This is a genomic window from Mesorhizobium sp. WSM4312 (genome assembly GCF_002294875.1).
Lineage (GTDB): Bacteria > Pseudomonadota > Alphaproteobacteria > Rhizobiales > Rhizobiaceae > Mesorhizobium.
The window spans coordinates 1-54625 of sequence record NZ_NSFU01000008.1; the positions used below are offsets into that span (position 1 = coordinate 1).

The 54625-nt window shown below is 63.1% G+C and carries 61 protein-coding genes and 1 pseudogene (1 of these 62 cut by a window edge); 30 read left to right on the top strand and 32 right to left on the bottom strand.

Features of this window, described 5'->3' with window-relative positions:
- Window positions 1-68: 68 nt before the first annotated feature.
- Window positions 69-977, bottom strand: a complete 909-nt coding sequence (locus CK228_RS14325; protein ID WP_095770687.1) for a DMT family transporter — start codon at window positions 975-977, stop codon at window positions 69-71.
- A 60-nt stretch (window positions 978-1037) separates the two neighbouring features.
- Window positions 1038-1925, bottom strand: coding sequence for a DMT family transporter (locus tag CK228_RS14330; RefSeq protein ID WP_095788280.1), 888 nt, complete (start codon window positions 1923-1925; stop codon window positions 1038-1040).
- 226 nt (window positions 1926-2151) lie between these two features.
- Between CK228_RS14330 and CK228_RS14335 the strand changes: the two genes are divergently transcribed.
- The gene (locus tag CK228_RS14335; RefSeq protein ID WP_095770931.1) at window positions 2152-2658 is read left to right on the top strand and encodes an OsmC family protein; all 507 of its coding nucleotides are present in this window, start codon (window positions 2152-2154) and stop codon (window positions 2656-2658) included.
- A gap of 49 nt (window positions 2659-2707) precedes the next feature.
- Here CK228_RS14335 and CK228_RS14340 read toward each other — a convergent pair whose 3' ends face one another.
- From CK228_RS14340 to rpsF, 15 genes are all read right to left on the bottom strand, one after another.
- On the bottom strand, window positions 2708-2926 hold the full coding sequence (locus CK228_RS14340; protein WP_015318519.1) for a hypothetical protein: 219 nt from the start codon (window positions 2924-2926) through the stop codon (window positions 2708-2710).
- Between the two features lie 172 nt (window positions 2927-3098).
- Complete coding sequence (locus CK228_RS14345) at window positions 3099-3740, bottom strand: hypothetical protein (RefSeq protein ID WP_095788281.1); 642 nt, start codon at window positions 3738-3740, stop codon at window positions 3099-3101.
- A gap of 112 nt (window positions 3741-3852) precedes the next feature.
- Window positions 3853-4593 carry an SDR family NAD(P)-dependent oxidoreductase gene (locus tag CK228_RS14350; protein WP_010915156.1) on the bottom strand — a complete coding sequence of 247 codons (741 nt, stop codon included), beginning with the start codon at window positions 4591-4593 and terminating at the stop codon, window positions 3853-3855.
- Between the two features lie 24 nt (window positions 4594-4617).
- Window positions 4618-6087, bottom strand: coding sequence for an amidophosphoribosyltransferase (purF, locus tag CK228_RS14355; protein WP_019857255.1), 1470 nt, complete (start codon window positions 6085-6087; stop codon window positions 4618-4620).
- Between the two features lie 103 nt (window positions 6088-6190).
- Window positions 6191-6850, bottom strand: coding sequence for a CvpA family protein (locus CK228_RS14360; RefSeq protein WP_095788282.1), 660 nt, complete (start codon window positions 6848-6850; stop codon window positions 6191-6193).
- A 47-nt stretch (window positions 6851-6897) separates the two neighbouring features.
- Entirely contained in the window at window positions 6898-8301 is a 1404-nt protein-coding gene (radA, locus tag CK228_RS14365) for a DNA repair protein RadA (protein ID WP_095770683.1), read from the bottom strand.
- Window positions 8302-8367: 66 nt separating this feature from the next.
- Window positions 8368-9858, bottom strand: coding sequence for a replicative DNA helicase (locus CK228_RS14370; protein WP_019857258.1), 1491 nt, complete (start codon window positions 9856-9858; stop codon window positions 8368-8370).
- 23 nt (window positions 9859-9881) lie between these two features.
- Entirely contained in the window at window positions 9882-10247 is a 366-nt protein-coding gene (locus tag CK228_RS35770; protein WP_245438030.1) for a hypothetical protein, read from the bottom strand.
- A gap of 100 nt (window positions 10248-10347) precedes the next feature.
- Window positions 10348-10473 (bottom strand): DUF1428 family protein, encoded by a 126-nt coding sequence (locus CK228_RS14380; protein WP_245317998.1) that lies wholly within the window; start codon window positions 10471-10473, stop codon window positions 10348-10350.
- A 142-nt stretch (window positions 10474-10615) separates the two neighbouring features.
- Window positions 10616-11587: a small ribosomal subunit Rsm22 family protein gene (locus CK228_RS14385; protein WP_095788283.1), complete on the bottom strand. Its 972-nt coding sequence runs from the start codon at window positions 11585-11587 to the stop codon at window positions 10616-10618.
- Between the two features lie 2 nt (window positions 11588-11589).
- Window positions 11590-11913 carry a YnfA family protein gene (locus CK228_RS14390; protein WP_095770681.1) on the bottom strand — a complete coding sequence of 108 codons (324 nt, stop codon included), beginning with the start codon at window positions 11911-11913 and terminating at the stop codon, window positions 11590-11592.
- Between the two features lie 80 nt (window positions 11914-11993).
- Window positions 11994-13286 carry a cyclopropane-fatty-acyl-phospholipid synthase family protein gene (locus CK228_RS14395; RefSeq protein WP_095770680.1) on the bottom strand — a complete coding sequence of 431 codons (1293 nt, stop codon included), beginning with the start codon at window positions 13284-13286 and terminating at the stop codon, window positions 11994-11996.
- A gap of 175 nt (window positions 13287-13461) precedes the next feature.
- Window positions 13462-14046, bottom strand: coding sequence for a 50S ribosomal protein L9 (rplI, locus tag CK228_RS14400; protein WP_010915167.1), 585 nt, complete (start codon window positions 14044-14046; stop codon window positions 13462-13464).
- A gap of 217 nt (window positions 14047-14263) precedes the next feature.
- Window positions 14264-14512: a 30S ribosomal protein S18 gene (gene rpsR, locus CK228_RS14405; protein WP_006203718.1), complete on the bottom strand. Its 249-nt coding sequence runs from the start codon at window positions 14510-14512 to the stop codon at window positions 14264-14266.
- On the bottom strand, window positions 14512-15012 hold the full coding sequence (gene rpsF / locus CK228_RS14410; protein ID WP_010915168.1) for a 30S ribosomal protein S6: 501 nt from the start codon (window positions 15010-15012) through the stop codon (window positions 14512-14514). The genes rpsR and rpsF overlap by 1 nt, the downstream gene beginning before the upstream one ends.
- A 463-nt stretch (window positions 15013-15475) precedes the next feature.
- Here rpsF and CK228_RS14415 point away from each other — a divergent pair, with 463 nt between their 5' ends.
- Window positions 15476-17122 (top strand): pilus assembly protein, encoded by a 1647-nt coding sequence (locus CK228_RS14415; RefSeq protein ID WP_095770679.1) that lies wholly within the window; start codon window positions 15476-15478, stop codon window positions 17120-17122.
- Between the two features lie 45 nt (window positions 17123-17167).
- On the opposite strand, the gene CK228_RS14420 is transcribed toward CK228_RS14415, so the two are convergent.
- Window positions 17168-19096 (bottom strand): LTA synthase family protein, encoded by a 1929-nt coding sequence (locus tag CK228_RS14420; protein ID WP_245317996.1) that lies wholly within the window; start codon window positions 19094-19096, stop codon window positions 17168-17170.
- Between the two features lie 278 nt (window positions 19097-19374).
- Here CK228_RS14420 and fabD point away from each other — a divergent pair, with 278 nt between their 5' ends.
- From fabD to fabF, 4 genes are all read left to right on the top strand, one after another.
- Window positions 19375-20322, top strand: a complete 948-nt coding sequence (fabD, locus tag CK228_RS14425) for an ACP S-malonyltransferase (protein WP_095788284.1) — start codon at window positions 19375-19377, stop codon at window positions 20320-20322.
- 59 nt (window positions 20323-20381) lie between these two features.
- Window positions 20382-21119 carry a 3-oxoacyl-[acyl-carrier-protein] reductase gene (fabG, locus tag CK228_RS14430; RefSeq protein WP_095788285.1) on the top strand — a complete coding sequence of 246 codons (738 nt, stop codon included), beginning with the start codon at window positions 20382-20384 and terminating at the stop codon, window positions 21117-21119.
- Between the two features lie 199 nt (window positions 21120-21318).
- Entirely contained in the window at window positions 21319-21555 is a 237-nt protein-coding gene (locus CK228_RS14435; protein ID WP_006203723.1) for an acyl carrier protein, read from the top strand.
- A 34-nt stretch (window positions 21556-21589) separates the two neighbouring features.
- A complete protein-coding gene (gene fabF / locus CK228_RS14440; RefSeq protein ID WP_095770675.1) occupies window positions 21590-22852 on the top strand; it encodes a beta-ketoacyl-ACP synthase II in 1263 nt (420 codons plus the stop codon).
- Here the strand turns inward: fabF and CK228_RS35775 are convergent.
- Window positions 22840-23115 carry a hypothetical protein gene (locus CK228_RS35775; RefSeq protein ID WP_245438031.1) on the bottom strand — a complete coding sequence of 92 codons (276 nt, stop codon included), beginning with the start codon at window positions 23113-23115 and terminating at the stop codon, window positions 22840-22842. The two genes, fabF and CK228_RS35775, sit on opposite strands and share 13 nt — an antisense overlap.
- Here CK228_RS35775 and mltG point away from each other — a divergent pair.
- The 3 genes from mltG (at window position 23114) to gmk (ending at window position 25959) form a co-directional block, all read left to right on the top strand.
- Window positions 23114-24235, top strand: a complete 1122-nt coding sequence (mltG, locus tag CK228_RS14445; protein WP_245437720.1) for an endolytic transglycosylase MltG — start codon at window positions 23114-23116, stop codon at window positions 24233-24235. The two genes, CK228_RS35775 and mltG, sit on opposite strands and share 2 nt — an antisense overlap.
- A 155-nt stretch (window positions 24236-24390) precedes the next feature.
- Window positions 24391-25281, top strand: coding sequence for a YicC/YloC family endoribonuclease (locus CK228_RS14450; protein ID WP_095788287.1), 891 nt, complete (start codon window positions 24391-24393; stop codon window positions 25279-25281).
- Window positions 25282-25302: 21 nt separating this feature from the next.
- A complete protein-coding gene (gmk, locus tag CK228_RS14455; RefSeq protein ID WP_027053294.1) occupies window positions 25303-25959 on the top strand; it encodes a guanylate kinase in 657 nt (218 codons plus the stop codon).
- Window positions 25960-25965: 6 nt separating this feature from the next.
- Here gmk and CK228_RS14460 read toward each other — a convergent pair whose 3' ends face one another.
- The 7 genes from CK228_RS14460 to lptF form a co-directional block, all read right to left on the bottom strand.
- Window positions 25966-26259 carry a DUF1330 domain-containing protein gene (locus CK228_RS14460; protein WP_095788288.1) on the bottom strand — a complete coding sequence of 98 codons (294 nt, stop codon included), beginning with the start codon at window positions 26257-26259 and terminating at the stop codon, window positions 25966-25968.
- A gap of 67 nt (window positions 26260-26326) precedes the next feature.
- Complete coding sequence (gene rsmA / locus CK228_RS14465; RefSeq protein WP_095788289.1) at window positions 26327-27166, bottom strand: 16S rRNA (adenine(1518)-N(6)/adenine(1519)-N(6))-dimethyltransferase RsmA; 840 nt, start codon at window positions 27164-27166, stop codon at window positions 26327-26329.
- 25 nt (window positions 27167-27191) lie between these two features.
- Complete coding sequence (gene pdxA / locus CK228_RS14470) at window positions 27192-28208, bottom strand: 4-hydroxythreonine-4-phosphate dehydrogenase PdxA (RefSeq protein WP_179295912.1); 1017 nt, start codon at window positions 28206-28208, stop codon at window positions 27192-27194.
- A 13-nt stretch (window positions 28209-28221) separates the two neighbouring features.
- Window positions 28222-29154, bottom strand: a complete 933-nt coding sequence (locus tag CK228_RS14475; protein WP_179295913.1) for a peptidylprolyl isomerase — start codon at window positions 29152-29154, stop codon at window positions 28222-28224.
- Window positions 29155-29243: 89 nt separating this feature from the next.
- Complete coding sequence (locus CK228_RS14480) at window positions 29244-31688, bottom strand: LPS-assembly protein LptD (RefSeq protein ID WP_179295914.1); 2445 nt, start codon at window positions 31686-31688, stop codon at window positions 29244-29246.
- The gene (lptG, locus tag CK228_RS14485) at window positions 31688-32773 is read right to left on the bottom strand and encodes an LPS export ABC transporter permease LptG (RefSeq protein WP_179295932.1); all 1086 of its coding nucleotides are present in this window, start codon (window positions 32771-32773) and stop codon (window positions 31688-31690) included. The genes CK228_RS14480 and lptG overlap by 1 nt, the downstream gene beginning before the upstream one ends.
- Entirely contained in the window at window positions 32770-33972 is a 1203-nt protein-coding gene (gene lptF, locus CK228_RS14490; RefSeq protein WP_095788291.1) for an LPS export ABC transporter permease LptF, read from the bottom strand. Before lptF ends, lptG begins: the two co-directional genes overlap by 4 nt.
- Before the next feature lie 354 nt (window positions 33973-34326).
- On the opposite strand from lptF, the gene CK228_RS14495 reads away from it, so the two are divergent.
- On the top strand, window positions 34327-35838 hold the full coding sequence (locus CK228_RS14495; RefSeq protein ID WP_095788445.1) for a leucyl aminopeptidase: 1512 nt from the start codon (window positions 34327-34329) through the stop codon (window positions 35836-35838).
- 9 nt (window positions 35839-35847) lie between these two features.
- Window positions 35848-36297, top strand: a complete 450-nt coding sequence (locus tag CK228_RS14500) for a DNA polymerase III subunit chi (protein ID WP_095770667.1) — start codon at window positions 35848-35850, stop codon at window positions 36295-36297.
- 301 nt (window positions 36298-36598) lie between these two features.
- Here CK228_RS14500 and CK228_RS14505 read toward each other — a convergent pair whose 3' ends face one another.
- Window positions 36599-37069, bottom strand: coding sequence for a carboxymuconolactone decarboxylase family protein (locus CK228_RS14505; protein WP_095788292.1), 471 nt, complete (start codon window positions 37067-37069; stop codon window positions 36599-36601).
- A gap of 112 nt (window positions 37070-37181) precedes the next feature.
- Here CK228_RS14505 and CK228_RS14510 point away from each other — a divergent pair, with 112 nt between their 5' ends.
- The 3 genes from CK228_RS14510 (at window position 37182) to CK228_RS14520 (ending at window position 39368) form a co-directional block, all read left to right on the top strand.
- Window positions 37182-37832, top strand: coding sequence for a TetR/AcrR family transcriptional regulator (locus tag CK228_RS14510; RefSeq protein WP_245438032.1), 651 nt, complete (start codon window positions 37182-37184; stop codon window positions 37830-37832).
- A gap of 19 nt (window positions 37833-37851) precedes the next feature.
- Window positions 37852-38457: a hypothetical protein gene (locus CK228_RS14515; RefSeq protein WP_095788294.1), complete on the top strand. Its 606-nt coding sequence runs from the start codon at window positions 37852-37854 to the stop codon at window positions 38455-38457.
- 62 nt (window positions 38458-38519) lie between these two features.
- The gene (locus CK228_RS14520; protein ID WP_095788295.1) at window positions 38520-39368 is read left to right on the top strand and encodes a 23S rRNA (adenine(2030)-N(6))-methyltransferase RlmJ; all 849 of its coding nucleotides are present in this window, start codon (window positions 38520-38522) and stop codon (window positions 39366-39368) included.
- A 35-nt stretch (window positions 39369-39403) separates the two neighbouring features.
- On the opposite strand, the gene CK228_RS14525 is transcribed toward CK228_RS14520, so the two are convergent.
- The gene (locus CK228_RS14525; RefSeq protein ID WP_245438033.1) at window positions 39404-40252 is read right to left on the bottom strand and encodes an AraC family transcriptional regulator; all 849 of its coding nucleotides are present in this window, start codon (window positions 40250-40252) and stop codon (window positions 39404-39406) included.
- A gap of 135 nt (window positions 40253-40387) precedes the next feature.
- Between CK228_RS14525 and CK228_RS14530 the strand changes: the two genes are divergently transcribed.
- The 6 genes and pseudogenes from CK228_RS14530 (at window position 40388) to CK228_RS14555 (ending at window position 43992) form a co-directional block, all read left to right on the top strand.
- Window positions 40388-40810 carry a VOC family protein gene (locus CK228_RS14530; RefSeq protein WP_095788296.1) on the top strand — a complete coding sequence of 141 codons (423 nt, stop codon included), beginning with the start codon at window positions 40388-40390 and terminating at the stop codon, window positions 40808-40810.
- A gap of 30 nt (window positions 40811-40840) precedes the next feature.
- Window positions 40841-41203 carry a DoxX family protein gene (locus CK228_RS14535; RefSeq protein ID WP_095788297.1) on the top strand — a complete coding sequence of 121 codons (363 nt, stop codon included), beginning with the start codon at window positions 40841-40843 and terminating at the stop codon, window positions 41201-41203.
- An 89-nt stretch (window positions 41204-41292) separates the two neighbouring features.
- Window positions 41293-41745, top strand: coding sequence for a hypothetical protein (locus tag CK228_RS14540; RefSeq protein ID WP_095788298.1), 453 nt, complete (start codon window positions 41293-41295; stop codon window positions 41743-41745).
- 130 nt (window positions 41746-41875) lie between these two features.
- Complete coding sequence (locus CK228_RS14545) at window positions 41876-42457, top strand: TetR/AcrR family transcriptional regulator (protein ID WP_095788299.1); 582 nt, start codon at window positions 41876-41878, stop codon at window positions 42455-42457.
- Entirely contained in the window at window positions 42454-43290 is an 837-nt protein-coding gene (locus tag CK228_RS14550; protein WP_095788300.1) for a DMT family transporter, read from the top strand. Before CK228_RS14545 ends, CK228_RS14550 begins: the two co-directional genes overlap by 4 nt.
- A gap of 88 nt (window positions 43291-43378) precedes the next feature.
- Window positions 43379-43992, top strand: a pseudogene (locus CK228_RS14555) (LysE family translocator).
- A 107-nt stretch (window positions 43993-44099) separates the two neighbouring features.
- Here the strand turns inward: CK228_RS14555 and CK228_RS14560 are convergent.
- Complete coding sequence (locus CK228_RS14560; RefSeq protein WP_095770656.1) at window positions 44100-44411, bottom strand: transcriptional regulator; 312 nt, start codon at window positions 44409-44411, stop codon at window positions 44100-44102.
- Between the two features lie 643 nt (window positions 44412-45054).
- Here CK228_RS14560 and CK228_RS14565 point away from each other — a divergent pair.
- Both CK228_RS14565 and CK228_RS14570 read left to right on the top strand, forming a co-directional pair.
- Complete coding sequence (locus tag CK228_RS14565; protein WP_179295915.1) at window positions 45055-45447, top strand: hypothetical protein; 393 nt, start codon at window positions 45055-45057, stop codon at window positions 45445-45447.
- A gap of 415 nt (window positions 45448-45862) precedes the next feature.
- A complete protein-coding gene (locus tag CK228_RS14570) occupies window positions 45863-46459 on the top strand; it encodes a glutathione S-transferase (protein WP_095788447.1) in 597 nt (198 codons plus the stop codon).
- A gap of 62 nt (window positions 46460-46521) precedes the next feature.
- On the opposite strand, the gene CK228_RS14575 is transcribed toward CK228_RS14570, so the two are convergent.
- Window positions 46522-47178, bottom strand: coding sequence for an outer membrane protein (locus CK228_RS14575; protein ID WP_095770654.1), 657 nt, complete (start codon window positions 47176-47178; stop codon window positions 46522-46524).
- 413 nt (window positions 47179-47591) lie between these two features.
- On the opposite strand from CK228_RS14575, the gene CK228_RS14580 reads away from it, so the two are divergent.
- From CK228_RS14580 to CK228_RS14610, 7 genes are all read left to right on the top strand, one after another.
- Complete coding sequence (locus CK228_RS14580) at window positions 47592-48356, top strand: SDR family oxidoreductase (protein WP_095770653.1); 765 nt, start codon at window positions 47592-47594, stop codon at window positions 48354-48356.
- The gene (gene uvrC / locus CK228_RS14585) at window positions 48353-50419 is read left to right on the top strand and encodes an excinuclease ABC subunit UvrC (RefSeq protein WP_095788302.1); all 2067 of its coding nucleotides are present in this window, start codon (window positions 48353-48355) and stop codon (window positions 50417-50419) included. The genes CK228_RS14580 and uvrC overlap by 4 nt, the downstream gene beginning before the upstream one ends.
- Window positions 50420-50516: 97 nt before the next feature.
- Window positions 50517-51113: a CDP-diacylglycerol--glycerol-3-phosphate 3-phosphatidyltransferase gene (pgsA, locus tag CK228_RS14590; protein ID WP_010915213.1), complete on the top strand. Its 597-nt coding sequence runs from the start codon at window positions 50517-50519 to the stop codon at window positions 51111-51113.
- 1 nt (window position 51114) lies between these two features.
- Entirely contained in the window at window positions 51115-51372 is a 258-nt protein-coding gene (gene moaD / locus CK228_RS14595) for a molybdopterin converting factor subunit 1 (protein ID WP_095770651.1), read from the top strand.
- A 4-nt stretch (window positions 51373-51376) separates the two neighbouring features.
- Window positions 51377-51856, top strand: coding sequence for a molybdenum cofactor biosynthesis protein MoaE (locus CK228_RS14600; protein ID WP_095788303.1), 480 nt, complete (start codon window positions 51377-51379; stop codon window positions 51854-51856).
- 95 nt (window positions 51857-51951) lie between these two features.
- Window positions 51952-52716 carry a YbaY family lipoprotein gene (locus tag CK228_RS14605; RefSeq protein ID WP_095770649.1) on the top strand — a complete coding sequence of 255 codons (765 nt, stop codon included), beginning with the start codon at window positions 51952-51954 and terminating at the stop codon, window positions 52714-52716.
- Between the two features lie 164 nt (window positions 52717-52880).
- Window positions 52881-53150 carry a hypothetical protein gene (locus CK228_RS14610; protein ID WP_095770648.1) on the top strand — a complete coding sequence of 90 codons (270 nt, stop codon included), beginning with the start codon at window positions 52881-52883 and terminating at the stop codon, window positions 53148-53150.
- A gap of 116 nt (window positions 53151-53266) precedes the next feature.
- On the opposite strand, the gene ndk is transcribed toward CK228_RS14610, so the two are convergent.
- Window positions 53267-53689 carry a nucleoside-diphosphate kinase gene (gene ndk, locus CK228_RS14615; protein ID WP_095770647.1) on the bottom strand — a complete coding sequence of 141 codons (423 nt, stop codon included), beginning with the start codon at window positions 53687-53689 and terminating at the stop codon, window positions 53267-53269.
- 361 nt (window positions 53690-54050) lie between these two features.
- Here ndk and CK228_RS14620 point away from each other — a divergent pair, with 361 nt between their 5' ends.
- Window positions 54051-54317, top strand: coding sequence for a DUF2934 domain-containing protein (locus tag CK228_RS14620; RefSeq protein ID WP_095770646.1), 267 nt, complete (start codon window positions 54051-54053; stop codon window positions 54315-54317).
- An 83-nt stretch (window positions 54318-54400) separates the two neighbouring features.
- On the opposite strand, the gene CK228_RS14625 is transcribed toward CK228_RS14620, so the two are convergent.
- Window positions 54401-54625 carry the 3' portion of a glutathione S-transferase family protein gene (locus tag CK228_RS14625; RefSeq protein WP_095770645.1) on the bottom strand. 468 nt of this gene lie beyond the right edge of the window, so only the last 225 of its 693 coding nucleotides appear in the window; its start codon lies off the right edge, out of view; its stop codon occupies window positions 54401-54403.

The window sequence follows — 54625 nt, forward strand, 5'->3', positions numbered from 1 at the left end:
AGATGTGTATAAGAGACAGCACCAATAATGTCTGAGTCCGATGATGGTTCCGTGACTGCGTCACTTTTTTAAGAAATATTTGACGCAGCCTGCTGCGAGCGGGCTGTCAGCCAGTCGCGGCCTGCATGGGCGAACACCGCGCAGAGCACGATGGCGCCACCGACCATACTGGCGAGAGGCGGTATCTCGGCCAGGAAAAGAAAGGCAAACAGGATCGCGAACGGCACTTCCGCCGAGCCGAGCAAGCCGGATTCGGGCGCCGGGATGAGCCGTGCGCCTTCCGTCCAGAGGATCGACGACAATGCGAAGGATGCTCCGAAGGTGACGAGCAGAACGGCGTCCCTTGCCGAAACCGCCAGGGGATCGGTGACGAACCAGCCGAATATGAACAGCAGGAAGGCTGAAACCGCGCCGGCCCACACAACGGGCGTGTCACGGAAGGCGCGCACCATGATCATGTAGAGCGCGCTGCCGGCCGTCATCAGCAGCGCCAGGCCATCGCCGAACAGATTGCCGGTGCCGAAGCCCGACCAGACCATGATGGCCACGCCGCACAACGATACGGCGGCCGCAAGCATCGTTTGCAGGCGGAAAGGCTCGCGCACCAGCACCCAGGCCAGCAGGGCAGCAATGAAGGGCGACGTCGCATAGATGACCGCGACATTGGCGACATAGGTGAATTTGAACGCCGAGATGAAGGCGATACTGGCCAGCGCTCCTTCCACTGCCAGCAGCCAGCCGCGCCAGCCAAGCCGCAGCGTGCCGCGGTTGCCCGAGCGGTGACGGCGCCACAGCACATAGAGGCTGATCAGAATCGAGCCGACAAAGCCGCGCCAGCAGGTGATGGTCAGCGGATCGGCGTGGATCGACTTGGTCAAGACGCCGGTCAGGCCGAACACCGCGGCAGATGACGACACCAATATGATGCCAAGTGTACGTTCGGAGGCTTCGGGTTTGGCAGCTGCGACGTCAGTCATGCCGACAACCTACCCCGTCCGGTCCTGACATCGTAGGGTCAGCAGTGAGTGTCATCCCCATCACAGCCGCTTGCGGAAATGCTCGCCGCCGACGATCAGCAGCCCGGCGGCGATGATCAGGGAGGCACCCAGAAACACTTCGCGGCGCGGCACGTCGCCCCAGATCGCGAAGCCGAGCGCGAACGCCCATAACAGCGAACTATATTCGAGAGGCGCGAGGATCGATGCCGGCGTGCGCTTCATGCCTTCGAAGAGGAGATATTGCGCCAGACCGCCAAGCGCGCCGACGCTGGTGAGAAGCAGCAACTGGGCCAGATCAGGCGTATGCCACCACAACAGCGCCGGCACCGTCGAAAACACCAGGAAATAGAAATTGTTGAGGAGAAGCTGGATCATAGAGCGCTCGGCAAGCGCGGTCTTGCGCAGGAGCACGATGGCGATGGCCCACAATAGGGCGGCCGCCAGCACCAGCAGCACCGGCACGGACAGGCCGAGATGGGTCGGGTCGCAAGCGACGAAGACGCCGGCAAAACCGATCAAAACCGCCAGCCAGCGCGACATCGGCACCTTTTCCCCGAGCAGGAACACCGAAAACACGGTGACGATGATCGGCGCTGCGTAGTAGACGGTGGTCAGCTCGGCGAGTTGCAGGCTGCGCGCGGCGTTGTAGTAACAGAGCCAGGCGGCTAGCGTGAACGCGCTGCGCACCAGCATCGGCCGCACGATCTGCGAGCGCACCGTGTCGGCAAACAGCTGTGGCCCGCCGATCGCCGCGCAGGCGCCTAGAATGGTGATGCTGCGGAAGAACATGATCTGCCAGACCGTCATTCCGGTAACCAGCAGCTTGATCGAGGCGTCCTGCGTCGAAAATAGGAGATAGGCAGCACCGGTCAGCAGGATTCCGGCGAGAACCCTTTCGCGTGTTTCGAGAATGGCGACATCGGCCATAAGGCGCGGACCAAAGGTGCGGGAAGCGACAGGAATAGCTTGAGGAACTCTGCGAAATCAGGCCTCGGCTCCCAGCTATACGGGTGAAAGCCGACACAGCGCTACGCCAGCCCTGAGCTTGCATTGGGGCAGGGATTGCTTGCTTCCAGGACGCGATCGGCACTTATATCTGATATCTGACGAAGCCATGCTGCTCGCTGGCCGCAAAGCGAAAGAGGCAACGAAAATGGATGCAACCGCACTCAAGGCCATGCAGGCGCCGCTGAAGCAGGCTTACCGCGACGACGCCTCGCAGGCACTGATCACGCTGAGAGCGAAGGGCTCGATCGACGATCAGTCGGTGGCCTGCAAGGTCGAGACGGGCAGGGCGATTGCCATCGCCGGCCTGCATCCGGCAACCGGCGGCTCGGGGCTCGAACTCTGCTCCGGCGACATGCTGCTGGAAGCACTGGTGGCCTGCGCCGGGGTGACGTTGAAGGCAGTGGCGACGGCGCTCGAGTTCAAGCTCGGCGCCGCCACGGTGGAAGCCGAAGGCGATCTCGATTTTCGCGGCACGCTCGGTGTCGCCAAGGACGCGCCGGTCGGTTTTCGTGCCATCCGGCTCAATTTCGCTCTCGACACGGATGAACCGCAGGAGCGCATCGATGCACTGCTGAAGCTGACCGAGCGCTATTGCGTGGTGTTCCAGACCATCAGCCAGAAGCCGGAATTGACAGTGAGTGCCCGGCGCTGAAATCAGAAGGCCCGCGGCAAGCGGCCGCGGGCCCTATTGCATCAAATCCCTACTGCGCGGCCGGTTCCTCGGCATCGCCCTCGTCGGTGAAGGGCGAGGCGCTCGGCACGCACTGCACCGACCAGCCCGCCGGTGTCGGCTGCTTCTGATATTCGGTGATGGCGGCGGTGCACTGTTCGCGCTTGTCGAAGGTACTGGGCAGCACCACCATGCCGCCCTGTGGGCCGGCGATTACCAGATACCAGACCAATGCTGCGGTGGTAGCCATGGGAGTTTCCTTGTTCTGCCCAGTTTGGGCTCTCGCTGTTGTGGGAGTCGCTACGATCCTAACAACTCCGGGGAAATGACGAAAGGATGACCGCCGCGCAGCTTTTCCCCCTCAGATCACAGCCGCGTGATGATGTGGCGGATCTCTGAGTAGGGTTTGCGACCTACGCTGCTCAGTTGGTTGCAAAGCAGTAAAACAACCCGTCGCCGCCAGTACCCTTCAGGGCCTCCTGGCTGCAGCCGCCGCGTGAGGCATGCGAGGAATTCCACGACTTTGCCGCCGCCGAATCGTCGAGCCCGGTGCGGTCGTGGTGACCCATCATCGCCGCCCCTTCGGCGCCGCTCATCGTCCAGTCGCCGCAGGTCTGGTCGGCGATCCTGGTGCCGTCGGGCTTCGACCCGGTCAGCATGTCATGCCGGTTCGGCGTGTCGCCGCGGCCATTGACCACTTCGCCCTTTTCGTCGAGCGCGGTCTGTTTGGTGATGCCGTTGGCGTCGCTGTGCAACGAAGCGACATCGTCGGCGATCTTGACGCCCTCGGCGTTGAACCAAGGACCCTTGCCGATGCGGTCGCGGGCATCCTCGGCGCTGGTCGACAGATAGGCATGCCAGCTCTTGCCGGTGACGCCGGCGGCTTCGGCCAGCGAAGCACAATGCGCGTCGGCACCCTTCAGGCCGCCGAGATCGGCGCCCTTGCCGGAGCCGACACTGGTGATGAAGAAACTCATCTTGGCATCTTGCGAGACGGCCACACCTGATGTCGCGCCGAGAGCGGCCACAAAGGCAGTAGCGGCAACGAGAAGAAGTCTGCGCATATCGATCCTCCGGTTTCGAATGTCCTACGTTCGAAGAACGTAGCCGGAGGGTCTTTTAATCCCTGACATAGGCCACCAAGCGGTCCGGGAGCCGTCAAACCAAGGTGTGAATTTATTCGGGCTGCCTGTAGGCGACGAAGCGGTTGTGCTTGGCCTGGAAGATCAGCCCGGTCTCTTTCAGCTCCGGGCTGGCCAACGGCACGATGCGCTTGGCGATCTCTGAAGGATGCGGCAGCGTCTCCGGATCCTCGCCGGGCACGGCCTGGGCCCGCATGGCGGTGCGCGTGGCGCCCGGGTCGGCGGCATTGACGCGCAGCGGCAGGCTTTGCGTCTCATGCGCCCAGGAGCGCATCATGGTCTCGACCGCCGCCTTCGATGCCGCGTAGGGCGCCCAGAAGGCGCGCGCCGAATGCGCCGCGTTGGACGACAGGATGATGGCCCGGCCGGCATCGGAAAGCCTGAGCAGCGGGTCGACCGAGCGTATCAGCCGCCAGGTCGAGGTGACGTTGATGGTCATCACCTTTTCGAAGGTCTTGGCCTCGACATGGCCGATCGGCGAGATGACGCCGAGCACGCCGGCATTGGCGACGAGGATGTCGAGCTTGCCCCAGCGCTCATGGATGGCGCCGCCCAGCCGGTCGATGCCGGCCATGTCGGCGAGGTCGAGCGGCACCAGCGTCGCCTGGCCGCCGGCCGCCTTGATCTGGTCGTCGAGTTCCTCCAGCCCACCGACCGTGCGCGCAACCGCGATGACATGCGCACCGGCGGCGGCCAGTTCCCTGGCGATGAAATAGCCGATGCCGCGCGAGGCGCCGGTGACGACCGCGACGCGGCCGGTAAGGTCGAGGGTCATGCGAGAATTTCCGTAAGGTCTGGCCTACGCCCCACTGTTCGCCAGCAGCGACAGCGTGCGCACATTGTCGTGGCCTTCGAAGTCGAGCAGGCGGGTCGGATACTGGCCGGTGAAGCAGGCGTCGCAGAACTGCGGTTGCTCATCGTTGCGGCTGGCCTCGCCGACGGCGCGGTAGAGGCCGTTGATGGAGAGGAAGCCGAGCGAATCGACACGGATGAATTCGGCCATCTCTTCCACCGACATGCGCGAAGCCAGGAGCTTCGATTTCTCCGGCGTGTCGACGCCGTAGAAGCAGGATGCGCTGGTCGGCGGCGAAGCGATGCGCATATGCACTTCCCGGGCGCCGGCGTCGCGCACCATCTGCACGATCTTCTGGCTGGTGGTGCCGCGCACGATCGAATCGTCGACCAGCACCACGCGCTTGCCCTCGATCATGCGGCGGTTGGCGTTGTGCTTCAGCTTGACGCCCATGTGGCGGATCGAATCACCGGGCTGGATGAAGGTACGGCCGACATAGTGGTTGCGGATGATGCCGAGCTCGAACGGAATACCGGCCGCCTGGCTGAAGCCGATCGCCGCCGGCGTGCCGGAATCCGGCACCGGCACGACGATGTCGGCCTCGACCGGGTTTTCCTGTGCCAGCTCGGCGCCGATGCGCTTGCGCACCTCGTAGACGTTGCGGCCTTCGACCGAAGAATCCGGCCGGGCGAAATAGACGTATTCGAAGATGCAGAAGCGGGTCTTCTGCGGCTCGAACGGGAACAGGCTTTCAATGCCCTTGGAGGTGACGACGACCATCTCGCCGGGTTTCAGGTCGCGCACGAAACGCGCGCCGATAATGTCGAGCGCGCAGGTCTCGGAAGCGAGGATCCAGGCGCCGTCGAGGTCGCCCAGCACCAGCGGGCGGATGCCGAGCGGATCGCGGCAGCCGATCATCTTCTTGGCCGTCATCGCCACCAGCGAGAAGGCGCCTTCGACCTGCCGTACGGCGTCGATGAAGCGCGAGTTGAGGTCGCGTTCCTTGCTGGTCGCAACCAGATGCAGAAGCGTCTCGGTGTCGGAGGTCGAGGAGAAGATCGCGCCCTGCTTCTGCAGCGCGCGCTGCACCGTCATGGCGTTGGTCAAATTGCCATTGTGGGCGACAGCGAAGCCGCCATCGGCCAACTCGGCGAAGAAGGGTTGGATGTTGCGCATGCCGGCGCCGCCTGTCGTGGCGTAGCGCGTATGGCCGATGGCGCGGTTACCTTGCAGGCTGTCGATGACGCGCTGTTTCGTGAAAGTGTCGCCGATCAGGCCGACATGGCGTTCGACATGGAACTGGCTGCCGTCATAGGAAACGATGCCTGCCGCTTCCTGGCCCCGATGCTGCAGCGCATGCAGGCCGAGAGTGACGATTGCCGCTGCGTCCTGCCGGCCGAAGATGCCGAACACACCGCATTCGTCATGGAAATGGTCGTCGGCCTCGGCGGAAAGCACGTCGTCTGCGTCTGCCATCTTAAGCTCCGCTAAAATCGCCATATAATGCGGGTTCGCGTCGAAAGCAACGCGCGCCGTGCAGTCGTTCACACCATCGTCTGTTCAGGCGCCCTTTCGGGGGTCAGTTTGCCGGTGCTGCCGGTGCTGGCTTGGCTGCGTTGTCCGCGGGACCAGCGTCATTGTCGTCCGGGGCCGGCGCATTTGCATCGTCACCTGTTGCCGGCACATCCGCCGCTGGCGCATCCGGGGCGGCCGGAGTCTCGCCACCCGCTTTCGGGCTGAGCTTCTTGAGGATTGCGTTTTCGGTGTCGGCGGGCAGCAGGTTCTCGATCTTGGCGCCGATCGATTCCAGCAATGGCCGTGATTTGGCGTCGGTCACCCAGGCCGGGGCCTTGGCGCCGGCCAGCCAGTTGAAGAACAAAAGCGCCACCGCGACGACCAGGATGCCGCGCGCGGCGCCGTAGAGGAAACCGAGCGTGCGGTCGAGTGCGCCGATGCGCGAATCGATGATCCAGTCGGCGAGCTTCATGGTGATGACGGAGACGACGATCAGCGCGGCGATGAAGACGACGCCGGCGGAGGCCGCCATGGCGATCTTCTCATTCTCGATGTAGGGCTTCAGATAGGGCAGGACCGGCTTGTAGAAGAAGAAAGCCGCCGCCGCTGCCGCCGCCCACGAGACGACCGATAGGACTTCGCGCGAAAAGCCGCGAACCATGGCGAGCATCGCCGAGACCAGGGTGAAGCCGACCAGGATTCCGTCAAGCAGCGTAATCGGCATGTCTTTCGCCCCGCTCCGATCTCTTTTTCACGGCTCGGCGAGCCGTGTCATTCTTCTTCGTCCACGCGGCTTCGACGTGAGCCGGCTATGCGCGCGACGAGGTCGGCAAGCTCGGTGGGCTGGAAAGCACCGGCCCCGATCCCTCCGGCAAGTTCCTCGCTGCCCAAGGGCAGAACCGCGCTACCAAAACCCAGCTTTTCGGCTTCCTTGAGGCGCTGCTGCGCATGCGCAACCGGCCTCACGGCACCCGACAGGCTGATTTCGCCGAAATAGACGCAATCGGCGGGAAGGGCAAGACCGGTGAGCGAGGAAACCAGTGCGGCGGCGACCGCCAGATCGGCCGCCGGCTCGCTGATGCGGTAGCCGCCGGCGACGTTGAGATAGACGTCGTGCTGGCCGAAGCGAACGCCGCAATGCGCCTCCAGCACCGCCAGCACCATCGACAGTCGCGCACCGTCCCAGCCGACTACTGCCCGGCGCGGCGTGCCGAGCGAGGATTGTGCCACCAGCGCCTGGATCTCGACCAGAACCGGCCTTGTGCCTTCCATGCCGGCGAAAACGGCGGCACCCGGCGATTTGGCATGCCGCTCGCCGAGAAACAGCTCCGACGGGTTGGAGACTTCGCGCAGACCCTTGTCCGACATTTCGAAGACGCCGATCTCGTCGGTCGGCCCGAAGCGGTTCTTCACCGTGCGCAGGATGCGGTAATGGTGGCCGCCTTCGCCCTCGAAATAGAGCACACCGTCGACCATGTGCTCGACCACGCGCGGGCCGGCGATCTGGCCTTCCTTGGTGACATGGCCGACCAGCACGATCGCGGCACCCGTGGATTTCGCATAACGGATCATCGCCTGGGCGGCGGCGCGCACCTGGGTAACCGTGCCCGGCGCCGAATCGGCAAGGTCGGTCCACAGCGTCTGGATCGAATCGAGAATGACCAGGTCCGGCCGCTTGCCGTCGGCGATCGTGGCAAGGATGTCCTCGACATTGGTCTCGGCGGCCAGTTCCACCGGCGTGTCGGCGACGCCGAGCCGCTGCGCCCTCAGCCTGATCTGAGCGACGGCTTCTTCGCCCGAGACATAGACGATGCGGTGGCCTCGCGACGCCAGCGCAGCGGCAGCCTGGGTGAGCAGCGTCGACTTGCCGATGCCGGGATCACCACCGACCAGAAGTGCGGAGCCGCGCACGAAGCCGCCGCCGGTGGCGCGGTCGAGTTCGCCTATGCCGGAGATGATGCGCGGCGCGTCCTCGATGTCGCCGGAAAGGGTGGTCAGCACCACCGCGCGGCCCTTGCGGGCATTGCGCGTATTGGCGGGCCCCGAGCCGATGCCGCCGGAGGTTCCTTCCTCGACCAGCGTGTTCCATTCGCCGCAGGCATCGCATTTGCCGGCCCAGCGCTGATGCACCGATCCGCAATTCTGGCAGATGAACTGGACGCGCGATTTGGCCATCAGGTGTGGCCTGCCGTCGGATACGCGCACAAAGGTGCTGGAAGGGTCGAGGCCTGTCTCAAAAGGTCACTCAAACCTCTCCGCAATATGATGCTCTTCCGCCAGATCGGAGAAGCGGGTGAATTCGCCGTGGAAGGCGAGCGTCACCGAGCCTGTCGGGCCGTGGCGCTGCTTGGCGACGATCACCTCGGCCTTGCCGCGCATCTCGTTCATCTCGTTTTCCCACTTGACGTATTCCTCGGTGCCAAGCTTCGGCTCGCGGTTCTTGAGGTAATACTCCTCGCGGTAGACGAACATCACGACGTCCGCGTCCTGCTCGATCGAACCGGATTCACGCAAGTCGGAGAGCTGCGGGCGTTTGTCTTCGCGGCTTTCGACCTGACGCGACAGCTGCGACAGCGCGATGATTGGCACGGCCAGTTCCTTTGCCAGCGCCTTCAGGCCCGTGGTGATCTCGGTGATTTCCTGCACGCGGTTCTGCGAGGCCCTGGCGGATGAACCCTGCATCAGCTGGATATAGTCGATGACGATCAGGTCGAGGCCGCGCTGGCGCTTCAGGCGACGCGCGCGGGCAGACAGCTGCGCAATGGAAATACCACCGGTCTGGTCGATGAAAAGCGGGATCTTCTGCATGGTCTGCGAACAGGCGACCAGCTTTTCGAAGTCCATTTCGCTGATTTCGCCGCGACGGATCTTTGACGACGAGATTTCGGTCTGCTCGGAAATGATACGGGTCGCCAGCTGTTCGGACGACATTTCGAGCGAAAAGAAGCCGACCACGCCGCCATTGGCCGCCTTGAACGATCCGTCCGCCTGCTGCGCCGGCACATAGGCCTCGGCGATGTTGAAGGCGATGTTGGTGGCGAGCGACGTCTTGCCCATGCCCGGGCGTCCCGCAAGCACGATCAAATCGGACGATTGCAGACCGCCCATGCGGCGATCGAGATCGCGCATGCCGGTGGCAAGACCCGACAGATGGCCGTCGCGCATATAGGCGGCATTGGCCATGTCGACGGCGGTCTTGACCGCGTCGGTGAAGCTCTCGAAGCCGCCATCGTAGCGGCCGGTTTCGGCCAGTTCGAACAGGCGGCGTTCGGCGTCCTCGATCTGCTCGGAAGGCGACATGTCGACCGGCGCATCATAGGCGATGTTGACCATGTCCTCGCCGACGGTGATCAGCGCGCGGCGCGTGGCAAGGTCGTAGATGGCGCGGCCATAGTCAGTGGCGTTGACGACGGTGACGGCTTCGACCGCCAGACGCACGATATATTGTGCCACCGTCATGTCGCCGACCTTCTCGTCGGCCGGCAGAAAGGTCTTCAAGGTGATCGGCGTCGCCACCTTGCCCATGCGGATGAGCTCGGCCGCGATCTCGAAGATCCTGCGATGCAGGGGTTCGTAGAAATGGCCCGGCTTCAGGAAGTCGGAGACGCGGTAGAAGGCATCGTTGTTGACGAGGATCGCGCCGAGCAGCGCCTGCTCGGCCTCGATATTGTTCGGTGCCTCGCGATAGAGCGGTTGCTCCGCCACGCCGAATTTCCGCGCTGCCTCTGCCATGATATCCCCGATTTCAAACCCGATCAGTCGCTAGCAGAGGCGATTGATGAGGCATAAACAAACTTTGACTTATCCCGCTTGTGCACACGATTCACAGCGTCGAAAAAATTTGTGTGCGCAGGGTACGAAATTCGATTGACGAATCGAGTGTCGAAGATACCGGCGCGGAAAGAACAAAACAAGAAAATTCCGATGCTTGTCCAACCGGAATCGCCGGACTGGAGCCGCCCAAGTCGCGACATGATGAATCGCTGTTCGGCCGGCTGGCGGGCGAGTTCGAGAGCCTGTCGATAGGAGGCTCTCGCTGCCTCTGTCAGGCCAAGCCGCCGCTGCATATCGGCCCGCGCCGCATGTGCCAGATGGTAGCCATCGAGGCCGCCTTGTGCCATCACGATCTTCGATCGCCGCCAGACCGGCTTGCGGCCCGTCGCGCATGCCAAGGGGCGGCGGCACGGTTCAGCGTGACCACCGGAGAGGGGGCGACGCGCCTCAGCACGTCGTAAAACGGGTCGTGCCGAATTCCTTCAGCACCGATGCCGCCTCGGTGACATGCCTGCGATAGGTTTCCTTGCTGGCGGCGGGCACGGCGGCGACAAATCCTGCGATATAGTTCACTGTCTTTCTCCTGTTGGCTGATGCTGCTTGGCGCTTTGGCTTCCCGGAAGCTCCGAGAACGCCAATGGTCGAACGGCCCAGCCTGGATTCGACATGGCTGCGAAACTTTTCTTGGGCGGCGTTGTCTGAATGCCGTGGCGCTCTATTCGGACGCCAGCCTGTCGCCCCAGTCCAGCCGCCGGGCCAGCTTGAAGTCCGCGCCGTCACGCTTGGTGAACAGTTGCTCCGTGGCCGTGCCGTCTTCCTGGCAAAGCTTGAGCAGAACCTTGCCCGAACCGGATTTCGGCGGTGCGATGACCCGCGCGGCGTGCGAGGCGGCCGGCTGGCGCGACGCGGCGACAAAGATGAATTTCTCGTCTTCCCACGGTACATCGGCGTCCTTGGCCAGCCGGTGCAAGCGCGAGCGGGCGACGCGACGGGAAAAGTGGCACCAGTCGGGCGGGGTAAGCGGGCAGGGCGCCTCGTGCGGACAAGGCGCCAGCAGATGTGCCCCGGCGGCGATCAACTGCGCGCGCACCGCCAGAATGCGCTGCCAGCCCGCCGGCGTGCCCGGCTCGACGATCAGCAATGTGTCTGTCGTCAGCTGCCACAGCCGGTCGACCATTTTGGGCAACGATGCCGGCACGATCTCGTCCAGCACATAGGCGCAGGTCACGAGGTCCGCCGGCCGAAGGTCGGCAAGGTCCGTTGTGACGTCGCCGGCACGCCAGACGGTTCGGGTTATGATGGCATCGGCGGCAAGCGTCTCGCCGACCTTGCGCACGGCCGCACTCGCCTCCAGCAAGACCGCCTGTTCGAGGTCGGGCCAGAGATCGTTGGTGGCCCAAAGCACCGTACCAGGGCCGGCGCCGGCATCGAGCAGGGTTTTCGGCTCGAAGTCCGGCCGGGTCGCGTTCAGTGCGTCGAGACTGGCGCGGACCGCGGCATAGGTCGCCGGCAGCCGCGTCGCCAGATAGGCTTTGACCGCCATGTCCTGCGCCATGTGCAGGCGGCCGTCGCGCAGTTCCGCACGGTAGCGCTCCGACAGGGTTTTCGCCGCTTGCTTCAGCTCAAGCAGAGGGATTTTTTCCAGGATGCGATCGACGGCTTGTCGAAGAGGGGCCGGCAGTTCCAACGCTATGCTCCTCGCGGTGCGAGCACGATGAGCGACGCGCCGGCTATGCAGAGTGCGGCGCCAGCAACATCCCAGCGGTCGGGCCGCACGCCTTCCACCAGCCACAGCCAGGCAAGCGAGGCAGCGATGTAGATGCCGCCATAAGCAGCATAGGCGCGGCCTGCGGCATTGGTGTCGACCAGCGCCAGAAGCCAGGCGAACAAAAGCAGCGAGACGAAGCCTGGCGCCAGCCACAAGGGCGATCTTTCCAGCCGCCACCAGGCCCATACCGAAAAGCAGCCGGCTATCTCGGCGAGCGCCGCGGCGGCATAGAGGAGGTAAGTCATGAAAAAGGCCTCGCGACGATCACAAGGCCTTTTTCAGGGCAGGGGCCGGGAATGGCAAGCGCCAATGGCGAACGGCGTGCCTACTCCGCAACCTTGCGGCGGCGGGCGGGCTTGACTGGCTTCTCGACGGGAGCCGCCTCGCGGCGGCCCAAGTCACGCATCTCCAAGGCCTTTTCGCATTTGGCCATGTAGTCGCGGGTCATCGGCAGCGTGTCGTTCTTCTTGGCGATCTGGAACTGGAAGATGACCAGGTCCTGCCAGCGGAAGGCGGCTTCCGAAGCGGCCAGATAGAATTCCCACATGCGGCAGAAGCGTTCGTCGTAGATGGCCTTGGCCTTGTCGCGGTTGGCGGCGAAGCGCTGGCCCCAGTGCTTCAGCGTGTCGGCATAGTGGAGGCGCAGGATTTCGATGTCGGTGACGACAAGGCCCGACTTCTCGATCGCCGGCATGACCTCCGAGAGCGCGGGGATATAGCCGCCGGGGAAGATGTATTTGCGGACGAAGGCGCTGGTCGCCCACGGAACACCCGACCGGCCGATCGTGTGCAGCAGCATGACGCCATCGGGCTTCAGCAGCGTTGCCGCCTTGTCGAAGAAGGTGCGGAAGTGGTTGACGCCGACATGTTCGAACATGCCGACCGAAACGATGCGGTCGAAGCGTTCGTTGAGTTCGCGATAATCCTTCAGCTCGAAATGGACGTGGCTTTCCAGGCCTTGCGCATGCGCCCGGTCGGTGGCTACGCCATGCTGTTCGGTCGACAGCGTCACGCCCTGGACGTCGACGTCGAACGCCTTGGCCAGATATAGGCCGAGCCCGCCCCAGCCGGAGCCGATGTCGAGCACGGTCTGGCCGGCCTTCAGCCTGAGCTTGGCGGCGATATGGCGCTTCTTGGCGGCCTGCGCCTCTTCCAGCGTCATGTCAGGCTGTTCGAAATAGGCACAGGAATACTGCATGTCCTCATCGAGGAAGAGCCGGTAGAGATCGCCCGACAGATCGTAGTGGCGCTGCACGTTGCGGCGCGAACGCGAGGCGGTGTTGATCTGCTGCAGGCGGCGGAAGGCGTGGCGCAAGCCTTCGATGGCTTTCGACCAGGTCGCGTCGATGCCGCCGCTGCCCATGTTCTGGAAGGCGATCCGCATCAGCCCCAGCACGCCGCCTTCGAGGATGTCGAGTTCGCCCTCCATGTAGGATTCGGGCACCGCCAGCATCGGATCGAAGGTGATGGCGCGTTCGGCATGCCGGGTCTTGATATGCATGTGCACCGGCTCGCCGCTGCCGTCGCCGAAGATGACTGTCGAGCCCTTTGGCCCGGTTACCTTGAGATTGCCCGTGCGCACCAGGCGGTCGAGAACGCGCTTCAGCAGAATGTTCATAACCAAGTGTCCCCTCACGGTCAGACTGGCTGCCTTAATTCTGCAACAATATATGGGGGTTCGAAAAGTTCCTTTTGGCACAAAAATGCCCGGGCGAGAGGCCCGGGCATTGGTCCAGAACGGCTGGATTACGACAAAGTGATCGGAGCGCTGCTCCCTCGCTTGCCGTACGCGATCAGGCGTTGTCTTCGCCGCCGTCGAACTCGGCATTCGGATCGAAGAAGTTTTCCGGCCGTGCATTGTCGTTGATGTCGTCGCCATAGATGGCTTCGGCGGTGGTCAGCGTCTCGCCCTTGGCCTGGCGCTCGGCTTCGTCGGCCGTGCGGGCGATGTTGAGCGTGACGGTGACTTCGACTTCCGGATGCAGCGCGATCGCCACATTGGTGAGACCGATGGTCTTGATCGGCTGGTTGAGCAGGATCTGGTTGCGGTTGACCGAAAAACCTTCCGCCGTCAGCAGCTCGGCGATGTCGCGCGTCGACACCGAGCCGTAGAGCTGGCCGGTTTCACCGGCGGAGCGAACGGCGATGAAGCTCTTGCCGTCGAGCTTTTCGGCAACCTGGCTGGCTTCCGACTTGCGCTCGAGATTGCGGGCTTCGAGCTGGGCGCGCTGGCCTTCGAACTTCTTCTTGTTGGCTTCGTTGGCGCGCAGCGCCTTGCCCTGCGGCAGCAGGAAATTACGGGCAAAGCCGTCCTTGACCTTGACGGTATCGCCCATCTGGCCGAGGCGGGAAACGCGTTCGAGAAGAATGACTTCCATGGTTTTGTTCCTTTTGTTTGGGCGTCCCTCCATGAAGGCAGGCGCCGAATTCTCTGGAACAGGTCAGGAAGCTTGAGCGCCTTGAGCGCCGGTGTCGCTGTCCTGCCTGTCGCGGCAGTTAGAGGCCTTGACCTCAACTCGGGATTTGATGGCTGAACCGGTCATGCCCGTCATGGCCGGCGAAAGGAACGGGCGGCGAACCGCCCGTTCGGAAGAATTAGCGGACCACGTAGGGCAGCAGGCCGAGGAAGCGGGCGCGCTTGATCGCCTTGGCGAGCTCACGCTGCTTCTTCTGGCTGACGGCGGTGATGCGCGACGGCACGATCTTGCCGCGCTCGGAAATGTAGCGCTGCAGCAGACGCACGTCCTTGTAGTCGATCTTGGGCGCGTTGGCGCCGGAGAACGGGCAGGTCTTGCGGCGACGATGGAACGGGCGCCGGGTCGGGATCTGGTTGATGTCGACCATTATTCTGCACCCCCTTCAAAGCCTTCGCGCGGACGGCGCGGACCACGATCGCCACCGGCGTCGCCAAACGAACGCGGCGGACGATCGCCACGGTCGCCGCGATCACGGTCGCCGAACGAACGCGGGCCACGATCGCCACGGTCGCGGTCGCCGAAGCTGCCGCGCTCGGAGCGCTCTTCGCGCTTCTGCATCATGGCCGACGGACCTTCCTCGTGCGCCTCGACCTTGATGGTCAGGAAACGCAGGACGTCCTCGGACAGACCCATCTGGCGCTCCATTTCGTTGAGCGCTGCCGGCGGGCAGTTGAGGTCCATGAGCGTGTAGTAGGCCTTCCGGTTCTTGTTGACCCGGTAGGTGAGGGACTTCAGTCCCCAGTTCTCGACCCGGCCGACGGACCCGCCATTCGCGGAGATGACACCCTTGTACTGTTCGACAAGCGCATCGACCTGCTGCTGCGAGAGGTCCTGCCGGGCAAGAAACACATGTTCGTAAAGAGCCATTATGTCTTCGTGCCTTTCTTCGTTTCTCTCCCGGTTCCCGGCGGCAAAAGCCTCTGCAACTTCTCTGACCCGCCTGTCCCGGTTAAAGGGGCGGGGAAGAAAGGAGCATTACGAGACGGTCGAGAGCGGAGACACGGGAGGCGGAAGCACTTCTGGCTTCACACGAAGGCTTTGATAAAACCTCCGGCCCTCCGTTCAGCCCCCAGCTGGGACCGGCAGATTGGCGGCGTCTATATAGCAATCCACTGATAAGGCAAGGGCAAGCGGCGGTCCCGATGTCGCAGGGCGCCGGAAAATCAGGCGGCAGCGCCGGAATGGCGTGGTGATTCCGGCAACCGGCCCTTAACCACAGTGTCAGGTTGTGCAGGGTTGAGCCTCGCCGTCAACGGTCGATTCATCATGGAAGGCGCAAAAGCCCGGGCGATCCGCGCAGAACAAGCGGCAAGCATTTCCGGGGGTAAGGATGCTTCTCAACAGATTCTGGCGCTCGAAGAGCGGCAATTTCGCACTGCTGATGGGGCTCGGCCTGCCGGCCATCCTGTCGGCCGTGGCCTTCGCGGTCGACGTGTCCACCGTCATGCGAGCCAAGAGCAACCTGCAGAATGCTCTCGACGCCGCCAATCTTGCCTCCTCGCATCTCGGCGACCTCGACATTACCCGCACCGATGCCTTCGACCGCTATTTTCAGGCCAACATCGCCGGGCATGGCGAACTCGCCAACGCGCAGGCGACGCTGACCGTCGACAGGGGCGTCAACTTCATCAAGACCAAGGCGGCTGCGTCGGCCGACGTCAATTTGAACTTCGGTTTCCTGTTCGGCCGGAACAGACACATCGCCGTCGATGCCTCGGCGGTCGAATCGAACAATCAGCTCGAAGTCGTGCTGGTTCTGGACAATACCGGCTCGATGGCCGGTGCCCGCATGACGGCGTTGAGGACGGCAACGAAGTCCCTGCTGGACACACTCGAGGCGACGAAATCGCCGACGCGCCAGATTCGCGCCTCCCTGGTTCCGTTCGTCACGGCCGTCAACGTCAATGGCGATGAATTCGACCCGTCCTGGATCGACATGGACGGCAAGTCTTCCACCAATGGCGTCAATTTCCCCGTCATCGACGGCAAGCGTCCCAATCATATGGCGCTTTTCAAGCAGCTCAAGGACACCGGATGGACCGCGGCCGGATGGAACGGCACCGGATGGAAGGGCTGTGTCGAGGCGCGGCCGGGCGCTTATAACATTTCCGATACCCCACCTGACCCGGACAAGCCCGACACGCTGTTCGTTCCGTATTTTGCGCCGGACGATCCGGAAGGTGCCCAAAAGCTGTCTAGCTCCTATGGCAATGCGGCCAAATATTACAACAATTCCTATCTCGACGACGCCAGCGACAACACCAAGGTCGCCAAGCTGAAAGGCAACCGCCTCGGTATCGATCTCAGCAGTCTGGCCGACCCTGTGCCACCGGCCGACAAGGCTGCCAAGGAAAAGGTGGCTAAATATGTTGTGCCGACCAACGAGCTCATCACCGAGACGGGTTCCCCCATCACCGTCGGCCCGAACCGCGCTTGCCCGACACCCATCGTCCCCCTGACCGACGATTTCGACAAGCTGCGCAAGGCAGCAAGCGAGATGACCGAGTGGAACGGTTCGGGCACCAATGTCTCCGAAGGCCTGTCGTGGGGCATGCGGGTGCTGTCGCCCGCCGCGCCCTACACCGATGGAGCGCCGTGGAAGACGCGCGGCATCAGCAAGATCGTGCTGTTGCTCACCGACGGCGAGAACGTTGTCTATGGCGCCAGCGAACAGCCGACAAAGTCCGACTACACATCCTATGGCTATCTGGCGGGTGGCCGTTTCGGATCGGACGATCAGACCGCCGCGGCGCGCAATGTCGACGGCTGGACCAAAAGCGTTTGCACGCAACTGAAGAACGAGGACGTGCAAATCTACACCATGGTGCTGCAATCCGACACCGCCGCCAACCGCGCGCTTTACAGTGCCTGTGCATCCGACCCGAGCGGCTACTATGCCGTCAACGACCCGGCCAAGCTGCCGGACGTTTTCCAACAGATCGCCAACAAGTTCTCAAGGCTGCAACTGACGAATTGAGTGTTCGCCCCGCCAGGTCCAGGCTGAATCCGATGGGTCGGCTGATCAACTCGTGTGGACGACGACCTTGTCGACCGTCTCGGGGAAGAAGGCGGGCGCCGCGTGGCGCTTGCCGAACATCATGTCGTACTGGATGAGCCGGAAATCGCGGATCGCCGGGTCGATCTCCTTCTGGCGCGACCAGTCGGGCGTGGCCTCGCCGGCCGGGGTCAGAAGCAGGTTGCGGTCGACGACGCGGTAGCGCTCCCGCATCTCGCCCAGGAAGCCGGTGTAGTAAGGATGGCTGATGCCGGCAGCGGTCAGGATATGATAGGGCAGGAAAGCGGGGCTGACCGCACCCAGGTTCTCGACCGGACCGGAGCGGTTCGACCAGATGATCAGCGGCGTCTGATGATGTTCAAGGGCGGCTTCCGGCGTCGGTTCCTTGCGCGGCGCGACATTGTCCTTCAGGAAGCCGGTTTCGACATAGACCGGTCCCAGCGGCGGCAGATGGTCGCCGAAGAAGGCGATCACGGTGGGGCGGGAGCGTTTCTTCGCCCATTCGACAAGGCGTTCAAGGCCGCGGTCGGCGTCGGCTGAGCCCTCGGCGTAGCTGAGCAGCGACTCGCGCGCCCACTGGCTGATCGGTGCCTGCACTACGTGTGTCGGATTGTAATAGCGGTTCGGCTCGTAGGGACCGTGGTTTTGCAGGCTGACGGCAAAGAAGAACACCGGGTCGTCGCTGGCGTCGGCCTCGCTGATGATCTCATCGGTCATCGCCGCGTCGGATGCCAGCGGCCCGCGCTTTTCCATGGGCGGCAGCGTCTCTTCGGATTTGAAATCGTTGAAGCCGAAATCGGCATAGACCGCGCCACGGTTCCAGAACCAGTTGGTGCCGGGATGGATGGCGCGCGCCCGGTAGCCCTGGCTCTTCAGGAAGGTTGCGAGCGAAGGCGTCGGCGTGCGCACATATTGCTGATAGGGGATGCTGCCGGCTGGCAGGAATGCGTTGGAAAAGCCGGTCAGCGCCTCGAACTCGATGTTGGCGGTCATGCCGCCGAATTCGGGCGAGAACATCGAGCCCGAGCGCAGCGCCCGCACATTGGGGATCGGGTCGGGCGTGATGCTGACGCCGGGCAGCTTCGTCGGATCCCAGAAGGATTCACTCATGACGATGATGATGTCGGGCTTCTCGGCCGGCACCGAGACGGTCACATCCGAGCGGTCGATCGCCGCGATTGCCTTGTCCGTGTAGCCCGGCGGAGCCGAGACATGCGCCATCGGCACGTTGAGCGCGAAGGCGAGCGCAAAGCCGTTGGAGGCATAGTTTTCCTTCTGGTCCCACATGATCGGGATGATCTGCAGCCGATCCCTGGTCCAGGAGAAGGTGGCATAGTCCATGATCGAGACGAAGAAGGCGAGCATCGGCACCGCCAGCGTCAGCCGGGCAAGGCGGCCCTTGTGGCTGAGCGCTGGAACCTTGCGGCGCCACAGCCGCCAGCCATAGACGAGCAGCGACAGGCCGGCGATGATGACGACGACCATGGCGAGCGCGGTCATCGGCCGGTCACGTACCAGAAGCGGCAGCAGCGCGAAAATCTGGCGAGCGTAGAGAAAGTCAGTCGGGTAGAGCGGATCGCCGAGATAATGCGATTTCTGATGGCCGACAAAGGCTAGCGCCAGCGTCAAGGGCGCGACGATCATCAGGCTCTGATGGCTGCGTCCCAGAACGGCGTCGAGACCGATGAGGATCAGCGCGAACACGACGATGGTGGTCCAGCCCGGCTTGAGCGGCTGCAGGAAAAAGGAAACGGTGCCGGCAACGTCACCGCGCACGATCAATTCGATCGCGAACACCAGGATGGCGGAGATCGCGAGGCTTATCAGCCCGTAACGGACGACCGGCCATCTCCGGCCGGGCAGATAGCCGGTGGACGGATCGTCTTCCAGGAATTGAGGCGCAGCTTTGCTGGCGCGTTTTGAACTCTTTGCCACTTTAACTTCCCACCCGGCGACAACCCAAGTCACGCGATTGTCATATAATTGTCACGCAAAGCTAGCGCCTGTGGCGGAAATAAGAAGAGCCAGCGAACGATTCGTGAGCGGTTTTCATCAGGAGTGATCGCCAAAAAGCCCTTTCGGAACAGGCACTCGGCCTACGGTTCGCAACTGGGGCCGGGTTGAACCGGGCTTGACTTGGCGGCCCGCCTTGCGCCACAGGCAGGGAAAATTCGTGTTATCGGCAAGTAAAACCAGTCTTCGGGAGCCCACGCATGGCCGTCGCATTCACCTTTCCGGGACAAGGCAGCCAGGCTGTCGGCATGGGCAAGGATCTCGCCGACACCTTTCCCGAGGCACGCAGGGTTTTCCAGGAAGTCGATGACGCGCTCGGCGAAAACCTGTCGAAGCTGATCTGGGAAGGTCCGGAAGAGACCTTGACGTTGACCGCCAACGCGCAGCCGGCGCTGATGGCGGTTTCGCTGGCGGCGACCAGGGCGCTGGAAGCGCGCGGTTTCTCGCTGAAGGACAAGGTCGCCTATGTCGCCGGCCATTCGCTGGGCGAATATTCGGCCCTTGCCGCCGCCGGTTTCGTTTCCGTCGCCGATGCGGCCCGGTTGCTGCGCATTCGCGGCAACGCCATGCAGGCAGCGGTACCGGCCGGCGAAGGCGCCATGGCGGCCATCATCGGACTGGAGCAGGCGGATGTCGAAGCGGCTTGCACCGAGGCCGCGCAAGGCTCCGGCCATGTCTGCCAGATCGCCAACGACAATGGCGGCGGCCAGCTGGTCATTTCCGGCGCCAAGGCCGCGGTCGAGCTGGCGGCGAAACTGTGCACCGAAAAGGGCGCCAAGCGGGCGCTGATGCTGCAGGTCTCGGCACCCTTCCATTCGGCGCTGATGGCGCCGGCGGCCAATGTCATGCGCGACGCGCTCGCCGGTGTGACGAAGCATGCGCCGGCGGTGCCAGTAGTGTCCAACGTCACGGTGACCCCGACCAGCGACCCCGACGAGGTCGCCCGGCGCCTGGTCGAGCAGATCACCGGCCGCGTGCGCTGGCGCGAAACGGTCGAATGGTTCGGCGCCAACGGCGTCACGACGCTCTACGAGATCGGCGCCGGCAAGGTGCTGTCGGGCCTGGCACGGCGCATCAACCGCGACATCGCGACATCGGCCGTCGGCACGCCGGCCGATGTCGAGGCCGCGTTGGCCGCATTCGCATAATCCACTGGCGATTTGACCCCACCCGTGTGAAGGGTGTTTTCTCAGATCAGGAGACGAAAATGTTCGAACTGGCCGGCCGCAAGGCACTCGTCACTGGCGCATCGGGAGGCATCGGCGAGGCGATTGCCCGCGTGCTGCATGCGCAAGGCGCCATTGTCGGCCTACACGGCACCCGCATCGAGAAACTGGAAACTTTGGCGGGCGAACTCGGCGATCGGGTCAAGCTGTTCCCGGCCAATCTGTCGAACCGCGACGAAGTCAAGGCGCTCGGCCAGAAGGCGGAGGCCGAACTCGAAGGCGTCGACATACTGGTCAACAATGCCGGCATCACCAAGGACGGCCTGTTCGTGCGCATGTCGGACGCCGATTGGGACTCTGTGCTCGAGGTCAACCTGACCGCCGTTTTCCGGCTGACCCGCGAACTCACCCATCCGATGATGCGCCGCCGCCATGGCCGCATCATCAACATCACCTCCGTGGTCGGCGTGACCGGCAATCCCGGCCAGGCCAATTATTGCGCCTCAAAGGCCGGCATGATCGGCTTCTCCAAATCGCTGGCGCAGGAGATCGCCACCCGCAACATCACCGTCAATTGCGTCGCCCCGGGCTTCATCGAATCGGCGATGACCGACAAGCTCAACGACAAGCAGAAGGAGGCGATCATGGCGGCGATTCCGACGCGCCGCATGGGCACGGGTGCTGAAGTGGCGTCCGCCGTCGCCTACCTGGCCTCCAACGAAGCCGGCTACGTCACCGGCCAGACCATCCATGTCAATGGCGGTATGGCCATGATTTGACGGATAGGGCGGGCCTGTGAAAAGAGACCATTTCACCTTGGACCTCAGCCATTTTTCGTGTAATGCGGCCCGCAACCCGGCGGTTCGGGCAAAAACCGGTTCGTAGCCGTTGCGTTTCCGGCAGGACCATCTTTCAGCTTGATTAGCGGCATTCTGCCCGCTAACGAAGACAGACAAACAAAAGACGAGGATGCCCCAAATGAGTGACACCGCAGAGCGCGTCAAGAAGATCGTCATCGAGCACCTTGGCGTCGATGCCGACAAAGTGACGGAGCAGGCGAGCTTCATCGATGATCTGGGCGCTGACAGCCTCGACACGGTCGAACTCGTCATGGCGTTCGAAGAAGAGTTCGGCGTGGAAATTCCCGACGACGCGGCCGAGACCATCCTGACCGTCGGCGATGCCGTGAAGTACATCGACAAGGCGTCGGCCTGAAGCTTTCCGCAGTCATCACCGGGGAGGACCTGCGATGAGGCGTGTCGTCGTCACGGGCCTTGGGTTGTTGTCGCCATTCGGCATGGGCTTCGAGCACAGCTGGAAGGAACTTCTGACCGGCCGCAGCGCGGCCAAGCGCATCACCGAGTTCGAGGTGGACGATCTTGCCTGCAAGATCGCCCACGTCATTCCGCGTGGTGACGGCAGCAATGCCACCTTCAATCCCGAGGCCGTGCTCGAGCCGAAGGAATTGCGCAAGATCGGCGACTTCATCCTGTATGGGATTGCCGCCGCCGACGAAGCGCTGAAGGATTCAGGCTGGGAGCCCAAGACACACGAAGAACAATGCGCCACAGGCGTGCTCATCGGTTCTGGCATTGGCGGCATCGAGGGCATTGCCGAGAACGCGATAATCCTCAAGGAGCGCGGTCCGCGCCGCATCAGCCCCTTCTTCATCCCCGGCCAGATCATCAATCTCGTCTCCGGCCAGGTTTCGATCCGGCACGGGCTGAAAGGCCCGAACCATGCCGTGGTCACGGCCTGCTCGACCGGCGCGCACGCCATTGGCGATGCGGCCCGCCTGATCATGTGGGGCGATGCCGATGTCATGCTCGCCGGCGGCGCCGAGGCGCCGGTGACAAGGCTGTCGATCGCCGGTTTCGCCGCCTGCCGGGCGCTGTCGACCGAGCGAAATGACACGCCGCAAACGGCGTCGCGTCCCTATGACCGTGACCGCGACGGCTTCGTCATGGGCGAGGGCGCCGGTGTTGTGGTGCTGGAGGAACTCGAGCACGCCAAGGCGCGGGGCGCCAAGATTTATGCCGAGGTGACCGGCTACGGCCTTACCGGCGACGCCTATCACATCACCGCACCGGCCGAGGACGGCGATGGCGCTTTCCGTTGCATGACCGCGGCGTTGAACCGGGCCAGGCTTGCGCCCGCCGATGTCGACTACATCAACGCGCATGGCACCTCGACCATGGCCGATACGATCGAACTCGGCGCTGTCGAGCGGCTTGTCGGCAATGCCGCGTCGAAGATTTCGATGTCGTCGACCAAGTCGTCGATCGGCCATCTCCTGGGCGCGGCTGGTGCTGCCGAAGCGATCTTTTCGATCCTTGCGATCAGGGACAATGTCGCGCCGGCGACCATCAATCTCGACAAGCCGGAGCGCGAAACAGCGATCGACCTGGTGCCGAACAAGCCTCGCTCCCGCCAGATCGACGTGGCGCTCTCCAATTCCTTCGGCTTCGGCGGCACAAACGCTTCGCTTGTGTTCCAGCGCTACAATGGCTGATCGTCCGGCTGCCGGGCGATGCCTCGGCATGTCGTCAATTTTGCCATATTCGCCCCTACTCTGCCGCGGGGGATTCGTTGAGAGATCAAACGGTAGGGCGAGATGAACACAAATCCGGCGGGCAATGGAGAAGTCGGGCAACGACCGGCGAACAATACCGGACCGATCGTGCCGAAGACAGCCAGCGAAGCCTTGCGGCCGGAAGCCGGAACGCCGCCGCCGAAGCGCTCGCGCGCTTCGCGCAGCCAGGTCGTCGTGTTCATGAACTTCGTCATCTCCCTGGTGATGCTGATGGTTCTGGCCGCGGGCGCGGCACTTTACTTCGGCAAGCAGGAGTTCACTGAACCCGGTCCCTCGGCCAATGGCGACACCTTCCTGGTCAAGCCGAACACCGGCGTCCAGGACATCGCCGACCAGCTCGAGCGCCGTGGACTGATCAGCGACGCCCGCGTCTTCCGCCTTGGCGTGCGTGCTTTCGGCAACGATTCCGCGCTCAAGGCCGGCGAATACGAGATCAAGCCCCGGGCATCCATGCGCGACATCATGGAGCTTTTGAAAAGCGGCAAGTCGGTGATGTACTCGCTGACCGTTCCGGAAGGGCTGACGGTTGAGCAGGCTCTGCAGCGTATCGCCGATGAACCCGCCTTGAGCGGCGACATGCCGGCGACAACGCCTCCCGAGGGCAGCCTTGCCACCGACACGCTGCGCTTCACGCGCGGTGCGACGCGCCAGCAGATGATCGACAAGCTGGAGGCCGACCAGAAGAAACTGGTCGACGAGGTCTGGCAGCGGCGCGCGCCGGACCTGCCACTGGCCAACATCGAGGACTTCGTCACGCTGGCCTCGATCGTCGAGAAGGAAACCGGCAAGGGTGACGAGCGTTCGCGCGTCGCCGCCGTCTTCCTCAACCGCCTGGCCAAGGGCATGCGCCTGCAATCCGACCCGACCATCATCTATGGTCTGTTCGGCGGCAAGGGCAAGCCCGCGGACCGCCCGATCTACCAGTCGGACATCCAGAAGCAGACGCCCTACAATACCTATATGATCAACGGCCTGCCGCCGACGCCCATTGCCAATCCGGGCCGCGCAGCGCTTGAGGCCGTGGCCAATCCATCGAAGACCGACGATCTCTATTTCGTCGCCGACGGCACGGGCGGTCACGTCTTTGCGGCGACGCTCGACGAACACAATGAGAACGTCGCTCGTTATCGTGCGTTGCAGAAGAAGCAGGCCGATGACGCGGCCAAGGCCGCGGCTGGCGCTGGTGCAAACGGCAATGCCGACAAGCCTGCTGCCGACAACCCTGCTGCCGACAAGCCTGCCGACGGCAGCACCGGTGGCGACAATGGCGACGCCGGCGGCGATGCGGGCGATGCCCAGTAGGCGAAGAAAGGCGTTGCCCGGAAGGCGACAGCCTGACATTTGAAGGAACGCCACGCGTCCGATTTTGACGCACCTACGGCGTGGTTATTTTCAAGCAGCACTTGCCCTGTCCGGAAACTGGTTTCGGGGTGATGCGCCAGGGATGTGCAGGCGACATGAATTTGCAGAGCATGACCGGATTTGCGCGTGCCGTCGCCGAGCACGACGGCACCTCGATCGCCTGGGAAGTCAAATCCGTCAACGGCAAGAGCGTCGAGGTGCGGCTGCGGCTGCCGCAAGGTTTCGAGCGTCTGGAGCCGGCGGTCAGGCAAACGCTGCAGAAGCGTTTCGCCCGCGGCAATTTCCAGGCGACGCTGACCATCGGCCGCGCCGCCGGCGCGCAGGCGCAACCCGTCGTCAACGAGGCGTTTCTGAAGGACCTTGCGGGTCTCGCCAAGCGGCTGCAGGAACAGTTCGGCGTTGCTCCCGCGACCGCTGACGGCCTGCTGTCGCTGCGTGGCGTGCTCGACATTCCCGAAACCGTGGAAACCGAAGAGGCGCGCGCTGTGCTCGACTCCGCCATCATGGCCGCGCTCGACGTGGCGCTGAAAGGGCTCGAACAGGCACGGCAAAGCGAGGGTGCGGCCCTGGCTTTGCTGCTGTCCGCCCACATCGACGCCATCGAGGCACTGACGCTGCGCGCGGAGGCGGATCCGTCCCGCGAGACGGCGGCGATCCGTGAACGCATAGCCGAGCAGGTCAGGCTGCTGATGGACGCGTCCGCCAATCTGGATGCGAGCCGCCTGCACATGGAGGCGGCATTCCTCGCCACCAAGGCTGATATTCGCGAAGAGATCGATCGGCTGAAAACGCATGTCGCATCTGGCCGGGCGCTGCTTGAGGGCGGCGGTGCCGTCGGCCGGAAGCTCGATTTTCTGGCACAGGAATTTAACCGCGAATCGAATACGCTGTGTTCGAAGTCGAATGCCGCGGCCGTCACCGCGATCGGACTGGAGCTGAAGGCGGTGGTCGACCAGTTTCGTGAACAGGTCCAGAATCTGGAGTAGCCGATGGTCGCCAAGGAACCGATGGTTCCCAGGGATTTGGGATCCCGCATCCGCCGCCGGGGGCTGATGCTCGTCCTGTCGTCGCCATCCGGTGCCGGCAAGTCGACGATCGCGCGCAACCTCCTGGAAAGCGATTCCAGCCTCGAATTGTCGGTCTCGGTCACCACCAGGCCGCGCCGCGGCTCGGAGATCGAGGGTGTTCACTACCATTTCCGCACGATGCGCGAGTTCGAACGGTTGCGTGATTCAGATGCGCTGCTCGAGTGGGCGGAGGTGCACGGCAATTGCTATGCGACACCGCGCGAACCCGCGGAACTGGCGCTGGCGCAGGGCCGCGACATGCTGTTCGACATCGACTGGCAAGGCGCCCAGCAGTTGAAGGAGAAGATGCGTGCCGACATCGTCTCGATCTTCATCCTGCCGCCGTCGATGAAGGAATTGAAGGCACGCCTGAAGCGCCGTGCCGAGGATCAGGAAGCGGTGATCGAGACGCGGCTGAAGAATGCCCGCAACGAGATCGAGCACTGGAAGGAATATGATTTCGTCATCGTCAATGACGATCTCGACCGCGCCTTCGCCGAGGTGCGCGGCATCGTCGTTGCCGAACGATTGCGGCGCGACCGCCGGCCGGGTCTCTTCGATTTCGTTTCGGGGCTGCTGGACGAGAAAACCGTCTGATTGGCTTCAGGCTGTCATGCCGTCGACCAGGATCAGATGGCGGCTGAGCGCGGCGTCGCGCACATCCAGCGCTGCAGCATACTCGGCGGATGCATACCAGCGCCGTGCCTGCTCAATGTCAGGAAATTCGACAACGATCAGCGGTGTGGGATGCCACTCGCCCTCCAGCGTATCCACCTGGCCGCCGCGTACGAGATAGCGCCCGCCATAGTGGGCAATGGAAGCCGCGGCACGCGAGCGGTATGTCTGGAATGCCTCGTGGTCGCGGATGGTGACATCGGAAATGATATAGGCAGGCATTTGGCCTCTCCGGCATGCTCGCCAGACTATCTATGCCTGCATCGTCGCGATTCCAGAGCTGCCTGCGCTAGGCCGCATTGGTCAGCCGCACAAATTCCTCGACACTGAGCGTTTCGGCGCGGCGGGTCGGATCGATGCCCGCACGCTCCAGCAAGGCCTCGCCGCCGAGGCTCTTCACACTCTGCCGCAGCATCTTGCGGCGTTGGCCGAAGGCGGCTTCGGTGATACGGCCGAGTTTCTTGACGTCAGCCGGCAGGGGCGTCGCGCGCGGCTCCAGATGCACCACCGAAGAGGTAACCTTGGGCGGCGGCGTGAAGGCCTGGGGAGGCACGTCGAAGGCGATCCTGGCCTTCGTGCGCCAGCCGGCCAGCACCCCAAGCCGGCCATAGGCGTCGCTGCCGGGCTCGGCGACGATGCGCTGGGCAACCTCACGCTGGAACATCAGCGTCATCGAGGCGTAGAAGGGCGGCCAGTCCACGACCGTCAGCCACCGGACGAGCAGTTCCGTGCCGATGTTGTAGGGCAGATTGGCGACGATCCGCACCTGACCGCTGGCTCCGGCGGCCGCGGAGGCGAGGGCGGCGAAGTCGGTTTTCAGCGCATCGCCGGAAACCACCTCCAGCCGGCCGGGATAGTGAGCGGAGACTTCGGCCAATGCCGCCAAGCAACGCTCGTCGCGCTCGATGGCGACAACCCGGCGGGCGCCGTTGGAAAGCAGCGCTCTTGTCAGGCCGCCAGGTCCCGGCCCAACCTCGATCACCGCGGTGTTTGTCAGGTCGCCCGCGCTGCGTGCGATCTTGCCGGTCAAATTGAGGTCGAGCAGGAAGTTCTGGCCAAGCGCCTTTTTCGCCTGCAGCCCATGGCGCTCGATGACATCGCGCAGCGGCGGCAGCCCGTCGATGCTCATGCGTTCGGACCCCAAACGGAATCGCTCATGCGGCCGCGGCCTTTTTGTCGGTGTCGGCGAGCGTTCTGGCGAGCTTCAATGCGGCGATCAGGCTGTCCGGTCGTGCAATGCCCCTGCCGGCGATATCGAAGGCGGTGCCATGGTCTGGCGACGTGCGGATGAAGGGCAGGCCGAGCGTGACGTTGACGGCATCGTCGAAGGCCAGCGTCTTGGCCGGGATCAACGCCTGGTCGTGATACATGCAAAGTGCTGCATCGTAGCCTGCCCGCGCGCGCGCATGGAACAGCGTGTCGGCCGCCAGGGGGCCGAAAGCATCGATGCCCTCGGCGCGCAGGATGTCGACTGCCGGCCGCACGATATGTTGGTCCTCCAGGCCCATCGAACCGCCTTCGCCGGCATGCGGATTGAGGCCGGCAATGGCCAGCCTCGGCCTGGCGATGCCGAAGCGGCCGGCGAGGTCGGCCGCGGTGATGCGCGCGGTCGCGACGATCAGTTCGGTGGTCAGGGTCTTCGGCACCTCCGCCAGGGCGATGTGGATGGTGACGGGAACCGTGCGCAGGTTCGGGCCGGCCAGCATCATGACCGGCGATGCCTCGACGCCATTGTGCCGTGTTGCCAGATGCGCCAGATATTCGGTGTGGCCGGGAAAGCGGAAACCGGCATCGTAGAGCGGCTTCTTGGCGATCGGGCAGGTGACCACGGCGGCGGCGTCACCGGCAAGGCAGGCGGCGACCGCGCGATCGATCGCCTCGACGGTTCCGGCCGCATTGGCCGGATCCGGCCGGCCGGGGCTGTCGATGAACCGGGCCGCCAGTGGAACGATCGGCAAGGCGTGGGCGAAGACCCGCGCTGCCTGCCCCGGTGTCGTTTCGACGATCGGCACCGACACGCCCAGCCGGCTTGCCCGTGAGGCTATCAGCGCCGGATCGGCCAAAAGATAAAAGGCGGGCAGGCCGACCGCCTCGCGCGCCAGGAAGGCGGCGATGGCGATTTCGGGGCCGATGCCGGACGGATCGCCGACGCTCAGCGCCAGCGCGGTCATCGCGCTCTTCACGTCAGCGCTTGACGATGCGGGCTTTCGCCTTCAGCTCGTCGACATATTTCTTGCTGAGATCGTCGGCGGCCTTGTCGTTGGAGCCTTCGCTCTGGAACACCATCTGGGCCGTCTTGTCGTCGGACACTTCGCGCGACGAGCAGATGCCGATGAACTCGACGCCGCGCTCGGTCTCGCGCGTGGTGGTTGCTCCACCGACCTTGGTCGCCTTGATCTGCTCGGCCCAGTCCGGCGGCAATTGCGGCGCCAGCACCCGGCCCAGATCGCGAACGGTGACGTCGATCAGGCCCTTGGCGAATTCGCGCGTCGTGTTGCAGCCGTTGAAGCGGGCGCGCATGGCATCGGCCTCGCGCTTGCGCTTGGCCAGCGTCGCGCTGCGTTCGGATGCCGGGACCACGAAGATGACCTGCTGCAGCATGTACTCGGTGGCGCTTGGCTTGGCGCCGCCCTTGTCGAGCATGCGCCTGACCGCATCCTGCTCGGTCACGCTGCCGCCTTCACCGGAACGGTAACGCGCGCTCAAAGCCTGGTTCCAGGCCATTTGGGCGCGGATGAATTCCTTGAAATGATCCTTGCCGACGCCGGATTTTTCCATCACGCCATCAAGCTGGCTGAGCTGCATCTTGTTGTTGGTGGCAAAGCGCTGATAGGCCGCCTCGACCTGAGCGTCGCTGATGCGTATGCCAAGCCGCCTGGCTTCGGCAAGGCGCAGCGTCTGGTCGATCATTTCCTGGGCTGCATCGCCTTTCTTGCGCTGCAGCTTCAGGAAGGCGGCGCGGTGCGCGATATCGCCCGACGTGACTGGTACGTCGTTGACGACGTATTTGATCGCGCTGGCGAAAGCCGGCGGCGTCATGACCGTCATCGACACGGATGTCGCCGCCACAAGCAGCGCGAACCCTGCTGAAAAGAGGTATTTCCTCATCATTAGCATCCCAATTCTGTCCCGGTTCCGCCGATTTCGTCCTCTTCCGGGTGTGCGAATCCGTGCCAGCCCTATGCGGCGAAACGATGTCTCGCCGGCTACTGGATGGAGTCGATCGCGCTGCTCGACGAGCCGAAGTCGCCGAGGGTGCGGAACGACAGGTTGAAGCCGATGCTCTGCGTCACTTCCCTGGTGTTCAGGTCGCGCGACTGCGAGTACGTCATCAGATAGGTGAAGCAGGAATCGTTGTAGGCGAAGCCGACCCCGTCCTTGACCAGCAGGCTTTGCTGCAGATCATAGGTTCCTGTCCCGAACACGCGCCAGTTTTCGGCAAGATGCGTGGACGCACCGAGCGTCACCTCATGCCGATCGGTCGTGAAACCGTAGAGCGGCTGGGCCTGGATGAAAGCGTACTTGGCGCTGAGCGACACCGGCAGGCCTGAATAGGCTGCCTTTACCTCGGCGCGGCGAATCTCGAAAGTCTGTTCGTCGAAGCGTCCGCTGACGGAAGCCGCGAACCCGTTCGGGCTGCTGATGCCAAACAGGCCGACATAGTCGGACTTGGTGTCCTGAAGACCCGAATAGGCGCCGACATTGACCAGATCCGGCGCGGCGAAGGAGTTCTCGCCGCCGATCTGGTAGGATTGGCCGAAAATGGCATTGGTGCCCCAGCCATTGATGTAGGAGCCGGAGTAGCGGAAGCCGACATTGGCGCGCGAGCCGCCTTCGATGCGGTCATAACCGGAGAATTTGTCGCGTTCGAATAGGGTGGTCGCGTCGAACACCATGCTCTGGGCGTCTTCATTCGGAATGGCAAGGCCGCCGACATATTGTTCGTTCGGACGCAGGAACAGCTGTGCCATCGGCTCGACGACGTGGCTGGAGCCGCTGGCCATGGAAAACAGCAGTGGCCAACGCATCTCGAGCCCGGCGGTTGCCATGTAGCGGGCGAACGACGAACGCATATCGGCGTTGGCATTTATCAGCGGATTGGCCGCCATCTGGTTGACGGCGGCGAGCGAACCCGATGACGCGTTGAGATAGTCGACGTCGCCCTGCAGCGCCAGCAGCGGTGTCAGCACCAGCCCGTCGTCGGTCACGAAAGTCCGCTTCCATTCGGCCTCGGTGGTGAGGCGGCCGGATTCGCCTTCGATGCCGCGCACGCGCTGCACGGGCGTGCCGGCGTTGTAAGGAACGTTGAAAGTCTCGTCGAGATCATCGCGGCGGATGACTCGCGTATTGACATTGAGCGATAGTTGGCCGCCGGCGACCGACATGTCAGGAATATACGCGTAGTCGAGCGACGGCAGCACCCAGGGCTGCTGGCCGCTTCGCGCGGCTGCATTGTCGTTCGGCGTGTCTTCCTGCACATCGAAGTGCATGGCGCGCACGTCAAAATAGTTACGGCCGTTGAGACCAGTCAAATAAACCGACGACTGGTGGACGGCGGCGTTGTATTTGTTGATGTTGTAGGTGTTGGAGAAATTCTTGTCGGTCTGCAGCAGCACGTCCCAGCCGAAATTCCAGCGTTCGTTGATGGCGAACTGCCCCTGCGTGCCCATCATGCCGCGGAACTTGTTCGGATCGCCTGCCGCTCCCGAATCGACGTTGTGGCCACCGGAGGTCGGGAAAGCGGTGGTATCAAGGAAGGCGTCCGGATCGCGCTGCTGAATTCCGGCGATCTTCAAACTGTATTGGCCATTGTTGAAGCGCTGGCGCCACTCGGCCTCGCCGAGGAAACCCTGCTTGGTATAACCGCTTCCCGACACCGTCAGGTCATATGTCGGCGAAAGCGCGAAATAATAGGGAACCTTGACGCTGTATCCCAGATGGCTGTTGTAGCTGATGCCCGGGATCAGGAAGCCGCTCTTGCGCTTCACCGTCGGGTCGGCGATCTCGAAAGCCGGCAGGTAGGCGAGCGGAAAGCCGAAGAATTCGAAATTCGCATTCTCGAAGCGAACCGTCTTCTTCTCGCCATTCCAGATGATCTTCCTGGCTTTCACGCGCCAGGTCGGAGCCTTGTCTGGCTTGTCTTCGCACGGTTCGCAGGCGGTATAGACGCCATTGTGGAAGGTGGTCAGCACGCCGCCCATGCGCTCGGCGCTTTCAGCGGCGAAATAGGCCTTGTCGATGGTTTCGACGCGCAGCGCGTTGACGAAACCGTCGGCGAAATCGTCGGTGATATCGATATGCTGCGAATTGATCTTGGTGCCGTCGCTGTTGACGATTTCAACATTGCCGGTGGCAACCATCCGCTTGGTGTTGCGGTCGTATATGACCTTCTGGGCGACGAGGCGGTTGCCGCCATAGTCGATCTGCACACCACCGACGGCGGTCACCGTCTGGTTGTCGTTGTTGTAGACCAGCGTGTCGGCCGCCAGCAACATCTGCGAGCCGGACGGAACATTGGTCGCCATCTTGCCGACTTCCTGCGCGAACGCGGGCAACGGCACGGCGCAGGCAAGCAGGCACGCCAAGGCGCTCGCCGCATAAAGGCGCGCCAAATGGGCCTGCCTGCTGCTGGGCAAGAACGCCTCCCTCACTAGCCGTCTTCCTTGTATAGCAGGAAAGTCACCCCGAAGAACATAGCTACCACGACTGGCACCGAGGCGGCTATGGCAGTCGGCACGAACCCCGCCACGCCGAATGCCTTCACCAGCACCGAAACGACATAAAGCAGAAACCCGGCAACGACGCCACCCAGAATCATCGTTGCCGATTGTCCCATCCTCGCAAATCGCATTGAAACTGTTGCCGCAATCAGCGTCATGGCGACGAGGAGGAACGGCAACGCCACCAGCGAATCAAACTGCATGGCAAACGCATTTGCCTTGAGGCCGAAGGAACGGGCAACCTCGATTTTTCCGGGCAGGTCGTAGAACGGGATGGTCTCCGGGCGCGCCAGCCGCTCCTGCACGAATTCAGGCTTCAGATTGGTCGGCACACGATCGCTTGCAGCGGGCTGGATGATGCCGTTCCTGAAGGTCTTCACATCCTGCAGTTCCCAATATCCGTCCCGCAGGTAAGCGCGCGCGGCGTCCTTGCGCTCGACGATGTTGCCTTGCTGGTCGAGGACGAAAAAGACGGCGTCGGCCATCTCCATGCCTTGGTCGAGGATGGCCCGCGCGCCGATGATGGTGTCGCCGGTGCTGGTCTTCTGACGAATCCAGGGGGCGGCGTCGGCCGAAACCGTATTTGATTTGCCGGAGCGCAACTGGGTTTCGATCTGTTCGGACAAGGAGAAGGCGTGCGCGGCAAGCGGGTTGATGAGCCCGACCGACACAAGACCGAACAGCAACGCGCCGATGCAGCATGGCAAAAGGAATTGCCAGGCGGAAACACCGGCGGACCGCGCGATGACCAGTTCGTAGCGGCGGTTGAGCGAAACCAGTGTCGCCATCGCCGAGAACAGGCCGACAAACGGCACGGTCTGCAGCATGATCATCGGCATGCGAAGGCCTGAAATGGCCACCGCCGTTCCGTAGGTGAAGCCGGGCAGGCCGGTGGTGCGGCCGGACAGCTCGGTGAAATCGATCAGGAACACCAGCGCCAGCAGGCCCAGGAAGAACCAGATCGTGATCGTCACGTAGCGGAAGAAGAAATAACGACCCAGCGTCCAGCCCATCAGCCGATCCCCTGACCTGAGGTGCCGCGCCTGGACCAGCGCAGTTTGAGGGCGTTCCAGCCGTCGCCGACGCGGCTGGCCAGATTTGTCATCCAGTCCGCCCAGGCCACCGGCAGTTCCATGGTCCGGTTGGAGACGATGAACCAGATCGCCACCGCGGAAGCCACTATGGGCACGCCATAGACCATGTAGGCATATTCCGGCACTTCATCGGCTTTGCTCGCGGCAAAGAAACCCAGCCAGCGCACGAAGAGGGATATGGTGATGGCCGTGATCAAAGGATTGACGCGTGCCTCGCGATGCGAGCGCGCGTCCCCGGCGACCGCCAGCGCGATCAGCGCGAACACCATGGAATACAGCCATTCCGAAAATCGTTGGTCGATCTCGGCCCGGTATTGCTGAGGGGTCTGCTGGAAATTCTTGTCGTTGGGACTTGGATTGAGCAGATACTGGGTGGTCTGGTCCTTCGGCATCAGCGTCACTTCGGAGGCCGCCGCCATGAAGGCCGACATGTCGAAAGCGTAGGAGGTGAATCGGATGACACTGAGGTCGCCGGTCAGCGTTTTGCGGTGGATGACGCCGTCATTCATCATCAGCACCTTTTCGCCGCCCCGTTCGACGACGCTGCCGGACTTGGCATAATAGACGAGATTGACGCCTTCCTCGCGCGAATCGGCGACGAAGATACCGCCCAGCCGATTGTCCGGAAGCCGCTCGCCGATCTGCAGGAACAGCCCGTCCTCGATCTTGCGGAATGTGCCCTCCTGGATGATCAGCGACAACAGATCGGCGCGCGATTGCGCCACCAAAGCGCGGTTCTTCTGCCGTGCGTAAGGGTCTATGCCGTTGTCGACCGCAAAGGAAAATACGCTCGCCGCGAGGGCCAGAAGCATGATTGGCCGCACGATCGTCCAGCGCGATGCGCCGGCGGCGTTGACGACGGCGAGTTCGGAATCCGAATTCATGACACTGAGTGTCTGTGCGACCGCCACCACCAGCGCGAAAGGCACGACGATCGGAACGATCGAGGGAAGAATGAGCGCGGCGACCTCGAAGAAGGTCAGCGACGACTGGCCGCTGTCGGTAACCAGGTCGATCTTGGCCAGCACCTGCGTGGTCCACACGATGGCCAGCGTCCAGACCAGCGCTGCCAGAAAGACCACGAAAGTGCGGCGCATGATGTAGCGTTCAACGACCTTCATGAAGGCTTTACTCGATTTTCTCGAACGGCATCATGCCACCACGCTAAGGGTAGCTGCACGGCGACGCCCGCACAACTGGCTCCGATGGGCTCGATCAGGCAGGCGATCCGGTTCCCGTCCCACGTCGCTGCCGCAATGGATCGGAGTGTCGGAGGGAATGGATAAGAAAGGGCGAACATCGATGGTTAACAACAGGTTGCGGCATGAAGCGGGGCCGTGCCGCGACGAATCGCCATCGATTCCAACTGTCATATGGGTAGCCATTTTGGCAAAGTCTTGCCAAATGCCGGAAAACGACCAAATGTCGCGGATCGCTTCAAACGCTTCGCGCGCCATCCCCGAAAGCAGGACATGATGAACCCGAGACCATCAATCGCCTTTGCGAAATTCGCCGCGCCGCAGACGGCGGCGAACAGGAAGGGCACGGTCTTCGTGCTGTCGGCGGATGACGGCGGCCTGAGCGATGCGGCCAGGGCTTATGATCCCGGCAAGACACTGGAACGGGCCTTCCCGGTGGCCGAATTCACCGGCAAGTTCGCCGGCGTCGTCGAGATACTGGCGCCGGAAGGAGCGTCGCTCGACAGGTTGGTCGCGATCGGCGCGGGCAAGGCGGCGGGGCTCGATGAATATGCCTGGCTGAAACTTGGTGGCATCGTTGCGGCGTCGCTGCGCAAGGCAACCGACGTTGCCGTGGTGCTCGACCTGGTCGGCGCTTCGATTGATGGCAAGGACGCCGCCAACCTTGCGGCGGGCATCCTCCTGCGCAGCTATTCCTTCGACAAATACAAGACCAGTAAGGACAAGGATGACGCGAAGGCCGATCCGAAGAAGCCGGTCAAGATAACCATCCACACCGCCGACCCGGCAGGCGCCAAGAAGGCCTTCGCCGATGCCGGGGCGGTGATCGACGGCGTGCTTCTGGCGCGCGACCTTGTCAACGAACCGGCAAATATACTGGGACCGGTCGAGTTCGCGGCCCGCGCCAAGGAACTGGAGACGCTCGGCGTCAAGGTCGAGATCCTGACCGAGAAGGAGATGAAGAAGCTCGGCATGGGCTCGCTGCTCGGTGTCGCGCAAGGCTCGCCCCGCGGCGCGCGCATGGCCGTCATGCAGTGGAACGGCGGCAATCCCAAGGACAGTCCGATCGCCTTCGTCGGCAAGGGCGTCACTTTCGACACCGGCGGCAATTCGATGAAGCCGGCTTCGGGCATGGAGGACATGAAGGGCGATATGGGTGGCGCTGCCGCCGTGACCGGCCTCATGCATGCGCTGGCCGCGCGCAAGGCAAAGGCCAATGTCGTCGGCATTATCGGCCTGGTCGAAAACGCCGTCGATGGCCATGCCCAGCGTCCCGGCGACATCGTCACCTCGATGTCGGGCCAGACCATCGAGGTGCTCAACACAGACGCCGAGGGGCGTCTCGTGCTGGCCGACGCGCTGTGGTACTGCAACGACCGCTTCCAGCCGGATTTCATGGTCAATCTGGCGACGCTGACCGGCGCCATCATGGTCGCGCTCGGCTTGCACTATGCCGGCCTGTTCTCCAACAATGACGAATTGGCGCAGAGGCTTGCGGCGGCAGGGCAGGCGACGCAGGAGCGGCTGTGGCGCATGCCGCTCGGCGCCGAATACGACAAGCTGATCGATTCCAAGAACGCCGACATGAAGAACATTGGCGGCCGCTATGGCGGCGCCATCATCGCGGCGCAATTCCTGCAGCGTTTCGTCAAGGACACGCCCTGGGCGCATCTCGACATTGCCGGCACCGCCATGGGCTCGCCGTCGAACGAGATCAACCAGTCCTGGGGCTCGGGCTTCGGCGTGCGGCTGCTCGACCGGCTGGTGCGCGATCACTATGAGAGCTGACCCGGATCCATGGCCGACGTGCTGTTCTACCATCTGACCGAATCGACCCTGGAGGAGGCGCTGCCAGGCCTGCTCGAGCGCAGCGTCGATCGTGGCTGGCGCGCCGTGGTACAGACCGGCACCGAGGAACGGCGCGACGCGCTCGACCAGCATCTGTGGACCTTCCGCGATGATTCTTTCCTGGCGCACGCGACCGATCGCGAGGCTTATCCCGACGAGCAGCCTATTCTGTTGACCACCGGCGACGGCAATCCCAACGAGGCCAAGATAAGGTTCCTGGTCGACGGCGCCGTGCCGCCCGACCTTGGCGGGTATGAGCGCGCCGTGTTCCTGTTCGATGGCCATGACACCGCCCAGGTCGAGGCGGCGAGGGGGCATTGGAAGACGATGAAGGACGCGGGCCATGCCGTGACCTACTGGCAGCAGACTTCGGACCGCCGCTGGGAGCGCAAGGCTTGATGCTGCAGGGAACAAAGGCCCAAGCGCGCCGCATAAACCCGTATCGATGCGGCGCGCCTTCTGCGACCTGACGCTGCTCTCGTGCCTTGATTGGCCCCTCATTCGCATGGCGCGGACCAACGGTTATTTTTTCGGGAAAGGCGCCAGCGTCCATTCGATGCCGTAACATCGTATGCGCATAGCGGCACATCGGCACATCGGCACAACCGGTCTGGGGGCACTGCAAAACGGTCGCTTAATCCTTTGTCGATTGGGCATGGATCGACCTGGAAGCGGTCGACCGCTTCCAGGTCGAAATAGCCTACTGCCCGCCCATTTCCTTCTTGAATGTGTCGAAATCGACCTGCATGCCGTTGAAGATGGTGCTCCAATGGCGGGTTAGCGCGGCCATTGCCACGGCTTCCTGGATCTCCTCGTCGGAAGCGCCGGCGCGCTTGGCGTCCTGCGTATCCGACCAGATGCAATAGTTGCATGGAATCTGCGCCGCCACTGCAAGCGAGATCAGCGACTTGACCTTTGGCGGCAGTGCCGTCTTGTCGCTGAGTTCGATGGCCTTGACCTCGGCCCAGGCGCCGGGCAGACCGGCCTTCGGAAACTGCTTCACGAAACTCGGTACGCCACCCATGGTCGACTGGATATCCTTGAGGGTAGCATCATAGTCGTCGGCATAGGCAGGTGCCGCGACCAGGGCCAGCGCACAGCCGGCGGCAGCGAGCAGGCAGCCGTGGTGTATCGATGAAAGCACGGATGAAGGAATGCGATAGTTGGACATGACATTCTCCTCTGGTCTTTGTTAGCCTTACGATGTAAGGTGATGCGGAAAATGAACCTTACAGTGTAAGCTGTCAAGCGGCGCGATGGACACGTCAATCAAAAAAAAGCGAGTGCGCGGGCGCCTGTCGCGCGAAATGATCGAGGACGCGGCCTTCGAGGTGATCGAGAAGGAGGGACTCGCCGGCTTTTCGATGCGCAAGCTGGCGGCGGTACTCGGCTGCGAGGCGATGAGCATCTACCACCATTTTCCTTCGGTGGCGCATTTGCACGAAGCGCTGGTCGACCGGCTGGTCGGTGCTCTTGAAATGCCGGATGCCGACCTTCCGTGGCGGCAAAGAATGCGCATCGCCATCGAGGATTTTCGCCGTATCGGCCGCGACCATCCCGCCTATGCTACCTTCTTAGTTACCTACCGGATGAACTCGCCGGTCTGCCTTGCCTGGCTGAACGGCATTCTTGGTCTGTTCAGGGATGGCGGCTTCGACACCGAACTCAGCGCGCGGCTGTTTCGCGCCGTCGGCTACTATCTGATGGGCGCCGTGCTGGATGAGAATGCGGGCTATGCCAAAGGTCCGTCGGCGGTGAACACGGTCAACGACGAGCAACTGGCCCGGGATTTTCCCGACGTCATGGCCGCCGGCCGCTTTTTCGGTACCGCCGAATTCGACAAGACCTTCGAGCTTGGCCTCGACATGCTGCTGGACGAGATGGAACGCCTGCGCGACGGTGCCGGCGCTGGCCACTTGTCCGGCAAGGTGTGAATACGAGGTGAGTGTCTGAATGCGCTTTCTGTTTGTCCTGATCCTGCTCGCCGGCACCGGCGTCGGCTTCATCTATCCCTGGGCGATGGCCAATTTTTCCGGCCGCGAGATCGGCACCTGGCGGGTCTATGAGCAAGGCCGCTTCAAGCCGTTGAGCGTGTCGCTCTCAAGCCGCGACGCGCCGGTCCGCGTCCTGGTCGACCTCACCGCGCGGGCCGAACGCATCGTTTCGCAGCAGCGCACGGTGTTGACGCTGACCGCCGGCACCAATGGCCGCACGGTGCTTGCCTCGACGTTGCAGTTCAACCATGTCGACAATCCGCGCCAGGCCAGCCCGCAGCTGCCCGACAAGATCTTTCGCGACGACGCAGGCGTCATCGCAAGCGTCAATTCCGGCTCATACCTTTTCACCGTCGGTCCGGGCGACGCCGAGGACATACCGATGCGGGCCGTCGATCTCATCCTGCGCTCCGGTGTCGGCGAAACCGACCGGCGTGCGCGGCCGGTCGGCTTCGCCCTGATGGCGGCCGGCTTGATCGGCTTCCTGTTGTCCCTGCGTTCCGGCGGCGGCCGGCCGGGCAATCCGAACTCGCAACCACCGCCGCCGCGTTGGGGCAGGGGTTGACGGATGTCGCCCAAAAGTGTGCAGCGGTTTTGGGGTAACGACATGCGTAACGGCAACAGATCATGAACTACCGCCACGCCTACCACGCCGGAAATTTCGCCGATGTCGTCAAGCACGTCGTGCTTACGCTTTTGCTTGAATATCTCAAGCAGAAGGACAAGGCATTTCGCGTCGTCGACACCCATGCCGGCATTGGCCGCTACGATCTATCCTCGGTCGAGGCACAGAAGACCGGCGAGTGGCTGGGCGGCATCGGCAGGCTGATGGATGCCTCGTTCGATACCAGGGCGGGCGCGCTGCTGGCGCCCTATCTGGACGCGGTGCAGTCGCTCAATCCCGGGGACAGCGTGAAGAACTATCCGGGCTCGCCGCTGCTCGCACGCCATCTCCTGCGCAAGCAGGACCGGTTGTCGGCGATCGAACTGCACCCGAAGGACGCCGCCAGGCTGAAGGCGGAATTCGCCGGCGACTTCCAGGTGCGGGTGATGGAACTTGATGGCTGGCTGGCGCTCGGAGCGCATCTGCCGCCGAAGGAGAAGCGCGGCCTTGTGCTTATCGATCCGCCCTTCGAGGAGGAGGGCGAGTTCGGCCGCCTCGTGGATGGGCTCATAAGGGCACACAGGCGCTGGCCTGGCGGCATCTATGCGCTGTGGTATCCGATCAAGGACCGCAAGGCGGTGATTCCCTTCAGGAAGGCACTGAAGCAATCCGGCATCCCGAAAATCCTCGACATGGAATTCGAGATTAGGCCGGCCTCTTTGGAACCCAGCCTCGATGGCAGCGGCATGGTGGTGGTCAACCCGCCCTTTACGCTGGAAGGCGAATTGCGAACCGTGCTGCCGGCCCTGCACAAATTGCTTGCCGTGGAAAAGCCGGCGCACTGGTCGCTGGAATGGCTGGCTGGAGAGTAGGCTGCCTTGGCTTTCGACCTCGTCGGGCGGCGCTGCTATGTTTTCGAGGAGGCGTCCGCGTGCGTCGATGGCGTGACGCCGGACAATCGCCGGCTCTCGCGTATCAGATGAGCCTGATCCGAGTAGCCGGCTTCGACCGCCAGCACCGCGGTTGAAGCATCGCCGGACATTTGCCTCAGGCGCCGGTAGCGATGAAAGCGCAGGATGCGGTCGAGCGTCTTGGGGCCATAGCCGAAACTTTCCTCGAAACGGCGACGCAGCGTCCGCTCGCTCATATGCAAGGTGCGCAGCAGGAACGGCACCAGCGGCCTGTCGGCCGGCAGTCCCTGGTCGACAACGTCAAAGGCAAAACCCATGGCCGCATCGGGCGCACGGTGGTCTTGCGTGTATGCGCCGATCGCCTTCTCCAATTGTCCCACCATGCCGGCGAGATCGGGCATGGCGCGGACACCGCCTGCCAGATGGCGCGCCCGCGCCCCCCAGAGGTCAGTGAGGTCGAGGCGTTCTCCGACGATCTGGTTGGCCGGCACGCCCAGCCAACCGGCGGCCGCCCCCGGCCGGAATCTGAAGCCGACAATCGTCGCCCCTGACGGCAGTATCTCGATCTGCGGCTCCCGGTCGGGTCCCGCGATCCGGAATCTGCCGTCGATCCACTGCAGGTCGATCGTCGCATCCGGCGTTATCACGACCGGTGGAGCGTCACGGTCCCGCATGCGGTGGACCCAGACGGACGCGAAAGCGGCACCCAGCCGCCTGCCTGCGGGGCGTTCCTGGAAAGAGCCGGTGGTCTGCGCCAGTACCGCTTCCATCCCGTCAGCCTTCGTCAGCTTGCCCGGCCCTGGTCTTCTCGTCGGCTCGTCGTTCTGGTCCGCGGTCTCAGCCATTTTGGCCGAAATCTTCAATGCGAGCCGCTCCCGCCATGGCAAACCATACCAAGCCTTTCGGTGCCATTCGCAACCACTTCGGCGCCAAGGTCACCGATACCGTGCAAGTCCAGAATATAGAAAGGAGAAACCAAAATGAAAGCTCGCATCAGTGTCATCACGCTTGGTGTCGATAATCTGGAGGCGTCGCTCGAATTCTACCGAAACGGACTGGGGTTTCCGACCGAAGGCATCATCGGCAAGGAGTTCGAGCACGGCGCCGTCGCCTTCTTCGATTTGCAGAACGGCTTGAAGTTCGCGATCTTCGAGCGCTCCAACATCGCCCATGACGCCGGCGTCGCCCAAACCGGCCGCAGCCCGACCGAATTCACCATCGGTCACAATGTCACGAGCAAGGCCGAGGTCGATGCCGTGATGGCGCAGGCCATCAACGCCGGCGCGCGCCCCGTCAAGCCCGCCCAGGACACATTCTGGGGTGGCTATGCCGGCTATTTCGAGGATCCGGATGACCATCTCTGGGAAGTCGTCTTCAACCCTGCCTTTCTTCCCGAGGACTGAACCCTGGCAGGCATCTGGCAGGAGGTTGGCATGTTCCCTCAAACGGTTCAGGCGCTGGGCGCGCTTCTGATCGGCGGCGTGTTTGTATGGGCCGGCGTCGAACATTTCGTGAAGTTCAGGGCAATGGCCGAGTATCTGGCCGCCCGGCAATTTCCGGCCCCGGCCTTCCTGCTCGCCGCGGGTTCGGCGTTGGAGATCGTCGCCGGCTCCTTGCTTGCCATGGGCATTGCGGCGCCTTTCGCCGCCGGCGCGCTGGTCGTGTTTACGCTGGCGGCGAACATGTTCCTGCTGCGGTTCTGGGCCTGTGAGGGCCTGGAACGGCAGACGTCGCGATCCGCCTTTCTGGTCAATTTCGCCGTGATTGGCGGATTGCTGCTTGCGGCAACCGTCTAGTCTTGTTCTGGAAACCATTGTTTCGGCAACCGCTTGACCGCCGCCGAGCGAATCCGCACAGTGCGCGCAATCGACCTTGAGAGGCTGCCATGACTCGCTTCGCCAAATCCGCACTTGCCGCCCTGATTTCGCTCTGCACCCCGTTTGCCGCGCCTCTCGGTATCACCCAGGCGGCGCAGGCGGCCGACCTTGCCGTCTATTCCGACGACGATGGCGGCATCTGCGGCCAGCCCTGGGTGCTGAGCAAGATCACCAGCCGCTTCTCCTACCAGGTGCATCACGTGCCGCACCTGCCGGATGTGCAGATCACCAATTTCCGGCGCATCCACCAGCATCGCTATCTGCCGGCCAATGACACCTGGCCGATCGGCCGCCGCTATTGCGGCGCCACCGTCAGTCTCTCCGACGGGCGCGACCGGACCATCTGGTACCTGATCGAGGAAGGCCAGGGCTTTGCCTCGATCGGCGACAATGTCGAATTCTGTGTCTCGGGATTCGACCGCTGGATGGTCTATAACGGCCGCTGCCGCGTCCTGCGCTAGACGCAGCCTCCCTTCGCGATTGCTTTGGCGCCTGCGGCTCGATCGACCGTAGGCGTTTTGTCGTGTTGACAGAAGGCGCGATCCATTGCATAGATATGAGACAGACCTGTCTCATCATCAGGCAAGCACCATGGCACCGTCAACTCCCTCCGACAAACGCCAGCATGTCATCGAAACCGCCTATGCGCTGTTCAACCGCGCCGGCTTTCATGCCACCGGCATCGACCGGATCATCGCCGAGGCCGACGTGGCCAAGATGACGATGTACCGGCATTTCCCAAGCAAGGACGAGCTGATCGTCGCGGTGCTCGACTATCGCGCCAGGCGTTTTGACGATCAGCTCGACCAGCTTGCCCAAAAGAGCATCACGCCGGAGCAGAAAATCGCAGAGATTTTCGACTGGCATGGGCGCTGGTTCCGCAGCCCGGATTTCCACGGCTGTCTGTTCGCGCATGCGCTGGCCGAGTTCGGCGATCCCGGGCATCCGGTGTTCGAGGCTGTCGCCAGGCAGAAGAATGGCCTTCGGCAGCGCATGCGATCGATCCTGTCGGAGGTGATGCCGCGCGGGCGGGCCGAGAACGTGGCGGCGACGCTGTTGATACTGATCGAAGGTGCCACCCTGATGGCGCAGATGGGGCAGGCGGATACCGCATTGCGTGAAGCGCGCAAGACGGCCCTGGACATCGTCGCCGCCTCGCGCAGACCACAATGAGCCCGCTGGTCATCGGGCTCGCGCTCTTCGCAGCGATCCTGCACGCAAGCTGGAACGCCTTCCTGCGAACCGGAGCCGACAGGTTGTGGACCGTCACCGTCATGAGCTTCTCCAGCACGGCGCTGGCCGTTCCGCTGGCCATCTCAAACGGTTTTCCAGCTACATCGGCCTGGCTCTATGTCGCCCTCTCGGCCTGCCTGCAGGTCGGCTACAGCGTCTTCCTGGTGGCCGCCTACAGATATGGCGAATTGGGACAGGTCTATCCGATTGTTCGCGGCAGCGTGCCTCTGCTCGTCACCCTTGGTGGCTTCCTGCTCGCCGGCCAGCAACTCACCGTTCTGGAGACCGTCGGCGTTGCCCTGGTCGGCGGCGGCATCATGGGTCTGTCGCTCGGGCGCGGAAGAGCCGCCACGACATCGATCCTCTACGCGCTGGCAACGGGAGCAATCATCGCCGCCTATGCGACGGTCGATGCGATCGGCGTTCGTGTGGCGGGCAATGTCGGCGCCTACACGGCCTGGGTGCTGCTGGCCTATGGTGCATTGCTGCCGGCGACCTTCGTTGCTTGCCGCGGCCGGCTTGCTGTCGACCCGCGGGCGCCTGAAACCTGGAAGGCACTGGGCGGCGGCCTGTTCGCGCTTGTCGCCTATGGCGTCGTGGTGGCGGCCTTCGCGCTCGGGCCGGCCGGCCCGATCACCGCGATCCGCGAGACCTGCGTCGTCTTCGCGGCCTTCATCGGCCGGCTGTTCCTTGGCGAGACGCTGACGCCCCGCCGGGTCGGCGCCTGCGCCATCGTGGCGCTCGGCGCCATCTGCCTCGGTTATCAATCGTGACGACAATCTGAACTTTCGGGCTATCGACGGCAGGCAAATCGGCTAACCTGGGCACCCGAGAGCAACACGTCACTTTCGGGAAACCTTCATGGACCTTGCCACCATCCTTGCCTTCGCGGCAGCCTTCTTCGTGTTCGCCGCCAGCCCTGGCCCCGACAACATGACCATCGTCGCCCGCACGATCTCCAGCGGCGCCGCGTCGGGCATCGCCTATGGCGCCGGCACGGTGGTCGGCATCCTTATTTTCCTGGTGCTCGCAGCCCTCGGCCTGTCGTCATTGCCGCCAAGATGGCAATCGTCATGACGGTGCTTCGCTACGGCGGAGCGGCCTATCTGATCTGGATGGGCATCAAGCTGTGGACGGCCGTGCCCGTCGTGCCGGAACTGCAGCCCGTCTCACGGCGGCGCGGGCTGCTGACGATCTTCGCCACGGGTGTCGCGCTCAATCTCGGCAATCCGAAAATGCCGCTGTTCTACGTGGCGCTGTTGCCCAACGTGGTCGGGGCTTCGCTCACACCAGCGCATCTTGGCATTCTGGTCGCGGTGATCCTGGCTGTCGAGATTGTGGTGATCGGCGGGCATGTTCTCCTCGCCGGCCGTGCCCGCAGTCTGCTGCGCACGCCCAGCATAGTGCGCCGGGTCAACCGCGCGGCAGGCGGCGTCATGATCGGCGCCGGCGTTGCCGTGATCACCACGCGCTAAAAGCAATTCCAGGAAAAGTGTGAAACGGCTTCCCGGGAAAACCGCATGGCGCTTTCCCTAGGGAATTGCGTCAACGCAAAGTGTTAGAAGTCGCTCGGTCGCAGCGCCTATTTCCTGCGTTGCGTCACTTCGGCCTGATCGATGATCTTGCGAAGAAAAGCAATGTGGCCGCGAAAGGCCCGCCGCCCAATTGTCGTTGCCTTGACCCGGGTCTGCGGCCGTCGCCCGACGAAAAGCTTTTCGACATCGACATAGCCCGCTCTGGCCAGCGTATCGATGTGCGCTCCGAGATTTCCGTCGGTCGTTTCGATCATGGCCTTCAACTGGGTAAACTCCAGCGCCTCGCGCTTTTCCAACGTGTTCAGGATGGCCATGATCCTGAGCCGTATGCTCTGATGGATGATGTCGTCGGCGCTCACCGATAGGCTCTACTGCGGCAAGGCCCTGGACCGTCGCAACATGGCCCGGCGATTGCGGGCAACGGTCCTGTCTGTTGCCTTTGTGTGACCGAAATCAAATCGCCAGCTCCTGAATTTACGCAGAATACTCTGCCTTGCAGAGTTGTCTGTCAATCAGCCGCTGGCGATGGAACTGCGCTTGACAAGGTGATCTTCAGATTGGTCGTCGCGTCGCGCTCGTGATCCGCATGGATCGCTCACTCGTAGAAGATGATTGCTTCGATGAGGTGGCAGGTCGTGATATTCGCGGACGAAGATCATGCGTGAAGCCGCTCGCTAATCTTCGCGGCTTCATGGCGGCTTCGCATCGAGAATGCCGGTGTGAAATTGCTTGCGATATAAGAAGATCAGCAGCGGATTTTTGCGATGATGAGTGCGATCGTGTGTCGATCTCAACCAAAATTTAAGCTGAGAAAATCATACCATTGCTTCGCTGGCTAGCGAGCCGCGAGTCAGATATGCATTGCGCGCCGGGGTCATTCACGGCCAACGGCATAACGTGAAGGGGCATGACATGGCTAAGCAGTCATCTAAAGCGCCGGCATCCAAGGCATCGGCAAAGAAAGCACCCGCAAAAGCAGTCGCGGCGAAGGCCGCAACAGCAGTGAAGAAAGCAGCGCCTGCGAAGGCGGCGGCAAAGCCCGCGGCAAAGGCAGCACCGGCCAAGAAGCCGGTGGCGGCCAAGGCTGCGGCAAAGCCGGCAGTGAAGAAGGCGGCGCCCGCCAAGGCAGCGGCAAAGCCCGCAGCGAAGGCAGCACCGGCGAAGAAGCCGGCGGCCAAGGCAGCAGCGAAGCCCGTGGCCAAGAAAGCAGCGCCCGCCAAGGCTGCGGCAAAGCCTGCCGCGAAGGCAGCGGCAAAGCCTGCCGCGAAGGCAGCGGCAAAGCCGGCCATGAAAGCAGCAGCGGCCGCGACCAAGCCCGCGGTAAAGAAAGCCGCCGCGCCGAAGGCCAAGGCAGCGCCTGCGAAGGCGAAGGCGAAGGCTCCGGCCAAGAAGTAGATGGATCGTTGGGGCGTCGCGTATCCCTTCGGGGTTCGCAAGGACGCTCTGACGCTCTGGATCGAAGCTGTCCGGCAGCGGGTTCAGCCTTGAGGGCTGAACATCGGGATGGGATCGAGGGGCAAGCAAAGCGAGGCGCCGGTTGGCTGCCTCGCTCGCTCCTTGGATCGTCTCCTTGTCGCGGTCGGCGAAGGCCCGGGTGCGATGCCTCGGGTTCGTGAGATGCGAATGCAGGTTGAATCCCGTCAACCTGCCGTCGTCGCTCGTGTTTCCAGCGTACCAGTCCGTAGGCTTGTCCGGGATGTCTGGAGCGGAAACCGCCACCGGTTTCTGGCCGCTGTTTTCTCGCGCTCTGGCGGTTGATCGCAAGCGCCTGTCCAGTCAACACTGGACGCCTGCAAACAGGAAACCGATCATGCCGAAGCTGCTCTACGCGCCCGCCTCTCCCTACAGCTCCAAGGTAAGGATGGCCGCGACCTATGCCGGGATCGCGATCGATCTGGTGCCGGTCAAGACCGAGGACAAGCCGGCCGAACTGATCGGCGCCAATCCGCTTGGCAAGATCCCGGTGCTGGTGCTCGACGATGGCCGTTCCATTCACGACAGCCGCGCCATCACCCAGCACCTCAACCGGATTTCGAAGAACGCGTTGTTTCCGCGCAATCCCGACAAGCGGCTGGAGGCGGAAGTGCTGGAGGCACTGGCCGACGGCATCTGCGATTGCGCGCTGTCGATGGTCTATGAACGCCGCACCCGGCCCGAAGAGATGGTCTATCAGCCCTGGCTCGACCGGCAGTGGGCGAAGATCGCCGCCGCGCTCGATCTGCTCAATGCCAACCCGCCGAAACTACCGAAGAAGATCACGGCCGGTCAGATGGCGTTGCGCGCTTGCCTCGGCTATCTCGCGCTGCGTTTCGCCGGCAAGTGGGAAAAAGGCCGTGGCCGGCTGACTCGCTGGGCAGCACGTTTCGACGAAAAATTTCCGGAGCTGAAGTCGGCGGTTCCGGCCTGAGCGGCCGACAATAAAAAAGCCGGGCACGAGGCCCGGCTTTTTCGTGTCGTGGCTTGAACGACTTAGAACTTCATACCGAGGCCGAAGGTGACGCGGTTGTCGGTGGCCTTGACCTTGCCGATACCATCGAAGCTCTTGCTGCCGAAGTCGGTGTAGCGGTACTCGACACGGCCGAAGACGTTGTCGGTCAGCTTGATGTCGGTGCCGACGCCGGCGGTCCAGCCGATCATGGTGGCGGTGTCGCTGGCAGGAATGACCGAGTCTTCCACCTTCAGGCTTCTGCCGGCGAGACCGCCGGTGCCATAGAGCAGGATTTCCGGGGTCACGGCGTAGCCAAGACGGGCACGCAGCGATCCTTCGAAGCCGCCCTTTGAGTTGATGCCGTTGTCGTCACCCTTGACGCCGTTGTAGCCGAGTTCGGCTTCACCGCCGTACACGAAGTTCTCCTGCTGCCACTGATAGCCGCCGAAGACGCTGCCGACGAAACCCTTGGTGTCGGTCGAAACGTCGAAATCCTTCTCCTTGGTACGGCCGCTGAAGCCGTAGCCAACGTTAAGACCGACATAGGGGCCGGCCCAGGATGCGACAGGCAGTTCGGCGACCGGTGCGGGTGCCGGGGGCTCTTCCTGGACGACGTCTGCGGCATAGGCAGTACCACCGAGGGCGAAGAGCCCGAGCGCAACGGCCAGCGGCCGTGCGAATTTGAGATTGGCTTGCATTGTTCTTTACTCCTTAAGCCACAGGACACAGGCTTGTTTCTCACGATCGCCATCAACCCGTCCGGGGGGTGAAACGGATCTGGCGTTCGTCGGTTCCAAATGTCGTGTCAAAATGAGGCTGAAGCGAACCTGAACTTGGGTCATTACCCGGCGCGAATGAGGCGGAACCTTGACGTTGCATCTTCGCAACAGCGAAATGTCAGCAGCCATTTCATGCTGCGCTGCACACCGCTTGGTGCAAGGAGTCCAGCGTCCTATATTGCGTTCCGGCGCTCCCGACTCCAAGACGAGTCGGCATGCCGAACCGAGCGTTTCGCCACAATGCAGCCCCAAGTGCGAATGCCGTTTAACGCATGCCGAGCCATATTTCGTCGGCGCCGTGTTTTCGGGCCGAAATTGAGGATTGACAGCAGATGAGCAAAGCCATTGCCGCGGCCCTGGTGACCGGCGGGGCGAAACGGGTCGGCAAGGCAATTGTCGAAGACCTCGCCGGCCATGGCTTTGCCGTCGCCATCCACGCCAATAGCTCGCACGACGAGGCGGATGCCTTGGCCGCGGGGATCAATCGGTCTGGCGGCCGCGCCACCGTGGTTGGGGCGGATCTGACCGACATGAGCGCCGTCAGCGGCCTCGTCGGCCAGGCGCAGGCCGCGCTGGGTCCAATCTCGCTGCTGGTCAACAATGCGTCGCTTTTCGTCGGCGATTCCGTTGAGGATTTCGATTGGCAGGCCTGGGACCGCCACTTTGCCATCCACGTGAAAACGCCGGCGCTGTTGGCGCAGAATTTCGCTCGCGCCTTGCCTGAAGGGCGCGAGGGGCTGATCGTCAACATCATCGATCAGCGCGTCTGGCGGCCGACGCCACGCTACTTCTCCTACGCGTTGTCGAAGTCGGCTTTGTGGACCCAGACGCAGATGCTGGCGCAAGCGCTCGGCCCGCGCATTCGCGTCAACGCGATCGGGCCTGGCCCGACACTGAAGAATGTCCGCCAGGACGATACCGATTTTGACGCACAGCTCGCTGGCCTGATCCTGAAGCGCGGCCCGGAATTGCCGGAATTCGGCGCCACCATCCGCTATCTCTGGGATGCGCGCTCGGTCACCGGCCAGATGATCGCGCTCGACGGCGGCCAGCATCTTGCATGGCAGACGCCCGATGTGACAGGCATGACGGAATGAGTCCTTTGGATCACAAAAACAAGGCGCGTGGCGGCGCCGATGACCTGCCTCCCGAAATCGACCTCGAGGACGAGGCGCTCGAGGAGATCGTCGAACCGACAGGCCCGGATGTCGCCTTCACCGCCATCGACTGGACGCCGCATGCCGGCGATGCCGAAGGCATGGTCGGCGCCGAGGTGATCCAGACCTTGGTCAAGCGGCTGCCCAACGCGCCCGGCGTCTACCGTATGATGAACGCCGCGGGCGATGTGCTCTATGTCGGCAAGGCACGCAGCCTGAAGAAGCGCGTCACCAACTACGCGCAAGGCCGGTTCCACACCAACCGCATCGGCCGCATGGTGCGCGAGACGTCGACGATGGAATTCGTCGTCACCCGCACCGAGATCGAGGCGCTGCTGCTCGAAGCCAATCTTATCAAGCGCTTGCGGCCGCGATTCAACGTGCTGATGCGCGACGACAAGTCGTTTCCCTATATCCTTTTGACCGGCGACCATGTCTCGCCCGGCATCTACAAGCATCGTGGCGCGCGCTCGCGAAAAGGCGACTATTTCGGCCCGTTTGCTTCGGCCGGCGCCGTCGGCCGCACCATCAACTCGCTGCAGCGCGCCTTCCTGCTGCGCAGCTGCACCAACTCGTTCTACGAGAACCGCACCCGGCCGTGCCTGCTCTATCAGATCAAGCGCTGCGCCGGCCCTTGCACCGGCGAAATCTCGCATGAGGGCTATGCCGAACTGGTCGCCGAGGCGAAGGATTTCTTGTCCGGCCGCAGCCAGAAGGTGAAGACCGAGATTTCGGCCGCCATGGAGCAGGCATCTGAAGACCTCGATTTCGAACGTGCCGCCATCTATCGCGACCGGCTGGCCGCCCTGTCGCATGTGCAGAGCCATCAGGGCATCAACCCGGCGACCGTCGACGAGGCGGATGTCTTCGCCATCCATCAGGAAGGCGGGCAGGTCTGCATCCAGGTCTTCTTCTTCCGCACCGGCCAGAACTGGGGCAACCGCGCCTATTTCCCGAAAGCCGATCCTGCCCTGGAAGGATCGGAAGTATTGGGCTCGTTCCTGGCGCAGTTCTACGACGACAAGCCGACGCCGCGCGCCATCCTTCTGTCGCACGGCATCGAGGACCAGGAATTGCTGGCCGAGGCGCTCTCGACCCGCGCCGGCCGCAAGGTTGCGATCTCTGTGCCGCAGCGCGGCGAGAAGAAGGACCTGACCGACAATGCCTTGCAGAATGCGCGGGAGGCGTTGGGCCGCAGGCTGGCCGAAACCTCGACGCAAGGACGGCTGCTTGCCGGTTTCGCCGAGACCTTCAGCCTGGCCAAGCCGCCGGTGCGCATCGAGGTGTACGACAACTCGCACATCATGGGCACCAATGCCGTCGGCGCCATGGTTGTCGCGGGACCGGAAGGGTTTGTGAAAAACCAGTACCGGAAATTCAACATCCGCTCGACCGAGATCACCCCGGGCGACGATTTCGGCATGATGCGCGAGGTGATGGAGCGGCGCTTCTCGCGGCTGCTCAAGGAACATGGCGATGTCGCGCCCGACGACGCGGCCTCGGCGCAAGCGGGCGATGATGTCGAAGACGACATCTCCGGCAGCTTCCCGGCCTGGCCCGACGTCATCCTGATCGACGGTGGCCAGGGCCAGATGACGGCGGTGCGCAAGATTCTCGCCGATCTCGGCATCGAGGACCGCGTCGTGGCCATCGGCATCGCCAAGGGCCAGGACCGCGATGCCGGCCGCGAGCGTTTTTTCGTCAAGGGCAGGGATTCCTTTTCACTGCCGGTGCGCGACCCCGTGCTCTATTTCGTCCAGCGGCTGCGCGACGAGGTCCATCGCTTCGCCATCGGCTCGCACCGGGCGCGGCGCAAGAAGGAGATGGTCAAAAGCCCGCTCGACGAGATCGCCGGCATCGGCCCCGGCCGCAAGCGCGCGCTGCTGCTTGCATTCGGCACCGCCAAGGCGGTCAGCCGTGCCGCGATCGAGGATCTGAGGAAAGTCGACGGTATTTCCGAACAGGTCGCCAAACTGGTCTACAATCATTTTCACGAAAGTTAAAAAATTCAGCACTTTCAGCTGGCCAGTCGAATCTGGCCTGTTGACCCCCTACATTCGCTTCTGATTTGAGTACGCAGGCAGAAAGAGTCCACCAGATATGGCCCAGCGCGCGTTCAACCTGCCCAACATGCTGACCTATGCCCGCATCATCGCGGTGCCGCTGGTGGTGCTGTGCTTTTTTCTCGAAGGCCATCTGAAATCGAGCGACTTCGCCCGCTGGTCGGCGCTAGTCATTTTCCTGCTGGCGTCCGTCACCGATTATTTCGACGGCTATTTTGCGCGCGCCTGGCAGCAGACCTCCAATATCGGCAAGATGCTCGACCCGATCGCCGACAAGCTGCTGGTCGCGACCTGCCTTTTGCTGCTTGCCGCCGACACCGATCGCCATGCCGGCATTGCCGGCTGGTCGCTGTGGGCGGCCATCATCATCCTGTGCCGCGAGATCCTGGTTTCTGGCCTGCGCGAATATCTGGCGGCGCTCAAGGTCTCGGTGCCGGTGACGCAGCTTGCCAAGTGGAAGACCACCATCCAGATGGTCGCTATCGCTTTCCTGCTGGCGGGACCCGCCGGTGACAAGATCTTCCCGCTGACGACGCAGACCGGCCTTGTGCTGCTGTGGATCGCGGCACTCGTCACACTCTACACCGGCTACGACTATTTCCGCGCCGGCCTCAAGCACATCATGGATGAGTGAAATGACGACCCGCCTCATCTATTTTGCCTGGGTACGCGAACGGATCGGCATGCCTGAAGAGCATGTCGAATTGCCCGCCGGCATCGAGACGGTCGCCGATCTCTTGCGCTGGCTGCAATCGCGCGGCGAGGGCTACGAACATGCGCTGCAATATCCCGACGTGATCCGCGTTGCCATCAACCAGGAACATGTCGACCACCGCGAAAAGATATCGGGCGCGCGCGAGATCGCGCTGTTCCCGCCGATGACCGGGGGCTGACACCGTGTCGGCCGTCCTGGCGCTGACCGTGCGCATCCAGCGCGAGGATTTCGACGTCGCCGCCGAGATCGCCGGACTGACGGCGGGCCGCAGCGATATTGGCGCGGTGGTTTCTTTCTCCGGGCTCTGCCGCGATGAGCAGGGCGCGCTCACGGCACTGGAGCTCGAACATTATCCTGGCATGGCGGAGGCCGAGATCGGCCGTATCGCCGCCGAGGCGGTTGAACGCTGGCCGCTGCAGGGCCTCACCGTCATCCACCGCCATGGCCGGATTCGTCCGGGCGAGAATATCGTGCTGGTGGTGGCCGCCTCTGCCCATCGCCAGGCCGCGTTCGAAGCGGCGAACTTTCTCATGGATTACCTCAAATCGCGCGCGCCCTTCTGGAAGAAGGAGCATCGCGCCGATGGTTCTGAAGGTGGCTGGGTCGAGGCCAAGGAAACCGACGCGCAAGCGGCAGAGCGCTGGAAGTCATCGTCCGAATAAATCCCGTCGCAGCCATGTATTGACCGCAATCCTTTGGCCAATTGCGTGAGGTTGATCAGCCCCGGGGATTGGCAGTCCGGGCAAGGGAGGCGGTCATGCTGGACAGGCTCGCGGAGTTCTTCGTCTTCGGTTTCGTGCCTCTGGTCGTCGGCATCCTGGCGGTGCCGGAATTGTCCGTGGCCGCTGAAAACGCGGTGAGGGGCGAGGTGATCTATCGCGAGCGCATCGCCCTGCCGCCCAGCGCCGTGCTTTCCGTCCAGCTCGCGGATGTTTCAGTAGCCGATGCACCGGCCAGGATCATCGGCGAGCAGACTATCAAGCCGGCCGGCCAGGTGCCGATCAGCTTCGAGATCAAACTCGATCCGTCGGTGATCCGGTCACAGATGACCTATGCGCTGCAGGCGCGGATCACCGTTGACGGCAAGTTGATGTTCATTTCCGATGTGCGCCATCGGCTGGACCCGCTGACCGACGCGCCGCAGACCATCATGCTGAAGTTGGTGGCGTCAGGCACCGAGCCGGCGGCTTCCATCTTTGGCCAGCTCTGGGTGGTCGACTATGTCGATGGCATTGGCGCCATCACCGCGCCGCAGGCGACGTTCAGGATCAGCGAGGCCGGCAAGGCCGGCGGCAGCGGCCCCTGCAACACCTATTTCGCCACCGCGAAAGTCGATGGCCAGGCGATCGCCATCAGCGACGTCGGCTCGACCTACAAGGCCTGCGCGCCGGAGGTGATGGCCGAGGAAAAGGCCTTGTTCGATGCCTTGGCCAAGGCGGCGTCATACAAGGTCGACGCCGGCAAGCTCGCCATATCGGACAAGGACGGCCACGAAATCCTGCGCTTCAGCGCCGCGAGTTAGCGCTTAATTCGATCGCCCGACACTTTCCGGAATAATTCGGGCAGGAGAAGCGTTTCTCTCCCAGACATGGCGGGTAGGCAAAAGGGATATTTTCGAATGTCCCTTCGTTGAAGCCGCCAGACCTGCTGCGGCTTGTTCTGGCCTTAACTCAAAGGAGTCCAGAGATGAAAACGCACGCGCTTATCCTTGCTGTCACAGGCGTATCGCTCCTTGCTCTCACCGGCCTTGCGAAGGCGGACGACCATCTGTTCAATGCCCTTCAGCATGGCCTCAGCGCCGATGGCCGACCCTTCCAGACCAACAAGGCCGGCCACAGCGGCGATCTGGCGCCTGGGCAGGGTAGTCCGTTTGCAGGTGCCGACACCCAGACACCGGCCACCGACACGGCGGCAGCGAACGCCCATGCGAACGTAAAAGATCGTCAGCCGAAGTGACCAGCACCGCCACTGCGATGCGCAGCGGCGTTGGCAGCGAGACCTGACCATTGCGTCAATGAAAAAGGCCGGCGAAATGCCGGCCTTTTTACGGGGTACAAGGTGCGACTGTCGGCTCAGCCGACGATCTCGGTGTCCGAGAACCAGTACTTGATCTCCTGCGCGGCGGTTTCCGGCGCGTCGGAGCCGTGCACCGAATTTTCGCCGATCGACAGCGCGTGCACTTTGCGGATGGTGCCTTCGTCGGCGTTGGCCGGGTTGGTGGCGCCCATCACTTCGCGGTTCCTGGCAATGGCGTTCTCGCCTTCCAGCACCTGGACGATCGTCGGAGCCGACGACATGAACTCGACCAGTTCGCCGAAGAACGGACGGTCCTTGTGGACGGCGTAGAAACCTTCCGCCTCACGGCGGCTCATCCAGACGCGGCGCGAAGCGATGACGCGCAGGCCGGCATCTTCTAGCATCTTGGTGATGGCGCCGGTGAGGTTGCGCCGGGTTGCGTCCGGCTTGATCATGGAAAAGGTGCGTTCGAGCGCCATTGGTCGTCCTTGTCTGAGAATGGAATTGAGAGTGGCGGGCTCTATACAGGCCGCCCCGCCCATTGCCAAGGGGTGAGGAGCGGTCCCGAAGCGGACGGAAAGCCAATTGCCTGGCGTTCCGAGCGACGAATGGTGAAGCCCTGTCGGCCTTTGGGCGGATTGAAAGGTCCAGCGCATCTTTCAAGGGGTTTGAACGCCCGAAGGGCAGGGACAGCGAGCGAAGGACCGGAGCAGTGGGCGCTTCCATGTCAGGCCGGCAAGCCGCCAGGGCGAGATCAGACGGCTGCACAGCAACGCTTTGCTTGCTATAGTCACGCGTCGGCGCCGCGCTGAAGTCGGCCCGAATGGAGACAACACGACCATGGCAGACGATCGTCAGGACCGCATTCGCAACCGCGCACACCAGATCTGGCAGGAAGAGGGGCAACCGGCCGGTCACCACGAACGCCATTGGCACCAGGCGGCCGCCGACATCGATCGGGAGGATGCGGGTAAGCCGTCGGCAGCCACGAAGCCGGCCAAGAAGGCCCCTGTCGCCAGCAAGGCCAAAGCCGCTCCCAAGGAAGAAAAAGCTGCCGCGAAAGCCAGCAAGCCGAAGACCAGCAAGCCAAAGAAGGCGGCCAAGTAGGCCGGCTATCCCGCCGCTGATTTCCGCCACGGATTGATGGCGCGTCCAACCTGCCTCGCGGGCAGGGCAGGCGCTTGCGGTCGTCAGGCGGCTGCCGCTACCTTTCGTCCCAGCCCGCCATGCAGGTCGAGGCAACGCGCGAACCATTGCGTCACGACATCGCTGTCTTCAAGCAGCTGGTAGGGCGTGGCGATGCGCGCCCATTGCAGCGCGCCGAAGACGATGTAGTCCGCAAACAGCGGCGAGGCGCCGCCGATGAAAGGCTGGTAGCCCAGCATCGAGCGCAGCGGCTCGAGCGAAGCCCGAAA

Excerpts from the sequence above, each read along its gene's own strand:
- mltG (WP_245437720.1), top strand. The coding sequence starts at position 23,114 with ATGAACTTCGTCATCTCCCTGGTGATGCTGATGGTTCTGGCCGCGGGC.
- CK228_RS14495 (WP_095788445.1), top strand. The coding sequence starts at position 34,327 with ATGAACCCGAGACCATCAATCGCCTTTGCGAAATTCGCCGCGCCGCAG.
- CK228_RS14620 (WP_095770646.1), top strand. The coding sequence starts at position 54,051 with ATGGCAGACGATCGTCAGGACCGCATTCGCAACCGCGCACACCAGATC.
- rpsF (WP_010915168.1), bottom strand. The coding sequence starts at position 15,012 with ATGGCTCTTTACGAACATGTGTTTCTTGCCCGGCAGGACCTCTCGCAG.
- CK228_RS14580 (WP_095770653.1), top strand. The coding sequence starts at position 47,592 with ATGAGCAAAGCCATTGCCGCGGCCCTGGTGACCGGCGGGGCGAAACGG.
- fabG (WP_095788285.1), top strand. The coding sequence starts at position 20,382 with ATGTTCGAACTGGCCGGCCGCAAGGCACTCGTCACTGGCGCATCGGGA.
- CK228_RS14435 (WP_006203723.1), top strand. The coding sequence starts at position 21,319 with ATGAGTGACACCGCAGAGCGCGTCAAGAAGATCGTCATCGAGCACCTT.
- CK228_RS14610 (WP_095770648.1), top strand. The coding sequence starts at position 52,881 with ATGAAAACGCACGCGCTTATCCTTGCTGTCACAGGCGTATCGCTCCTT.
- purF (WP_019857255.1), bottom strand. The coding sequence starts at position 6,087 with ATGGCAGACGCAGACGACGTGCTTTCCGCCGAGGCCGACGACCATTTC.
- CK228_RS14325 (WP_095770687.1), bottom strand. The coding sequence starts at position 977 with ATGACTGACGTCGCAGCTGCCAAACCCGAAGCCTCCGAACGTACACTT.
- CK228_RS14330 (WP_095788280.1), bottom strand. The coding sequence starts at position 1,925 with ATGGCCGATGTCGCCATTCTCGAAACACGCGAAAGGGTTCTCGCCGGA.
- pdxA (WP_179295912.1), bottom strand. The coding sequence starts at position 28,208 with ATGACCGCGCTGGCGCTGAGCGTCGGCGATCCGTCCGGCATCGGCCCC.
- CK228_RS14520 (WP_095788295.1), top strand. The coding sequence starts at position 38,520 with ATGAACTACCGCCACGCCTACCACGCCGGAAATTTCGCCGATGTCGTC.
- CK228_RS14540 (WP_095788298.1), top strand. The coding sequence starts at position 41,293 with ATGACTCGCTTCGCCAAATCCGCACTTGCCGCCCTGATTTCGCTCTGC.
- CK228_RS14370 (WP_019857258.1), bottom strand. The coding sequence starts at position 9,858 with ATGGCAGAGGCAGCGCGGAAATTCGGCGTGGCGGAGCAACCGCTCTAT.
- CK228_RS14545 (WP_095788299.1), top strand. The coding sequence starts at position 41,876 with ATGGCACCGTCAACTCCCTCCGACAAACGCCAGCATGTCATCGAAACC.
- fabD (WP_095788284.1), top strand. The coding sequence starts at position 19,375 with ATGGCCGTCGCATTCACCTTTCCGGGACAAGGCAGCCAGGCTGTCGGC.
- gmk (WP_027053294.1), top strand. The coding sequence starts at position 25,303 with ATGGTTCCCAGGGATTTGGGATCCCGCATCCGCCGCCGGGGGCTGATG.
- CK228_RS14390 (WP_095770681.1), bottom strand. The coding sequence starts at position 11,913 with ATGACTTACCTCCTCTATGCCGCCGCGGCGCTCGCCGAGATAGCCGGC.
- CK228_RS14535 (WP_095788297.1), top strand. The coding sequence starts at position 40,841 with ATGTTCCCTCAAACGGTTCAGGCGCTGGGCGCGCTTCTGATCGGCGGC.
- CK228_RS14605 (WP_095770649.1), top strand. The coding sequence starts at position 51,952 with ATGCTGGACAGGCTCGCGGAGTTCTTCGTCTTCGGTTTCGTGCCTCTG.
- CK228_RS14475 (WP_179295913.1), bottom strand. The coding sequence starts at position 29,154 with ATGCTAATGATGAGGAAATACCTCTTTTCAGCAGGGTTCGCGCTGCTT.
- rsmA (WP_095788289.1), bottom strand. The coding sequence starts at position 27,166 with ATGAGCATCGACGGGCTGCCGCCGCTGCGCGATGTCATCGAGCGCCAT.
- CK228_RS35770 (WP_245438030.1), bottom strand. The coding sequence starts at position 10,247 with ATGGCACAAGGCGGCCTCGATGGCTACCATCTGGCACATGCGGCGCGG.
- CK228_RS14515 (WP_095788294.1), top strand. The coding sequence starts at position 37,852 with ATGCGCTTTCTGTTTGTCCTGATCCTGCTCGCCGGCACCGGCGTCGGC.
- CK228_RS14550 (WP_095788300.1), top strand. The coding sequence starts at position 42,454 with ATGAGCCCGCTGGTCATCGGGCTCGCGCTCTTCGCAGCGATCCTGCAC.
- CK228_RS14345 (WP_095788281.1), bottom strand. The coding sequence starts at position 3,740 with ATGCGCAGACTTCTTCTCGTTGCCGCTACTGCCTTTGTGGCCGCTCTC.
- uvrC (WP_095788302.1), top strand. The coding sequence starts at position 48,353 with ATGAGTCCTTTGGATCACAAAAACAAGGCGCGTGGCGGCGCCGATGAC.
- CK228_RS14360 (WP_095788282.1), bottom strand. The coding sequence starts at position 6,850 with ATGCCGATTACGCTGCTTGACGGAATCCTGGTCGGCTTCACCCTGGTC.
- radA (WP_095770683.1), bottom strand. The coding sequence starts at position 8,301 with ATGGCCAAATCGCGCGTCCAGTTCATCTGCCAGAATTGCGGATCGGTG.
- lptF (WP_095788291.1), bottom strand. The coding sequence starts at position 33,972 with ATGAAGGTCGTTGAACGCTACATCATGCGCCGCACTTTCGTGGTCTTT.
- CK228_RS14570 (WP_095788447.1), top strand. The coding sequence starts at position 45,863 with ATGCCGAAGCTGCTCTACGCGCCCGCCTCTCCCTACAGCTCCAAGGTA.
- ndk (WP_095770647.1), bottom strand. The coding sequence starts at position 53,689 with ATGGCGCTCGAACGCACCTTTTCCATGATCAAGCCGGACGCAACCCGG.
- CK228_RS14450 (WP_095788287.1), top strand. The coding sequence starts at position 24,391 with ATGAATTTGCAGAGCATGACCGGATTTGCGCGTGCCGTCGCCGAGCAC.
- CK228_RS14525 (WP_245438033.1), bottom strand. The coding sequence starts at position 40,252 with ATGGCTGAGACCGCGGACCAGAACGACGAGCCGACGAGAAGACCAGGG.
- rplI (WP_010915167.1), bottom strand. The coding sequence starts at position 14,046 with ATGGAAGTCATTCTTCTCGAACGCGTTTCCCGCCTCGGCCAGATGGGC.
- CK228_RS14530 (WP_095788296.1), top strand. The coding sequence starts at position 40,388 with ATGAAAGCTCGCATCAGTGTCATCACGCTTGGTGTCGATAATCTGGAG.
- CK228_RS14340 (WP_015318519.1), bottom strand. The coding sequence starts at position 2,926 with ATGGCTACCACCGCAGCATTGGTCTGGTATCTGGTAATCGCCGGCCCA.
- CK228_RS14350 (WP_010915156.1), bottom strand. The coding sequence starts at position 4,593 with ATGACCCTCGACCTTACCGGCCGCGTCGCGGTCGTCACCGGCGCCTCG.
- CK228_RS14500 (WP_095770667.1), top strand. The coding sequence starts at position 35,848 with ATGGCCGACGTGCTGTTCTACCATCTGACCGAATCGACCCTGGAGGAG.
- pgsA (WP_010915213.1), top strand. The coding sequence starts at position 50,517 with ATGGCCCAGCGCGCGTTCAACCTGCCCAACATGCTGACCTATGCCCGC.
- CK228_RS14505 (WP_095788292.1), bottom strand. The coding sequence starts at position 37,069 with ATGTCCAACTATCGCATTCCTTCATCCGTGCTTTCATCGATACACCAC.
- CK228_RS14335 (WP_095770931.1), top strand. The coding sequence starts at position 2,152 with ATGGATGCAACCGCACTCAAGGCCATGCAGGCGCCGCTGAAGCAGGCT.
- CK228_RS14460 (WP_095788288.1), bottom strand. The coding sequence starts at position 26,259 with ATGCCTGCCTATATCATTTCCGATGTCACCATCCGCGACCACGAGGCA.
- CK228_RS35775 (WP_245438031.1), bottom strand. The coding sequence starts at position 23,115 with ATGAACACGACGACCTGGCTGCGCGAAGCGCGCGAGCGCTTCGGCGGC.
- moaD (WP_095770651.1), top strand. The coding sequence starts at position 51,115 with ATGACGACCCGCCTCATCTATTTTGCCTGGGTACGCGAACGGATCGGC.
- CK228_RS14575 (WP_095770654.1), bottom strand. The coding sequence starts at position 47,178 with ATGCAAGCCAATCTCAAATTCGCACGGCCGCTGGCCGTTGCGCTCGGG.
- fabF (WP_095770675.1), top strand. The coding sequence starts at position 21,590 with ATGAGGCGTGTCGTCGTCACGGGCCTTGGGTTGTTGTCGCCATTCGGC.
- CK228_RS14395 (WP_095770680.1), bottom strand. The coding sequence starts at position 13,286 with ATGAACATTCTGCTGAAGCGCGTTCTCGACCGCCTGGTGCGCACGGGC.
- rpsR (WP_006203718.1), bottom strand. The coding sequence starts at position 14,512 with ATGGTCGACATCAACCAGATCCCGACCCGGCGCCCGTTCCATCGTCGC.
- CK228_RS14415 (WP_095770679.1), top strand. The coding sequence starts at position 15,476 with ATGCTTCTCAACAGATTCTGGCGCTCGAAGAGCGGCAATTTCGCACTG.